General features: G+C 68.0%; 50 protein-coding genes and 1 pseudogene (2 of these 51 running past the window's edge). 26 read left to right on the top strand and 25 right to left on the bottom strand.

All coding sequences use genetic code 11. The annotated features are described in order from the left end of the window. Positions 1–744, bottom strand: the 5' end (the start) of a protein-coding gene (locus E0H75_RS19915) for a ferritin family protein (protein ID WP_131515078.1). 894 nt of this gene lie to the left of the window's left edge; only the first 744 of its 1,638 coding nucleotides appear in the window; the start codon lies at positions 742–744; its stop codon lies off the left edge, out of view. A gap of 187 nt (positions 745–931) precedes the next feature. On the opposite strand from E0H75_RS19915, the gene E0H75_RS19910 reads away from it, so the two are divergent. From E0H75_RS19910 to E0H75_RS43130, 4 genes are all read left to right on the top strand, one after another. Then, complete coding sequence (locus tag E0H75_RS19910; RefSeq protein WP_202873061.1) at positions 932–2,632, top strand: sigma-54-dependent Fis family transcriptional regulator; 1,701 nt, start codon at positions 932–934, stop codon at positions 2,630–2,632. A 174-nt stretch (positions 2,633–2,806) separates the two neighbouring features. After that, a complete protein-coding gene (locus E0H75_RS19905; RefSeq protein WP_131515077.1) occupies positions 2,807–4,663 on the top strand; it encodes a heparinase II/III domain-containing protein in 1,857 nt (618 codons plus the stop codon). Positions 4,664–4,720: 57 nt separating this feature from the next. Beyond that, a complete protein-coding gene (locus E0H75_RS19900; RefSeq protein WP_131515076.1) occupies positions 4,721–5,395 on the top strand; it encodes a VOC family protein in 675 nt (224 codons plus the stop codon). Between the two features lie 72 nt (positions 5,396–5,467). After that, positions 5,468–5,611, top strand: coding sequence for a hypothetical protein (locus E0H75_RS43130; RefSeq protein ID WP_165553860.1), 144 nt, complete (start codon positions 5,468–5,470; stop codon positions 5,609–5,611). A 9-nt stretch (positions 5,612–5,620) separates the two neighbouring features. Here E0H75_RS43130 and E0H75_RS19895 read toward each other — a convergent pair whose 3' ends face one another. Continuing rightward, entirely contained in the window at positions 5,621–7,087 is a 1,467-nt protein-coding gene (locus E0H75_RS19895; RefSeq protein WP_202873060.1) for a M81 family metallopeptidase, read from the bottom strand. A 144-nt stretch (positions 7,088–7,231) separates the two neighbouring features. On the opposite strand from E0H75_RS19895, the pseudogene E0H75_RS44195 reads away from it, so the two are divergent. Further along, a pseudogene (locus tag E0H75_RS44195) lies at positions 7,232–7,810 on the top strand (cysteine hydrolase family protein). Between the two features lie 29 nt (positions 7,811–7,839). Here E0H75_RS44195 and E0H75_RS19880 read toward each other — a convergent pair. The 6 genes from E0H75_RS19880 to E0H75_RS19855 all read right to left on the bottom strand — a co-directional run bounded on the left by E0H75_RS19880 (position 7,840) and on the right by E0H75_RS19855 (position 12,603). Next, positions 7,840–8,052: a hypothetical protein gene (locus E0H75_RS19880; protein ID WP_131515073.1), complete on the bottom strand. Its 213-nt coding sequence runs from the start codon at positions 8,050–8,052 to the stop codon at positions 7,840–7,842. Positions 8,053–8,181: 129 nt separating this feature from the next. After that, positions 8,182–8,460, bottom strand: coding sequence for a muconolactone Delta-isomerase (gene catC, locus E0H75_RS19875; RefSeq protein WP_131515072.1), 279 nt, complete (start codon positions 8,458–8,460; stop codon positions 8,182–8,184). A gap of 3 nt (positions 8,461–8,463) precedes the next feature. Further along, the gene (locus E0H75_RS19870) at positions 8,464–9,615 is read right to left on the bottom strand and encodes a muconate/chloromuconate family cycloisomerase (RefSeq protein ID WP_131515071.1); all 1,152 of its coding nucleotides are present in this window, start codon (positions 9,613–9,615) and stop codon (positions 8,464–8,466) included. Continuing rightward, a complete protein-coding gene (catA, locus tag E0H75_RS19865; RefSeq protein WP_131515070.1) occupies positions 9,615–10,460 on the bottom strand; it encodes a catechol 1,2-dioxygenase in 846 nt (281 codons plus the stop codon). The genes E0H75_RS19870 and catA overlap by 1 nt, the downstream gene beginning before the upstream one ends. Positions 10,461–10,471: 11 nt before the next feature. Further along, positions 10,472–12,040: a 4-hydroxyphenylacetate 3-hydroxylase family protein gene (locus E0H75_RS19860; protein ID WP_131515069.1), complete on the bottom strand. Its 1,569-nt coding sequence runs from the start codon at positions 12,038–12,040 to the stop codon at positions 10,472–10,474. Between the two features lie 11 nt (positions 12,041–12,051). Then, positions 12,052–12,603, bottom strand: coding sequence for a flavin reductase family protein (locus tag E0H75_RS19855; RefSeq protein WP_131515068.1), 552 nt, complete (start codon positions 12,601–12,603; stop codon positions 12,052–12,054). A gap of 127 nt (positions 12,604–12,730) precedes the next feature. Here E0H75_RS19855 and E0H75_RS19850 point away from each other — a divergent pair, with 127 nt between their 5' ends. After that, positions 12,731–13,549 (top strand): IclR family transcriptional regulator domain-containing protein, encoded by an 819-nt coding sequence (locus E0H75_RS19850; RefSeq protein WP_238163147.1) that lies wholly within the window; start codon positions 12,731–12,733, stop codon positions 13,547–13,549. On the opposite strand, the gene E0H75_RS19845 is transcribed toward E0H75_RS19850, so the two are convergent. Next, on the bottom strand, positions 13,476–14,414 hold the full coding sequence (locus E0H75_RS19845; protein ID WP_131515066.1) for a LysR substrate-binding domain-containing protein: 939 nt from the start codon (positions 14,412–14,414) through the stop codon (positions 13,476–13,478). The genes E0H75_RS19850 and E0H75_RS19845 overlap by 74 nt on opposite strands. 77 nt (positions 14,415–14,491) lie before the next feature. Here E0H75_RS19845 and pcaD point away from each other — a divergent pair, with 77 nt between their 5' ends. Then, positions 14,492–15,244 (top strand): 3-oxoadipate enol-lactonase, encoded by a 753-nt coding sequence (pcaD, locus tag E0H75_RS19840; RefSeq protein ID WP_131515065.1) that lies wholly within the window; start codon positions 14,492–14,494, stop codon positions 15,242–15,244. 42 nt (positions 15,245–15,286) lie between these two features. On the opposite strand, the gene E0H75_RS19835 is transcribed toward pcaD, so the two are convergent. Together E0H75_RS19835 and E0H75_RS19830 are read right to left on the bottom strand one after the other, a co-directional pair. Beyond that, positions 15,287–15,691 (bottom strand): VOC family protein, encoded by a 405-nt coding sequence (locus E0H75_RS19835; protein ID WP_131515064.1) that lies wholly within the window; start codon positions 15,689–15,691, stop codon positions 15,287–15,289. A gap of 63 nt (positions 15,692–15,754) precedes the next feature. Further along, entirely contained in the window at positions 15,755–16,198 is a 444-nt protein-coding gene (locus E0H75_RS19830; protein WP_131515063.1) for a winged helix-turn-helix transcriptional regulator, read from the bottom strand. A 123-nt stretch (positions 16,199–16,321) separates the two neighbouring features. Here E0H75_RS19830 and E0H75_RS19825 point away from each other — a divergent pair, with 123 nt between their 5' ends. Genes E0H75_RS19825 through E0H75_RS19810 form a run of 4 tightly spaced genes read left to right on the top strand, consistent with a single transcriptional unit; the run spans position 16,322 to position 20,156 of the window. After that, on the top strand, positions 16,322–17,233 hold the full coding sequence (locus E0H75_RS19825; RefSeq protein ID WP_131515062.1) for a nitrilase family protein: 912 nt from the start codon (positions 16,322–16,324) through the stop codon (positions 17,231–17,233). A 4-nt stretch (positions 17,234–17,237) separates the two neighbouring features. Beyond that, on the top strand, positions 17,238–18,413 hold the full coding sequence (locus tag E0H75_RS19820) for a hypothetical protein (protein ID WP_131515061.1): 1,176 nt from the start codon (positions 17,238–17,240) through the stop codon (positions 18,411–18,413). Further along, positions 18,410–19,741: an amidase gene (locus E0H75_RS19815; protein WP_131515060.1), complete on the top strand. Its 1,332-nt coding sequence runs from the start codon at positions 18,410–18,412 to the stop codon at positions 19,739–19,741. The genes E0H75_RS19820 and E0H75_RS19815 overlap by 4 nt, the downstream gene beginning before the upstream one ends. 13 nt (positions 19,742–19,754) lie before the next feature. Beyond that, the gene (locus tag E0H75_RS19810) at positions 19,755–20,156 is read left to right on the top strand and encodes a tautomerase (RefSeq protein WP_131515059.1); all 402 of its coding nucleotides are present in this window, start codon (positions 19,755–19,757) and stop codon (positions 20,154–20,156) included. Here E0H75_RS19810 and E0H75_RS19805 read toward each other — a convergent pair. Continuing rightward, entirely contained in the window at positions 20,153–22,588 is a 2,436-nt protein-coding gene (locus E0H75_RS19805; protein ID WP_131515058.1) for a glycosyl hydrolase, read from the bottom strand. The two genes, E0H75_RS19810 and E0H75_RS19805, sit on opposite strands and share 4 nt — an antisense overlap. 174 nt (positions 22,589–22,762) lie before the next feature. On the opposite strand from E0H75_RS19805, the gene E0H75_RS19800 reads away from it, so the two are divergent. After that, on the top strand, positions 22,763–23,584 hold the full coding sequence (locus tag E0H75_RS19800; RefSeq protein ID WP_131515057.1) for a hypothetical protein: 822 nt from the start codon (positions 22,763–22,765) through the stop codon (positions 23,582–23,584). A gap of 45 nt (positions 23,585–23,629) precedes the next feature. Here the strand turns inward: E0H75_RS19800 and E0H75_RS19795 are convergent, their stop codons facing one another. Next, complete coding sequence (locus E0H75_RS19795) at positions 23,630–25,363, bottom strand: L-aspartate oxidase (RefSeq protein ID WP_131515056.1); 1,734 nt, start codon at positions 25,361–25,363, stop codon at positions 23,630–23,632. A 78-nt stretch (positions 25,364–25,441) separates the two neighbouring features. Next, positions 25,442–25,990, bottom strand: coding sequence for a GNAT family N-acetyltransferase (locus E0H75_RS19790; RefSeq protein WP_131515055.1), 549 nt, complete (start codon positions 25,988–25,990; stop codon positions 25,442–25,444). Positions 25,991–26,175: 185 nt separating this feature from the next. Here E0H75_RS19790 and E0H75_RS19785 point away from each other — a divergent pair, with 185 nt between their 5' ends. Both E0H75_RS19785 and E0H75_RS19780 read left to right on the top strand, forming a co-directional pair. After that, positions 26,176–26,805, top strand: coding sequence for a sigma-70 family RNA polymerase sigma factor (locus tag E0H75_RS19785; RefSeq protein WP_165553858.1), 630 nt, complete (start codon positions 26,176–26,178; stop codon positions 26,803–26,805). Positions 26,806–26,901: 96 nt separating this feature from the next. Then, positions 26,902–29,652, top strand: a complete 2,751-nt coding sequence (locus E0H75_RS19780) for a helix-turn-helix transcriptional regulator (RefSeq protein ID WP_202873059.1) — start codon at positions 26,902–26,904, stop codon at positions 29,650–29,652. Between the two features lie 82 nt (positions 29,653–29,734). Here the strand turns inward: E0H75_RS19780 and E0H75_RS19775 are convergent, their stop codons facing one another. From E0H75_RS19775 to E0H75_RS19760, 3 genes are all read right to left on the bottom strand, one after another. Next, a complete protein-coding gene (locus E0H75_RS19775) occupies positions 29,735–30,208 on the bottom strand; it encodes a hypothetical protein (protein ID WP_131515053.1) in 474 nt (157 codons plus the stop codon). Positions 30,209–30,886: 678 nt separating this feature from the next. After that, on the bottom strand, positions 30,887–31,261 hold the full coding sequence (locus tag E0H75_RS19765) for a hypothetical protein (protein WP_131515051.1): 375 nt from the start codon (positions 31,259–31,261) through the stop codon (positions 30,887–30,889). Next, positions 31,258–36,492 carry a DUF6531 domain-containing protein gene (locus E0H75_RS19760; protein ID WP_131515050.1) on the bottom strand — a complete coding sequence of 1,745 codons (5,235 nt, stop codon included), beginning with the start codon at positions 36,490–36,492 and terminating at the stop codon, positions 31,258–31,260. The genes E0H75_RS19765 and E0H75_RS19760 overlap by 4 nt, the downstream gene beginning before the upstream one ends. Before the next feature lie 275 nt (positions 36,493–36,767). Here E0H75_RS19760 and E0H75_RS19755 point away from each other — a divergent pair, with 275 nt between their 5' ends. Together E0H75_RS19755 and E0H75_RS19750 are read left to right on the top strand one after the other, a co-directional pair. Continuing rightward, the gene (locus tag E0H75_RS19755; protein WP_131515049.1) at positions 36,768–38,153 is read left to right on the top strand and encodes an NAD(P)/FAD-dependent oxidoreductase; all 1,386 of its coding nucleotides are present in this window, start codon (positions 36,768–36,770) and stop codon (positions 38,151–38,153) included. Beyond that, positions 38,098–38,844 carry a nucleotidyltransferase domain-containing protein gene (locus E0H75_RS19750; protein WP_131515048.1) on the top strand — a complete coding sequence of 249 codons (747 nt, stop codon included), beginning with the start codon at positions 38,098–38,100 and terminating at the stop codon, positions 38,842–38,844. Before E0H75_RS19755 ends, E0H75_RS19750 begins: the two co-directional genes overlap by 56 nt. Here E0H75_RS19750 and E0H75_RS19745 read toward each other — a convergent pair. From E0H75_RS19745 to E0H75_RS19725, 5 genes are read right to left on the bottom strand one after another with little or no spacing between them, the layout of a single operon-like run. Next, positions 38,831–39,850 carry an ABC transporter ATP-binding protein gene (locus tag E0H75_RS19745; protein ID WP_131515047.1) on the bottom strand — a complete coding sequence of 340 codons (1,020 nt, stop codon included), beginning with the start codon at positions 39,848–39,850 and terminating at the stop codon, positions 38,831–38,833. The genes E0H75_RS19750 and E0H75_RS19745 overlap by 14 nt on opposite strands. Beyond that, complete coding sequence (locus E0H75_RS19740; protein ID WP_202873058.1) at positions 39,847–40,881, bottom strand: ABC transporter ATP-binding protein; 1,035 nt, start codon at positions 40,879–40,881, stop codon at positions 39,847–39,849. Before E0H75_RS19740 ends, E0H75_RS19745 begins: the two co-directional genes overlap by 4 nt. Next, a complete protein-coding gene (locus E0H75_RS43615) occupies positions 40,878–41,786 on the bottom strand; it encodes an ABC transporter permease (protein WP_131515045.1) in 909 nt (302 codons plus the stop codon). Before E0H75_RS43615 ends, E0H75_RS19740 begins: the two co-directional genes overlap by 4 nt. After that, complete coding sequence (locus E0H75_RS19730; RefSeq protein ID WP_131515044.1) at positions 41,779–42,759, bottom strand: ABC transporter permease; 981 nt, start codon at positions 42,757–42,759, stop codon at positions 41,779–41,781. Before E0H75_RS19730 ends, E0H75_RS43615 begins: the two co-directional genes overlap by 8 nt. Before the next feature lie 6 nt (positions 42,760–42,765). Beyond that, on the bottom strand, positions 42,766–43,941 hold the full coding sequence (locus E0H75_RS19725; RefSeq protein ID WP_131515043.1) for a serine hydrolase domain-containing protein: 1,176 nt from the start codon (positions 43,939–43,941) through the stop codon (positions 42,766–42,768). 149 nt (positions 43,942–44,090) lie between these two features. On the opposite strand from E0H75_RS19725, the gene E0H75_RS19720 reads away from it, so the two are divergent. The 6 genes from E0H75_RS19720 to menC are packed head-to-tail and all read left to right on the top strand — an operon-like array spanning position 44,091 to position 52,325. Next, on the top strand, positions 44,091–45,698 hold the full coding sequence (locus tag E0H75_RS19720) for an N-acyl-D-amino-acid deacylase family protein (protein WP_131515042.1): 1,608 nt from the start codon (positions 44,091–44,093) through the stop codon (positions 45,696–45,698). Positions 45,699–45,716: 18 nt separating this feature from the next. Beyond that, the gene (locus E0H75_RS19715; RefSeq protein ID WP_131515041.1) at positions 45,717–47,486 is read left to right on the top strand and encodes a serine hydrolase; all 1,770 of its coding nucleotides are present in this window, start codon (positions 45,717–45,719) and stop codon (positions 47,484–47,486) included. A gap of 22 nt (positions 47,487–47,508) precedes the next feature. After that, complete coding sequence (locus E0H75_RS19710) at positions 47,509–49,236, top strand: ABC transporter family substrate-binding protein (RefSeq protein WP_131515040.1); 1,728 nt, start codon at positions 47,509–47,511, stop codon at positions 49,234–49,236. Between the two features lie 25 nt (positions 49,237–49,261). Beyond that, on the top strand, positions 49,262–50,353 hold the full coding sequence (locus tag E0H75_RS19705; protein ID WP_131515039.1) for a M20 family metallopeptidase: 1,092 nt from the start codon (positions 49,262–49,264) through the stop codon (positions 50,351–50,353). Beyond that, entirely contained in the window at positions 50,350–51,219 is an 870-nt protein-coding gene (locus E0H75_RS19700) for a GNAT family N-acetyltransferase (RefSeq protein ID WP_131515038.1), read from the top strand. Before E0H75_RS19705 ends, E0H75_RS19700 begins: the two co-directional genes overlap by 4 nt. Further along, complete coding sequence (gene menC / locus E0H75_RS19695) at positions 51,216–52,325, top strand: o-succinylbenzoate synthase (protein ID WP_131515037.1); 1,110 nt, start codon at positions 51,216–51,218, stop codon at positions 52,323–52,325. Before E0H75_RS19700 ends, menC begins: the two co-directional genes overlap by 4 nt. Here the strand turns inward: menC and E0H75_RS19690 are convergent, their stop codons facing one another. Together E0H75_RS19690 and E0H75_RS19685 are read right to left on the bottom strand one after the other, a co-directional pair. Further along, positions 52,326–53,918, bottom strand: coding sequence for a helix-turn-helix domain-containing protein (locus E0H75_RS19690; RefSeq protein WP_238163146.1), 1,593 nt, complete (start codon positions 53,916–53,918; stop codon positions 52,326–52,328). It lies immediately after the preceding gene. A 239-nt stretch (positions 53,919–54,157) separates the two neighbouring features. Further along, entirely contained in the window at positions 54,158–55,186 is a 1,029-nt protein-coding gene (locus E0H75_RS19685) for a DUF4037 domain-containing protein (protein ID WP_202873057.1), read from the bottom strand. 97 nt (positions 55,187–55,283) lie between these two features. Here E0H75_RS19685 and E0H75_RS19680 point away from each other — a divergent pair, with 97 nt between their 5' ends. From E0H75_RS19680 to E0H75_RS19670, 3 genes are all read left to right on the top strand, one after another. After that, positions 55,284–55,847, top strand: a complete 564-nt coding sequence (locus tag E0H75_RS19680; protein WP_131515034.1) for a dihydrofolate reductase family protein — start codon at positions 55,284–55,286, stop codon at positions 55,845–55,847. Positions 55,848–55,921: 74 nt separating this feature from the next. Further along, positions 55,922–56,353, top strand: a complete 432-nt coding sequence (locus E0H75_RS19675; RefSeq protein ID WP_131515033.1) for an SRPBCC domain-containing protein — start codon at positions 55,922–55,924, stop codon at positions 56,351–56,353. Continuing rightward, positions 56,343–56,696, top strand: a complete 354-nt coding sequence (locus E0H75_RS19670; protein WP_131515032.1) for an ArsR/SmtB family transcription factor — start codon at positions 56,343–56,345, stop codon at positions 56,694–56,696. The genes E0H75_RS19675 and E0H75_RS19670 overlap by 11 nt, the downstream gene beginning before the upstream one ends. Before the next feature lie 18 nt (positions 56,697–56,714). Here the strand turns inward: E0H75_RS19670 and E0H75_RS19665 are convergent, their stop codons facing one another. Continuing rightward, positions 56,715–57,275: a TetR/AcrR family transcriptional regulator gene (locus tag E0H75_RS19665; RefSeq protein WP_131515031.1), complete on the bottom strand. Its 561-nt coding sequence runs from the start codon at positions 57,273–57,275 to the stop codon at positions 56,715–56,717. Positions 57,276–57,366: 91 nt separating this feature from the next. On the opposite strand from E0H75_RS19665, the gene E0H75_RS19660 reads away from it, so the two are divergent. Beyond that, positions 57,367–57,671: the start of an SDR family oxidoreductase gene (locus E0H75_RS19660; protein WP_131515030.1), read on the top strand. The gene runs 601 nt beyond the window's last position; the window shows 305 of its 906 coding nt (coding positions 1–305); the start codon lies at positions 57,367–57,369; the stop codon falls past the right edge of the window.

Below are 57,671 nucleotides of genomic sequence, written 5' to 3'. Positions count from 1 at the left end.
CGGCCGGTTGCGCTCGTCGGCCAGCGCCATCAGCAGGATCGAGTACCCGTTGCTGATGTGCCGCGACTCGTCGGACTGGACCGAGTGGAAGACCGTCGGCAACAGGTAGTCGCCGTTGGCCGCGGCCTCGTCCGGCATGGCCACGAACAGCGTGTTCGTGAAGGCCGTCTCGGCCACCACGGTCAGGTAGATGTTCGCCGCGGTGATCGCGTCACCGGTGATGAACCCCTCACCGAACTGCCGGCCGATGGTGCCCGCGTAGTTGTTCGCGAACGCCTTCTCGGTCATGTCGAACCCGGCCGGGTCGATGTAGTTGTTCATGTACAGCTTCTTGAGGTTCATCTGGATCGTCGAGTGCCGGACCTCGTCGATCATCTGCACCGCGAGCCCGTTGTGGATCTCCGGGTTCGGTACGGCGTCGATCGCCATCGGCATCGCCCGGGCCGCGGAGATCTCCGGGAACGGGATGATGCTGAGGAACAGCTTCTGCCACTCCAGCCAGCGCTGCTGGACCTGGCGGAACATGTTTCCGCGGATGGCGCCGTCCATGGCGCCGTACACACGGTTGTCCTTCTCCTCCTCCATCGGGAAGTAGGACCGCATGATCTGCTTCAGCGGGTCCTTCTTCGGCGCCTTCTCGAAGGTGTAGTCAGTCCCGAACCGGGTCGCCGGGGTGGCGAAGGTGGGTTCCCACGAGAGTTCGGTGATCTTGGCATGCGCCTTGGTGAGACTCTGCCTGCTCAATGTCTGCCTCCAGGGTCGGGAGCCGGCTTCTGCCCGGCTCCAGCGGTACGGCTGAGCTGCGTTCCAGGCATGAAAGCCGCACCGACGGGGGCGTTCTGTCTCAATGTGAGACGCGAGTCACAAGCTTGCCAATTACCGTTGGTCGTGTTCTTCTCTCGAAGAGTCAGCCGAGTGGAAGGAGCTGACCATGGCCCCCACACCCGCCGTCCGGGACTCCATCCGGATGTCCTGGCAGCGCTCGGAGGCGTCCCTGGTCGACACCGACCGGCCCGCGCCTGCCTACTTCGACGGCCTCGACCTCGGCACCACGCTGGCCCGCGCGGCCCGGCCGGTGATCGACGCGCTGGCCTCGGAGCTCACCAATGAGCCCGTGTGCATCATCCTGACCGATGCCCGCGGCATCGTCCTGGACCGTCGCGGCGGCGACAAGACACTGATCCGCCGGCTCGACTCCGTCCAGCTGGCACCCGGTTTCCGGTACGCCGAGTCCGAGGTCGGGACCAACGGGATCGGCACCGCGCTCGAGGTCGGCGGCCCGATCCTGATCGACGGCGCCGAGCATTACACCGGTGTACTGCGCGGCTTCTCGTGCGCCGGGGCGCCGATCACGCATCCGGTCACCGGCGGCCTGCTCGGGATCCTGGACATCACCACCCAGGCGAAGAACTCCAACGCGATCCTGCTGTCGTTCGCCAAGCTCTCGGCCCGGCGGATCCAGGAACGCATCCTGGAGGAGGCCAACGCCCTCGACCAGGCGCTGCTGACCGAGTACTACGCGGTCTGCCGGCACACCGGCGGTTCGGTGATCGCCCTCGGCGACGAGGTCTTCATGATCAACGCCCATGCCCAGCAGCGCTTCGACTCCACCGACCAGGCCGCGCTGATCGACCGGACCCGGGACGCCCGCGGCGGGACCAAGCCGGTCACGTTCCTCGCCGACCTGCCCAGCGGGATCAACGCCCGGCTGGCGTACCAACCGACATTCCTCGGCGACGCTCTGGCCGGCGGGATCGTGCAGATCAAGGAGCAGCGGTCCGGACCGCGGTCGACCGGTGGTGGAAGGATCCCGTCGCTCCCCGGCATGACCGGGACGAGCGCGCTGTGGCGGCACACGACGCAGGAGGTGCTCGACGCTTGTCGCCGGGCGGAGTGGCTGGTCGCCGAAGGTGAGCCGGGTTCAGGCAAGTTGACTCTGCTCCGCGCGGTGCACGACTACAGTTCGCCCGGCCGGCGGCTCGCGGTGCTCGACGCCGACGATCAGGCTGATCTGCTCGCGTCCGCCACCAGCGAACTGGACTCCGGCTCCGATCTCATCATCCGGAACGCCCACCTGCTCTCCGCGGAGGTCATCCAGGGTCTGGTCGACCTCCTGCAGTCGGTGCGCGACAGCTCGGTGGCCCGGGAGCCGTGGGTCGCGCTCACCCTGCTGACCGGACAGTCACGCGGCCAGGACGAGCTCGGTACCCAACTGCTGCGGTTCTTCCCGCGGACTGTCGCCGTACCTCCGCTGCGTCATCACCTCGAGGACATCCCGGTCCTGGTGCGGTACCTGCTCGGGCGGGCCGGCATCACCGGCGTGACGGTGTCCGGGGCCGCACTCAACCAGCTGATGCGGCTTCCGTGGGCAGGCAACGTGACGCACCTGCGCAAGGTCCTGACCGACGTAGCCCGCCGCCGCCGCTCCGGCGTCGTCGAACTCGAAGACCTCCCCGCCGAATGCCACGCCACCACCCGCCGCCACCTCACCCGGATGGAAGCCCTGGAACGCGACGCCATCGTCGGCGCCCTCGCCTCCCACCACGGCGACAAAACCGCCGCCGCCTCCGCCCTCGGCATGTCCCGAGCCACCATCTACCGAAAAATCCGCGACTACGGCATCGTCACCTGACCCACGCCGTCAGTCTGCTGAGCTCTCCAAGCTGGACCCCGTAACCGGAGCAACTTATCCGGTGGGTTGTCGCGTCTCTCTTGGTGAGGCGGCGGCTGAAGGGGGTCTGGGGTGGGTTCGCGGCATAGGGGTAGTGGGGTTGGGCTGGCTGTTGTTTGTGTGGTGGTGTGTGCGGTGGCGTTTGCCGGGGCGATCAGGGTGTTGATGCCTGGTGGGCGGGAGAAGGCCACGGTGGTGTCGGCGGATCCGACTCCGAGTGCGGTGGTGCGGAGTACGCCGTCTCCTAGTGCGGTGAAGTCGACGCCGGTTGCTCCGAATGGGACGTATGCGTGTCCAGGGTTCAGTGGGATCGAGGCGGACGTACCGCTCGCGATGATGATGCGGGATACGTTTGCCTGGGGCAATGATCCGGCCTACAAGGTGGGCGACGGCTCCGGGGACATCCGGTGGCGATCCGACCCGTACCACAAGCCGAGTTGGTACATGTGGCTGCATTCGTTGCGGTGGTTGGGGCACGGGATCATCGCGGCCCGGACCGGCGACCGCAAGGCGATGACGCATACGACGGCGATCATCCGCGACTGGGTGAAGGACAACCCGTACCCGTGGAAGGGCGACGTCGGCGCGTGGGAGTCGACCATGCATCGCACCAACGTGCTGATCTGTGCCCGCCAGGCCGTGCTGTCCGGACTGCATGTCCGCAAGCTGCCGGCGCAGTACGCCTGGCTCGACGAGTCCCTGCTCGACCACGCGCGGTTCATGACCGAGAACTGGAGCGGGCCCTCGAACCACGGGACGGACGAGAGCATCGCGATGTTCGGCGTCGGCTGCACTCTCGGCCGTAGCGACCTGAAGGACCGGGCGGCCGAACGGTTGACCAAGGCAATCACCACCGCGATCGACCCGCAGGGATCGACGAACGAGCAGTCGATCGGGTACGCGATGTTCAACTACCAGCTGTGGGGCAAGGCGGTCACCGCACTGCAACGCTGCGGCGCCGATCCGGGATCCGTCATCGAGCAGCGACGACACGCGCTCGCTGAGTTCCTCGCGCTCGCCACCACTGCAGCTGGTGAGATCCCGCAGGTCGGCGACGCGGAACGCCAGAAGCCGCAGGCCGCGGCCGGTACGTCGCTGGAGTACGCCGCCACCCTCGGGGCACGCGGCACGAAGCCGCCCAAGCGGACCGCGATCTTCGACGCCGGCTACGTCTTCGGCCGGACCGGATGGGGCGAGACGAGGCCGTTCACGCAGGAGTCGACGTACAGCATCCGGTTCGGGGCTGCGCGCCGGTACCACGGCCACGACGACCACATGTCGATCACCTACAACTCGCATGGCCGCGACATCCTGATCGATCCGGGCCACCCCGGATACCAGCTCGACAAGTGGCAGGAGTGGACCAGGAGCCAGGCATCCCACAACGTGATGACGATCCCGTCCGCCAAGGGCGCGCCGGTCGAGACCACGCTGCTCAGCGCGGCGATGGCACCGACCTCGGAGTACTACGAGTTCCGCGACACACCCGCGGCCGGGGTGGAACGGACCAGGGACGTTCTCGTGCTGAAGGATCCCGATCTGATCGTCACGCTGGACCGCGGTGAGTCGAACACCAGTCAGCGCTACGAAACGTTGTGGCACCTGGCGCCGGGCCAGAAGGTGACAGTGCAGTCCCCGACCACGGCGGTCGCCGCGAAACCCGGTGACGGCACGAAGACGTACTTGCTGCAGATCCCTTACGGGCAACAGCTTCCGGCCGACGCGATCACAGTCGAGCAGGGCAAGCAGGATCCCGTCCAGGGCTGGTACTTCCCCGACATCTTCCACCACGTGCCGGCTCCCGTGGTCGAGTTCAACCGCAGCGGACCGACCGCCTCGATCCTGTCGGCCGTCGTACCGGCCGCAGCCGGCGAGAAAGTTGCCTTCAGCACCAGAACCGTGGGATCGATGCTGCTGGTCGACCTGACCGTCGGCGCGCGCCAGACCACCGTCCGGGTGACGCCGAGCGGCCGCCTGTCCCGGATCCGCTGAGTCCAGATCCGGTCATCCCTCGTGGCGTCATCGGTAAACGTTTGCCATGATGGTCCGGTGATCTATGAACTGAACCATGTCGGTGGTCGTGTCCAGGATCTGGATGCGAGCTTGGCCTTCTACTCCGGGATCGGCGCCGAGGTGGTCGACCGGTTGTTCATGAGCGGCCCGCGAGTCCATCGGGTGCACATCCAGCTGGCGACCGGGCTGGTGGAACTGCTCCACAACGAGGAGGTCGACCCGGACGCGGCGTACGGGCTGAACCACGTCGGGTTCATGACGGACGACCTGGACGGTGACTACGCCCGGCTGATCGGAGCCGGGTACGCCGAGCTCAGCACGCCGAGGGTGGCGGGCAGCGGCCAGGGCCGGCTCGCATTCCTCTCCGATCCGAACGGCGTACGCGTCGAGCTTCTCCAGCGGTCGGAGGAGTTTCGCGTCCCGCCGATCACGTCGGGACCGGTCAGCCGGCTGTCGTACATCGCGCTGGACGCACCGGACCTCGACGCCGCCGTCGAGTTCTACGGCGACCACCTCGGCATGGACCGGGTGCCGTCCGGCGAGGCCGACGCGGCGTACTTCCGGATCGGCGCGGACGCCGTGAAGCTGTGCAAGTCTTTGCCGCCGGCAAGCACCCACGTCAACCACCTCGGTCTGGCGGTGGCCGAGCCGCGGCCGGACGCCCACGACCCGGACGGGAACCGCGTCCTGTTCCTGCCCGGAGCTGAGTGACCGCCAGTCGTGAAAGTGAACTGAAAGAGCGGTCTGCGAGTCTCACTTCCTGAGCACGTCGGGGAGGGATTCGTGAAGCGACCGTCATTCGTCGAGGCCGCGCTGGCCCTCGCCCGCTCCTGGCTGTCCCCCACTGGCCCGGAGCGGGACGCCCCTCCCCCTCCAGCCGCCGCGAACGGCGACCGGCCGGAGGAGGACGACGAGGTACGCCGCTGACACCTGTCGTCAGATGAGCTCGGGGGTGAGGTCGGGGTCGGGCATGTCGGGGTCGAAGGGGAACATGGGGCGGTCGATGCCGTGGTGGCCGAGGCTGATGAGGTCCTGGTTGACGCCGCCTGGGGTGAGGGCGAGGAGCCAGTCGGCGGCCATCGCGTACAGCTCGGGCTCGAGGTAGCCGATCTTGACGATGACGAGGTCGGCGTCGCGCGGCGCCAGTCCAAGGGCCACGAAGTCGGACTCGATGTGGTACGGCTTGCGGCGCATGGTCACGATGACGTGCAACCCGCCGACCGCGAGCGCCACCGCGCCCGCAGTGGTGTCGATCCCGGTCACCCGGCCGGTCAGAGCAACCGGACCGCACGGCTCGGAGTCGATCTTGCCGCCCACCTCGACGCTGATCGTCGCGCCGACACCGGCCTCCATCGCCGCCGTGGTCACCTCGGGGTCGACGATCGCCGCGTAGATCGTGGTCAGCTCGGACTCGGTGATCGCCGGCATGCGCAGCAGTTTGTCCAGGGTCCACGAGGTGTCTCCCGCCCCGCCGGCTGTCGGGTTGTCGCCGGAGTCGCTGATGTAGAACGGCCGGGCCGTCGACGCGAGCGCCTGGTCAAGGCACTCGCCGAGCGTGCCGGTCGGCGCGACGAACTCGAACTTGTCGTGCGCGTCCCAGTAGGCGTCCGCGAGCCGCTTCGCCTGAGCGGTGATCACCTGCTCGTCGTCGCCCATCACCACGACCGCCGCCTGGCAGCGCGGCTCGTCCGCCCACGCGTACCCGACCCAGATCGCCGCGTCCAGTACGCCGTCCATCGCCTCGACCTCGTCGACCTGCGCATAGATGCTCTTGGCCGGTTCGATCCTGGTGCTGGTCTTCTCCCCCGGCAGCAGCACCGGCACCTGCACCCACGCCTTGAGCGGCCGGCCGGCCGAACGCAACCGTGCCACCAGGTTGCGTGCCGCGCGCTCCTTGGTGTCCCACGCGTCGGTGTGCGGGGCCTTGCGGTAGCAGGTGGCGAGATCGAGCAGCCCGATCAACTCGCGCGACATGTTGCCGTGAAGATCCATCCCGGTCGAGAGAAGTACGTCGGGACCGACGATCCGGCGGATCCCCGCGACGAGGTCGGCCTCGATGTCGGTCCGGCCGATCACGCTCATTGCGCCGTGCATGTCGACGAAGACGCCGTCCAGCTGTCCCGCCTCACCCAGGCGCTCGTAGATCTCGGCCGCGAGCTCGTCGTACACCTCTGGTACGACGGGACCGCCAGGGACCGCGCGGGCGTGCAGCAGTGGCACCCACTCGACGCCCTCGGTCAGCGGCTTGCCCGGCGCGAGGAAGTCGTACCGACCGAGCAGTTCGTCGCCGCGGGTCACGTGGAAATCGTCCAGCCTGGTCCGATGCGGCGAGAACGTACTCGACTCGATCGCGATCCCCGCGATCCCGATCCGCAACCGCCCGGACTCCGCTGATGAGCTCACAGAATTGCTCCTTCATGTGTACGACGCTGCCTTCGCACACAATTCTGCGCTCTCTCGCTCCTGCAAGCGAGGGCTTCAGAACCTCGGCCTCGGTAGGATCGGGGCATGGATTCCTTCTATTGACTCGAACCCCACCGCGTCGCCGTGGTCCTGATCGACTTCCAGAACGACTTCTGCAGTCCGGACATCGCCGGTGACGGACCGCCCACCAACACGAGCAATGCCGCCGCCGCACTGCGGGCCAACGAGTTCGCCCGGAAAGCGGCCGAGCTGGGTGCTCGGGTGGTGTACACCCAGCAGGTACTCGACCTGGACCGCCTGACCGAACGCCAGCGCCGCTGGGAACGTGCGGACGGCCTCTGCGCCGCCGGCTCCTGGGGTGCCGAGCTGTTCATCCCGCCGGTTCCGGGCTCCGACGTCATCGTCTAGGACCGCTTCGACTCCTGGCAGAGCGAGTCGTTCGTGGAGTTCCTGTCCGCCAACGACATCGACGGCCTGGTCATCTGCGGCGTCGAGCTCGTCTGCTGCGTCCTCTACGCGATCCTCGGCGCGTCAGAGCGCGGCTACCACTACCTCGTCGCGCCCGACCTGGTGTCCGGGCAGGACTTCGGCGACGAGACCGACAACCGCGCCGTCCGCGAGTTCCTCCGGTTCAACCAGCCGGACCGTCTGGTCGAGTCCGCCGACATCCTGGCCCGATGGCGTGAAGCGGCTCGCACCTGAGGGTCAGGTGCGAGCCGCGGGTACGCCGGTCAGCGCGGGATGGCCTTGGTGGCGTCGAACCACTGGGACGTGGCGCGCGGGTCCTTGGGCAGGGTGAGGGATTCGGCGATCTTGCGGAGCTGGGCCTTGTCGGCCTTGCCGCCGAGGAAGCGGATGGTGATCGCCACGCCGTTGCGCTCCATCCGCAGTCCGTTGTCCGGGCCTGGCTCGTAGAGCGGCTTGCCGTTCTTCTGCGCGTTCACCAGATCGTCCCAGGTGAACCACGCGTTCCAGCCGTCGATCTTCAGGTCCGCGGGGTCCTCTGCCAGCCGCTTTGAGTGCAGGTTCCAGAACTTGTCGGTGCTGTACCTGATCTCGAGATCATCGCCCAGTCAGTCGAGCTTCGACGGATGGTGCGCGAGCGGCGTGACCTGGACCCGCATGTACGGGAAGAGCGGGAGGCTGGAGAGCAGGTCGTGCAGGGTGTCGTTGGACGGTACGTCGAAGATGCTGAAGTTGGCGTACTCGCCGACGATCCGCCACAGCTGCGGCCAGACACCGGCCCGCTGGAGCTCGAGCGCCCGGGCCTTCTCCCGGGCCACCAGGTCGGCGCGGACTTCGGGGTCCAGGTCGGGTGGCAGTGAGACGTCCATCCGAACGTGGAACAGCATGCCTCAAACCTCCCGGGTCAGGCCGGTACGACGGAGCGCGGCGACGGCATCGTGGTCGAGTTCGACGCCCAGGCCGGGCCCATCGGGCAGATGTAGCGAGCCGTCCTCGTAGCGCAGCGGCGTACGGAGGATCTCTTCCGCGAAGAGCTTCGGCCCGAACAGTTCACTCCCCCAGGTGACGCCGGGGGCAGCACAGGCCAGGTGCAGAGAGGCGGCCGTGCCGATGCCGGTCTCGATCGACGTACCGCCGTGGCACGGGATCCCTGCGGCAGCGGCGATCGCGACGATGTCTCTGGCCCGACGCAGGCCACCGACCTTGGTGGTCTTCATCGACCACACGTCGGCCGCCCGCAACCGCACCAGCCGCAACGCATCGACCGGCGTACGCAGGCTCTCGTCCGCCATCACCGGGATTGGCAGCAGCGCGTTGAGCTCCGCCAGCGCCTCCACCTGCTCCCCCGGCACGGGCTGCTCGATCAGTTCGACACCGGCCGCGGCGAGGCGAGGCAGGTAGGTCTTGGAGGTGCTCAGATCCCACCGTGCGTTGAGATCCACGCGAACGCCGGACGATCCGCACAGCTTCTCCGCGATCGCGCAGACCCGGCGGGTGTCGGCTTCGGGATCGAGGGCACCCATCTTCAGCTTGAAGGTCCGGTGCTCACCGGACTCCAGCTTGGCGAGTGCTTCCTCGACCACGAGGTCCTCGGGTTCCGCCCCGAGCGCCCAGGTCACGTCGATGCTCGTCCGCGCGAGCCCGCCGAGCAGCGTGTGCACGGGTACGCCCAGCACCCGCGCCCACGCGTCGTGCAGGGCGACCTCGACCGCGGTCTTGGCGTAGAGGTTCGCGTTCACGTGGTCGGCGATGTCCTGCCACACCTCTTCGATCCGGTCGACGCGCCGCCCCGGCAGCAGCGGGGCGACGTACGTGTCGAGCGTGACCTTCATCGACTCGACCGACTCACCGCCCCACCACGGCCCGCCGGGGACGACACCTTCGCCCACACCCACAACCCCGCCGCGGGTGTGGACGAAAGCCAGCAGCACCGGCTGGGCCGTCATCGTGACGCGGGCGAACTTGTGCGGCCGGCGCAGCGGTACGTCGATGATGACGGTCTCGAGCCGGTCGATGACGAGATCGTCGTCCGAGCTGGGCATCACGCCGGTTCGAGCTCGAAGTCGTACGACGCCCGCCGGGTACCGGTGCCGTCGTCGGCCGGGTTGAGGATCAGCTCCGGCTTGGTCGCCTCGGCGACGTCGGAGTCCAGCCAGTCACCACCGGCGAAGTACAGCTGCGTCGTCACCGTGCGGTGGCCGTCGGCGCGCACCATCAGGTGCAGGTGCGCGGGACGCCACGGGTGCCATCCGGCCGCCTCGATCAGCTTGCCGGTCGGCCCGTCGGTCGGGATCTGGTACGGCGCCGGCTGCACGGTCCGGATCGAGAACTTGCCCTCGGCATCGGTCTCCACCACACCGCGCAGGTTGCCGAGCGGGATGTGCGGCGCGAAGCCCGAGTAGTAGCCGTCGGCATCGGCATGCCAGATCTCGACGTCCGCGCCGGCCAGCGGCGTACCGTCGAGGTCGCGGACCTGACCGGACAGCACCAGCGGCTCACCTTTCTCGTCCGGCCGGTGCGGCAGCTCGCACTCCGCCGCCAGCCGGGTCTGGTCGGGCAGGTAGTACGGCCCGAGGATCGAGCCTTTGGTCCCGTGCTGCGCGTCGGCCGCGACTTCCTCGACGACGTGCTCGACGAAGACGTCCATGAACAGCGGCCACTCACCGACCTCGCCGACCTCCATCAGCCAGGCCTTGGCGGCCTGGAACTCGGGGTAGGTCACAGCATTCGCGCGGATCGCGGCGTGCACGCCCTGCAGTACGGCGGTCACGACCGTGCTCACGCGTTCCGGAGACGCGCCGGCGCTCGTCAGCGCCGCGGCCTTGAAGTTCGAGCTCGCGCTGGCGCCGGAGCCGGCGGCGGTCGGGGAATCCTGCATGGTGGTCATGATGCTCTCCTTCAGCGGTTCAGGATCCGGCTGACGTCGGTCGGGTTGATCAGGTCGGGGACGGTCCAGCCGTCCAGGTCGTACTCGTCGAGCATGGTCTCGGCGAAGCCCTTCATCGCCGCGGTCTGGCCCTGCGCCTCGGCGGCGAACAGGATCTCGGCCTTGACGTTCTCGTGGTTGCCCGAGTAGTTCCGCTCGTACAACTCGTGCCGGCCGCCGAACTCGGTGCCGACCGAGTCCCACAGCGCCTTCATCAGCTTGGTCCGCTCGACCGCGTCGTAGCCGTTCGAGCCGCGCACGAACCGGTCCAGGTACGGGCGTACCTCGGGGGTCTTGAAGTCGACCGCGTTGGAGTTCAGGTAGATCAGGCCGGACGCGACGTCCTGCTGGATGATCTCTTTCACCCGCGGGTAGCCGGTGATCATGAACTGGCGGTAGATCAGGCCGTAGTCCAGCTTCGGCAGCACACTGCCGTTCGGCCCCTCGTCCGGGTTCAGCGCCATCGCGTCGGCCAGCGCGCGGAACAGGTTGCGCCAGCCGATCACCTCGCCGGCCCGGGTCTGCACGCCGCGGAAGTCCTTGCTGCCGGTGCATTCGAGGGCCTTGAGCAACAGTCCGGCGATGAAGTCGAGCTTCACCGACAGCCGGATGCAGCCGTGGAAGGTGAACCGCGGGATGAACCCGGACTGCGGGAAGAACCCGTTGATCTTGTCCACGTCGCCGTACAGGAAGATGTTCTCCCACGGCACCAGCACCTTGTCGAAGACGAAGATCGTGTCGTTCTCGTCCAGCCGGCTGGACAGCGGGTAGTCGAACGGGCTGCCCATCACGTCGGCCTGCATCGTGTACGACGGCCGGCAGATCAGCTTCACGCCCGGGGAGTCCATCGGAACCGTGCAGATCAGCGCGTATTCCTTCTTCTTGATCGGCAGGCCGTAGTGCGCGATGAAGTTGTAGTTGGTGATCGCCGAACCGGTCGCCACCACCTTCGCGCCGGACACGATCACGCCGGCGTCGGTCTCCTTCTCCACCCGCATGAAGATGTCGCCGGCCTCGTCCGGCGGCAGGTTGCGGTCGACCGGCGGGTTGATGATCGCGTGGTTCCAGTACAGGACCTTCTCCTGCGACTCCTTGTACCAGCGCTTCGCGTTCTCCTCGTACGGCGCGTAGAACTCGGTGTTGCCGCCGAGCGTGCCGAGGAAGCTGGCCTTGTAGTCGGGGCTGCGGCCCATCCAGCCCCAGGTCTGGCGAGCCCAGTGCTCGATGGCGATCCGGTCGCGCTGCAGGTCGGCGGAGCTGTGCGGCGTACGGAAGAACGGATGGGTGTAGCCACCGTTGCCGGTGTCGGTCGGGACGGTGATCTTGTCCTTGGTCGCGGGGTCGTGCAGAGCGTCGTACAGGCGGGCCGTCATCCGGGTCGGATTGCGGAACGCCGGGTGTTCGGTGACGTCCTTGACGCGTTCGCCGTAGATCCAGATCTCGCGGTCGTCGCGGATCGAATCGAGGTACTCCGCACCGGTCATCGGCCGGGTCGTCGGCGCGGTGTCCGGCGAGGCCGGGGAGGCCGTGGTCGTGGTCATGGAAGGTCCTTTCAGGCAAGGGCGAGGGGTGTGAAGACGGCGCTGGCGTTGAACCAGCCGTGATCGGGGCAGTCCAGCGAGCCGGACCAGTGCACTCCGGTCTCGGGCGGGCGGAGGCGGCCGAACCGGCCGCCGTGGAACAGCAGCGGTTCGCGGGCGGTGATGCCGACCGCGGTCACCTCACCGATCACGATGAGGTGGTCGCCGCCGTCGTACGTCCGCCAGGGCCGGCACGAGATCGTCGTGGCCGCGCCTTCCAGCAGCGGAGCGAGCGGACCGTCGACCCAGCCGGGGGCGCGGTCCGCGGGGCGCCCGGCGAAGTGCCAGGCGACATCGAGTTGGTCGTCGGCGAGCACGTTGATCGCGAACGGCTTGCCGGTCAGGTACTGACAGGCCTTCGAGGTCCGGTTCAGCGTGACCTGCGCCAGCGCCGGTTCGAGCGAGACCGCGGTGAAGGCGTTCACGGTGGCGCCGTGCGGACCGCCGTCGTCGCTGACGCAGGTCACCACGGTCACGCCGGTGGCGAACTGCCCGAAGGCGTTGCGCAGTTCTCGTGCATCCATCTGGGGGTCACCTCCAGGTGTTGTACGCTCTGCGTACATTTCGTACGCTTGGCGTACACCACGACCATGGAGTCCTCGCGGGTGACTGTCAAGGGCTCAACAATTTTCGTGAGGGAGAATGACGCGCATGACCGCGGAGGGCAGTGAGCGCGACTACGTGCAGAGCATCGAGCGCGGGTTCGCCGTCCTGCTCGCCTTCGACGCCGAGCACCCGAATCCGACCCTCGCGGAGGTCGCCACGGCGACCGGGCTCTCCCGCCCGGCGGTCCGCCGGATCCTGCTCACACTGCAACGCCTCGGGTACGTCGTCGCGAACGGCAGCCGGTGGTCACTGACGCCCCGCGTGCTGACGATCGGCCAGCACTACGCGGCCACCCACGGCTTCGTCGAGACGGCGCAGCCGCATCTGCTCCGGCTCGCCGAGGCGACCCAGGAGTCCGCTTCGCTCGCTCAGCTCGACGGCAGCGAGGTCGTGTACGTCGCCCGGGTCCAGGTCCGCCGGATCATGAGTGTCGCCGTCGATGTCGGCAGCCGCGTTCCGGCGTACGCGACCTCGATGGGCCGCGTGCTCACCGCCTGGGCGGAGGCGTCGGTCGTGGACGCCGTCATCGCCGGCGGTCTGCGGCGCCTGGCCCACCGGACGATCACCGATCCGACCACGTTCCGGGACGCGCTCCATCGAGTCCGCAAGCAGGGGTACGCCGTCGTCGAGTCGGAACTCGAAGACGGGCTGCTGTCTGCCTCGGTCCCGGTGCGTGATCAGCACGGCGACGTACTGGCGGCGCTCGCCTACTCGACGACGGCCGGGCGGATGACAGCCGAGCAGGTGGTCGACAAGGTGGTGCCGCTCATGCTGGAGACGGCCAAGGCGATCAGCGACGATCTCCGGCTGGTCGGGAACCACGCACCGCTGCCGTCGATCCCTGCTCGCGACGGATTCTTCTGAGCAACACCTCCAGCGCTCGCTGGAGTGGCGGCGCATCGTCGTCGGCGCGCGTCGCCACAGCCAGCTCGACCGTGAGCTTGCCAGTCAACGGCCGGTACGCCGCTCCTGGCACCTGGAGTTCCGCGACCGACGCAGGCACGACCGCGACGCCGAGGCCGGCCGCCACGAAGGTCACCAACGTCGACGTCTCGGCGACCTCGTGCCGGATCCGCGGTTCGAACCCGGCGACGCGGCAGAGCTCCAGAACCGTCCCGTGCATCACCGACCGCCCGGAGCCGGCGTGCATGACGAAGTCCTCGGCGGCCAGGTCCTGCAGCCTCAGCCGTTTGCGTGCGGCCAGCCGATGTCCTTCGGGTACGGCGACGATCAGCCGCTCGGAGCGCACGGTCTGCACGAGCAAACCTGCCTCGTCGACCGGACGGCGGAGCAGGCCGAGGTCGATCTGACCCGCCTGCAGTGCGGCGACCTGAGCAGGCGCGAGCATCTCGCCTTGCACTGCCACCTCGACGCCGGGCAAGTCTTCGCGGAGTTGACGCACCAGCGGCGGCAGCAGGCTGTACGTCGCTGAGCCGACGCACCCGATCACGAGCCGGCCCTGAGAACCCGCCGCCACTCGTTGGGCCTCGTCCGTTGCCGCCGCGACCGCTGTCAGGATCTCCTGGGCGCGGACGAGGTACGTCTCCCCCGCCGCGGTCAGCTCGACGCGGCGCGTGGTCCGCTGAAGCAGCCGCAGTCCGAGCTCGTCCTCCAGTTGCCGGATCTGCTGGGACAACGGCGGTTGGGCCATATGCAGGCGAGCCGCTGCGCGGCCGAAGTGCCGTTCCTCGGCGACGGCGACGAAGTACCGCAGATGTCGGAGCTCCATCGATTCATACTCGCAGAGTCTTGATCACGCCGAAATGGATACTTCTCGCTCTTGGTCCGACCGCCTACGGTGAGGCGATGAACGCCGTTGACCATGTCGTCACCGGCCGTGCCGGCGGGCCGGTCGTCGTACTGTCCAATTCCCTGGGCGCCAGGTGGTCGATGTGGGATGCCAATCTCGCGGCGTGGGAGGAGCACTTCCGCGTCGTGCGGTACGACACCCGCGGTCATGGGCGCTCCGCCGGTCCTGCGGGGCCCTACACGATCGACGATCTGGCCGACGACGTGATCGCTCTGCTCGATCGGCTCGGCGTCGAGCGCGCGCACTTCGTCGGCCTGTCCCTCGGCGGCATGACCGGGCTACGACTCGCGGCCCGCAACCCTGAGCGGATGGATCGGCTCGTGGTGCTGTGCACCGGCGCGCGACTCGAACCGGTGCAGGCGTGGACGGACCGCGCGGCGACCGTCCGTGTGCATGGCGCGGGTGCGATCGCGGAGGCCGTCGTACGGCGATGGTTCACGCAGGCGGATCCCTTGCTGCGCAAGGAATGTGAGGAGATGGTCGGCTCGACCGCCGCGGAAGGCTATGCCGCGTGCTGTGAGGCGATCGCGACGATGGACCTGCGGCCCGACCTGCCCGCGATCACCGCGCCCACGCTGGCGATCGCGGGTGCTGACGATCCGGCGACTCCGCCGTACCACTTGGAGCAGATCGTGACCACGGTCGCCGACGGCCGGCTGATCGTCGTCCCCGGGTCCGCACACTTGGCGAACGCGGAACGGCCGGACGTGATCACGCCGGCCGTCACCACCCACCTCACCGCGGGGTGACCCGGATGACCGGATACCGCCTGCGGGCCGTCTGCTGCTGGCTCATGACGCGATCTCGTTGATGCGAACGGTGTTTCCGGCGGGGTCGCGGAACACGCAGTCCCGGGCGCCCCACGGCTGCATTGTCGGTTCCTGCTCGACGGTGGCACCGGTCTTCCTGATCCGCTCGAAGGTGCCGTCCAGGTCCGCGGTGGCCAGGATGATGACGCCGTAGGTGCCCTTGGCCATCATCTCGGTGATCGCCGTCCGCTCGTCGTCGCTGTTCGTGCCGAGCGGGTGCAGCACGATCGATGTGTCGGGCTGCCCGGGTGGGCCGACGGTGATCCAGCGCTGCTGGCCGGAACCTACGTCCAGCCGGATCTCGAAGCCCAACGCGTCGCGGTAGAACGCAACTGACGCTTCCGCGTCCTCATGTGCCAGGAAACTCGCTTGAATGGTGATGTCCATGACAAAGACGCTACGAGCCGGCCAGCCGCTGGTGCTTCTTGATTCCTGATCGGTTGAACGACGTCAGACCTTGCGTACGTAGGCCTCGGTGGAGTCCACAGGGTGGCCGGTCGCGTCAGTGACCTCGAGTTTGCGGAGTGGTTGCTGGTCTCTGGTGTCGAGCAGCACCGAGTGCGGTTCCTCCGGCTCGAAGAGATGGTCCTCACCCCATTGCCTGAGGCTGACCAGAATGACGAACAGGTCCCGCCCCTTGCTGGTCAGCGCGTACTCGCGGTAGGCGCTGCCGTCCGCGGCGGGAACAACCTCGAGGATCCCCTGCGCGACCAGGTCGCGCAGCCTCGACGACAGGATGTTCTTCGCCAGCCCGAGGTTGCGCTGGAACTCGCTGAACCGGCTGATGCCGTCGAAGGCGTCCCGGATGATGAGCAGCGACCAGCGGTCCCCGATGACGTCCGCCGTCCGGGCGACCGGGCACTCCGCCCCCTCGTGCGTCACACGCCGCGGCATCCGCGACCCCTTTCCTCACCACTGGAGATTCCCGCGAACAAGTGGTTGCAAGTATAAACCAGGTCCTCTACGCTCCCAGAATCGGTTTCAAGTTGAAACCAGATTTGCGTGAGGAGGATCGTCATGACGGCACAGGTAGAGGGCACGGCCGACCAGCGAGTGAGTCCGGTGCGGGTCGCGGTCGTGCAGTTCGAGCCGCGGGTCGGAGTCGAGAATCTGAAGTCGAACGCCGTGGCGGTGGAGCAGCGGCTGACGGCCGCGGCGGACGCGGGAGCCGGCCTGATCGTGCTGCCCGAGCTCGCGACCACGGGTTATGTGTTCGAGACCCGCGAGGAGGCCTTCGGCCACGCCGAGCAGGTTCCCGACGGTCGCACGGTCGAGTCGTTCGCGCGGATCGCGGCCGAGCGAAACGTCTACATCGTCGGCTGTGTGGCCGAGCGGGCCGGCGAGAAGCTCTACGACACCGCCGTCCTGGTCGGTCCCGAGGGTTACATCGGCCGGTACCGCAAGACCCACCTGTGGAACACCGAGAAGCTGTGGTTCACGCCGGGCGACGAAGGATTCTCGGTGTTCGACACCAAGATCGGCCGGATCGGACTGCTCGTCTGCTGGGACATCTGGTTCCCCGAGACCGCGCGGATCGTGGCACAGCTGGGCGCGGACATCATCTGCATCCCGACCGGTTGGGTCTGGACACCACCGCCGCTGTACGACGCGAGCGGTGTCTGCATGGCGGCGTACCTGACCATCACCGCCGCCCACGCCAACAACGTCTTCATCGCCACCGCGGACCGGATCGGCCAGGAGCGCGGCGCCGGGTTCATGGGGAACTCCCTGATCGCGGGCACGAACGGCTGGCCGATCGACCGGATCGCCGGCCCGGACGAGGACACGATCGTCTACGCCGACATCGATCTGACGGCGTCCCGGACCGCGCCGATCTGGAACCAGCTGAACGATCTGCATCGCGACCGCCGTACCGATCTCTACGACCAGATGCTCGGCTACAACCGCAGCGCTCCGCTGCCGCGGTGACGCCATGACGACAGTCCGCGGTACGACGAACCTGCTGCGCACCCGCTGGATCACACCCGCCGTGGCCGTGCTGGGTTGCGTCCTGCTGATCGCCTTGGCGGCCTGGACGGTTGGCCAAGTCATTCGTGGTACCGCAGCTCACTCGTGGGACGGCGACTACGCCGATCCGGAGGCGCTGATCTCCTGGTTGGCCGGATCAATCAGCGAACCGCAGTTCTACGCGGTGGCTCCCGCCGGTGCCTTCCTGCTCGTCGGCGGGTTGCTGGGTCACCTTGCGCACCGGAGGTCGTGGCGCTGGCAGGGATTCGTCCAGGCGTGCGGTTCGGGGCTGTGGCCTTGGGCGGTCGGCAGCGCGCTCGCCGGCTTGCTGCTGGGGAACCTCGCGTGGGGCTGGACGCTGGCGCCCGGTAGCTGGCAGCCATTGTTCGTGCCGCTGGTCTCGGTGGCGCCGGCGATGGTCGTCCTCTACGGTCCTGGGTGGAGGGTCGCTGTGACGGCGGCGACCTTCGGAGCTCTCCTGACCCCGCCGGCCTCGATCCTCGTGGTCGAGTACGTCTGCAAGCCGTGGGACCTTCCGCCCGTCGTCGGTGCGACCACCGGGATGTGGCTCGCGGCGATCGTGGCCTTCCGGCTGTGCCGCGGCCTGCCCTGGATGCCTGCTCCCGGCGCATGGCGCGCGGGCACGCCGGGCAGCGCCCCGGCCAGAGGTCTGCTGTGGGTTCCTCGCCGTGCCTTGGCCGACTTCAGCGAGGCACAGTTCTTCGGCAACGAGTGGGCCAGCGCGGCGCTGATCCTCGGAGCCGTCGCCGCCCAACTGATCAGCCCCGCCGGCATCGCGTACGGGTCGGGCCTGTTCCTGGCCGTCCTCATCAGCCAGATCCTCACCGCCTTCGCCGGAGTACTCATCTGGCGGCGACGCTGGGAGGCGCACGGCTTCTACCCGACTTTCGTGCCGGTCGTTTCTGTGGCGCCGGCCGTCGTACTCGCCTTCGGCGGAACGGCCCAGGCCATCGTGGTGGGTGCGTTGGCCGGCGCACTCATCTCTCCACCGGTCGCGGCCGCCATCTCGGCCCGCTTGCCGGCCACCGTCCATCCGTTCATCGGGAACGTCGCCTCAATGACCATCTGTACGGCGTTGCTGGTGCCGCTGCTCGATCTCTTCCCGGGATTCACTTCATGACCTCAACCACGGAACGCCTGCCCACCATCGCCGGCCTCGCGCGAGCGCTCCGCGACCGCGAGACGTCCGCCAGCGCCTTGACCGACGCGGCCTTGCGCCGTACCCACGAGCTGAACCCGACGCTGAACGCGTTCACCCTGATCGACGACGAGGGCGCGCGGAGGGCGGCGCGGGCAGCGGACGAACAGCTTGCCTCGGGCATCGATCTTGGCCCGCTGCACGGTGTGCCGGTGGCGATCAAGGACCTGATCGACATCGCCGGACTGCCCACCACCTGTGGATCCGCGACGTCCTTCGGTGCCACGGCGGATGCTGACGCCGAGGTCGTACGGCGGTTGCGCGACGCCGGGGCTGTCATGATCGGAAAGACCACGCTGCATGAGTTCGCTTACGGTGCGACCGGTGACCGCTCTGTTCACGGTGCCTCACGCAACCCGGCCGACCCCAGCCGGATGTCCGGCGGCAGCAGCGGCGGAAGTGCGGTCGCGGTGGCGTCCGGCATGGTGCCACTCACGGTGGGCACGGATACCGCCGGCTCGGTCCGTGTGCCGGCAGCCCTCTGCGGGGTCGTCGGGCTGAAGCCCGCGTATGACGCCATCCCCAGCACGGGCGTTTACCCCTTGGCCCCGTCGCTGGATCATGTCGGGCTCTTCGGGGCAACCGCCGAGGACGTCCTGATCGAGTACGAGGCACTCAGCAGCCGGCACGTCGTGCCACGCGGCGGCGAGCGACTCGGGGTCGGGTGGATCCCGCCCGGTGATCTCGCTGTGGCGGACCTACGCATCGAGGAGCTGACCCTGGATCTCGTCACGCGTGCGCCTTTTTCCGTGGCGACCGTGCGCGGTTTCCCCAAGAATCACGACTTGTTCGAGGTCTTCTCGACGCTCCAAGGTCGCGAGGCGTACCAAGTGCACGAACACCACCTCGACGACGACCGGGACCGCATCGACCCGGAGGTCGTTGCCCGGCTCGATCGCGGCAAGGACATCTCCGCAGCGCAGTACGCCGAAGCCGACGACGCCCGCCGCGAGTTCCGTGCCACGGTCGACGAGCTGTTGTCGGCGTACGACGTACTGGCTTTGCCGACTGTGCCGACCGTTGCGCCACTCTTGGGCGATCGCCGAATCACCGTGGCCGGTACCGAGCTCGAAGTACGCGCGGCTCTGCTTTCCCTGACCAGTCCCTGGAACCTGGCCGGCGTACCGGCGCTCAGCGTGCCCGCCGGCCGGCTCGACGGGCTGCCGGTCGCCGTTCAGCTTGTCACGGCCCCCGGCAACGAGCACCTCATGTTCCAGGCGGCGCAGGCACTCGAAACCACCAGTATTTGAAGGAAGGAAGCACATGCCATCGATCCAGATCGACCTGCCGCTGACCATCGACGCACCGACCAAGCAAGCGCTGGCGCAGCGAGTCGGCGTCATCTACGCGGAGATCATGCAGGTCGGCATGGACCTCCTCACGGTCTCCGTCCACGACCTCGGCGCGGGAGGCGTGTGGCGGTGCCACCAGTCCGGTCCGCCCACTGCTTCGGGTCTGATCATGTGCGACATCCGCAAGGGTCGCACGAACGAAGTCCGCGCCCAGCTGGCGCAGTCCCTGATCGACACCTGTGTCGAGATGTTCGAACTGGACGCAGTCTGGCTGAAGGTCGAGTTCACCCAGCACAACGGCGAGGACATGTACCACCCGCATCTGGGCGGCTTCAACACGGACTGGCGCGGCGACGAACGAGAACCCGCCTAGGCGGGTGTGGTGAGGAGGAGGGTGGGTGGGTTGAGGAGGCCGGAGTTCAGGTCGTCGGCGGCGTGGGAGATGTGTTGGAGGTCGAAGCGGTGACCGTAGTCGGTGGTGACCGACTCGACGAGGGGAAGGAGGTGGGGGTCGGCGGACAGGGCGTTGGCGGCCGTGTTGTGGATGGTGATTCGGAGGGTGTTGTGGCCGGGTACGGCGGCGTCGGTGAGGTCGACGCGGTACGGCGGGGACCAGAGGGTGCCGCAGGCAACGTCGTTGAGCCAGATCTCGGCGGCGACTCCGATCGGGGGGACGAGCGTCGCGCGGTAGGAGTTCGGGGGGAGGTACGTCTCGGTGTCGGCGGGCGCGGGTTCGCCGGTGCCGAAGTCCAGCAGAACCCGTGTCTTGGGATCGAGCTCCGGCAACTCGAGCTCAGTCTGGTACGACGCTGCGCCCGAGTACGCCGCCCGTGCGGGATCGTCCTCCCACCGATGCGGCAGCTCGACCGACGACGGGGAGTTGTCGAAACTGACCTGCCAGGACGCCTGGATCGTTGCCCTGGTCAACTTCTCGGTGGTCAGGTCGGGCGCCGCGTCGTCAGTGGGGACGACGACGGTTGCTTCGTAGGGGTGAAGCGTCAGCGAGATGCCGTCGGATGAGCGGCGGTGCAGCGAGATCTTGCCGGTAGCGGCATCCCATTGTTCGAAGGCGGCGGTAGCGTCCGGGATGTCGAACTGGAAGGTCCGGGTCTGGTTGCCGGTGTTCGCGAGGAAGTACACATCCCCGTCGTCGAGCCGCCGATGCACCACACCGATGTCATCGCGAGGACTCACCCTCGGCCCAGGCACCTCCGCCAAACGCTCCACCAGCTCACCGACCGCCACTCCCCCGGCAAACGTCGACCCCTCGGGTACGACGACCAGCCCGAGGTCGAGCAGCCCCGGGTCGACCAACTCGAGCGCATCGTCATCGACCAGGTCGAAGTCCAAACCGGACTCGCGAATCGTCCGCGGGACCTCGTCACCGATCAACCGGCGCGCAGTGCGATACAAGTTCAACGACCCTTCGGCGTACGCCTCAGCAGCAGGCACGTACACCTTCACCGGCCGCACCGGCGTCCCCTGCTGCAGCAACCAGGACAACCGGTGCAGATACCCGAAGAGATCCGGCGCAACCGGCCACCAAGGATTGCGGTCGTCCAGCGCGCCGGAGGCGTAGAAGATCCAGCCGACGCCGGGCGCGCTCGATGGCGAATACGGCCAGCCGTGACCGATCAGCTGGTTGACGCCCGACAGGAAGTGCTCGTGCGCCTCACCCTTGAGATCGAGCGGAGTCGCCCGGAACGACGGCGAGTGCACCCACGTCCACGCCTCGGCCGACACGACCGACCGCCCGTAGAGGCTCGCGGCCGACGACGCCCATCGAGTCTCCGGCAGCCGCGTCCACCCCCACCCCTCGCCCTCGAACAGGTCCGCGAAGCGATAGCTGCTCATGGTCGCGGGCGGCTCGCCGTAACTCTGGATCCGGAACGGTACGCCGTGCCCCGCCGCCCACCGCTGGAAGACCGCGACGAAGTTCTCCTCGTACAACTCCGACAACGTCCGCCGGAAGTCGATCCGCACCTGCGCGGACTCAGCCGTGTCGACGAGCAACTCGTACAGCCGTGGACGCAACTCATAGCCACGCCGCCGCGAGAAGTCGTCGAACAGCTGAGGCGTCCAGTCCGCCCGGTACACCTCCAAGCTGTCACAGAACACCGACCCGGGCAGCTCTGGCGTTGCTGCCAGCAACAATGGTTCGGCCACGCATCTGATGTGCTCGGCCGCCGCAGCCGCCGAGTAGTGATCGAGCACCGGCCCTTCCGCGCCCGCCGCGGCCCGCTTCACGTTCTGCCCGGTCAACCGCGACGACGCGATCAGCACCTCACGCGGTCCGCGCCCGGCCGGGACCCGGATCATCCCGTTGCTCATAGCAACCTCGACGTACGACGCCGGTACGCCGGCCGACCCCTCGCCCACGAAGGCCGCAACCACCTCGTCACCGGGCCACGCAGCCACCACAGGTACGTCGTACGCGTCGGCACCGATCTCGCGTCGATCCCAGCTGAGGCGACGCGCCGCGTGCTCCGGCCCGATGTGCCCACCACCGAAGGACCAACCGCTGCCCAACGTCACGTCGAACCGCAATCCCAGTTCGCGCGCCGTCCGCGCGGCGTACCCGACGAGCTCCAGGAACTCGTCCGATCCGAACGGCGTCTCAACCGGCCCCATCGGATAGACGAACGCGACCTCCGCACCACCCAGGCCGGCCGCCGCCATCGCCCGCAACTGACGCTCGAGCTCACCGCGTTCCACCGATGGGCCGAACCACCACCAGCGCACCATCGGCCGCCCTTCCGCGGGCGGTGTCCGGAACTGCCTTCGTACGTCGTCCACCGTCGCCACAGGACCGGCCTCCGCACTCGGTTGTCTCGGTTCGTTCACCCCATCGCGACCGGCAACCTGCCGTCAACGAATTCGACCACTACCGGTCAGCCGACCCTGGTCCCGCGGTCTAGGCCGGATCGCCTAGGATCTCCGCCGGGGGGATCGAGCTGCCGACGAAAGGTTCTGTCGTTCATGTCTCAACCCCCAGAAGGTGGTTACCCCCCGCCCGGCTACCAGCCGGGATACCAACCCCAACCGGGATACCCGCAACAGCCTGGCTTCCAGCAACAGCCTGGCTTCCAGCAACAGCCTGGCTTCCAGCAACAGCCTGGCTTCCAGCAACCGCAGGGATTCCAGCAACCGCAGGGGTTCCAGCAGCAAGGGTTCCAGCAACCGCAGGGGTTCCAGCAGCAGCCGCCTGGGCAGCCGCCGAAGAAGAAGCCGTCTGCCGGGCAGCGGGTGGTGGGGATCCTGATCCTGGTGGTCGCGCTGCTGGCGTTCTTCCTCGTCATCGACAAGAACTTCCGCAACAACGTCCTCGACGCCGTCGGACTCAAGGACGGCATCGGCGGCGGAAGCGGTTCGTCGGCCCCGGACATCGCCCAGATCAGCTGGCCGAAGACGCTGCCGGGCGGGTACTACGCGGTCGAGTCCGCGCCGTCGTGGCACGACACCCGCGCGAAGAAGTACAAGTGGGTCACCGCGGAGTTCTATGCCAACAAGCCGCCCGCCTCCCGCGGTACTCCGGGCTCGTACCTGTACACGGTGACGGCGTACGGCCCGCTCGCCGAACTCGATGAGGCGTTCCTCGGGGTGAAGGCACCGATCGAGGAGGTTGCCGGCGGCTCCTGCTACAGCTCGGACGAACGGGCCCGGGACTGCGCCGTCACCAACGGCAAGATCGTCGTGATGGTCGGCACCGCCTGGACATCGGCGACCAAGCGCCCGCGCACCGACGCGCAGCTGATCCAGGACGGGAAGAAGTTCGCCGACGCCCTGACCCAGGGCCAGTAGTCGGACCGGCCCGCCGCTCTACCCAGCGCCGGGCCGGTGTACGGGTCACTCGACCAGCTTGCCCTCGGTCGAGATGTCGTCGCGCATCAGTTTGCGGAGCTCGGCCGGGATCGGTGGGATCGCCTCACGCTCCACTGCTCCCGGCCCGGACCACACCAGGTTGACCTGCAGCGACTCGTCCAGGTGCGGGTAGTCGGACCGGTTGTGGCAGCCACGGGACTCACGCCGTTCGAGCGCCGCGTCGAGAGTCGCCCGCGCGGCCAGGGCCGAGGACTTCAGGTCGAACGCGTGAGCCAGGTCCTGGTAGCCGGCGATGTCGGGATGTACGCCGACCCGCGTCATCCGGTCCTCGATGTCCGTCAGCTCGGACACACCCGCCTGCAGTCCAGCCTCGTCGCGCACGACACCGGCCCGCGTGGTCATCGTGTCGCGGAGTACTCGCTGCAGCGCCCGCACGTTCTCCGGACCGTCGCTCGCCAGCAGCCCGTCCACCTCGGCCCGCGCTTCGGCGACCGCCTCCGCGGACCGCTCCTGGGACTGCCGGCCGATCGAGTACTTCGCCGCTTCCTCGGCAACGATCCGGCCGAACACCAGCAACTCGATCAGCGAGTTGCCGCCCAGCCGGTTCGCGCCATGCAGCCCGCTGGCCGCTTCGCCGATCGCGTACAGCCCGTCGACACCGGTGCCGTGATCCTCCGGACGGACCCACACGCCACCCATCGAGTAGTGCGCGGTCGGCGCGATCTCGATCGGCTGCTTGGTGATGTCGAGCATCTGGAGCTCGAGCAGCGTCTGGTAGACCCGCGGTAGTCGCCGCATGATCGTCTCCCGCGGCAGGTGCGACACGTCGAGCCACACTCCGCCGTTCGGCGTACCGCGACCTTCCTTGATCTCCGTGTACGCCGCCAGCGCGACCCGGTCCCGGGTCGACAGCTCCATCCGCTCGGCGTCGTACCGCGCCATGAATCGCTCCCCCAGCGCGTTCCGCAGCTGACCGCCCTCACCACGTGCCGCCTCGGACACGAGGGTGCCGGCGGCGTTCTCGGGTTCGAGCAGGCCGGACGGGTGGAACTGGACGAGTTCGGGATCGCGGATCCTGCCCCCGGCAAGGACCGCCAGGCGGAACGAGTCACCGGTGTTCTCGTCGCGACGAGACGACGTACGACGCCAGATGCGGGTGTGACCGCCCGCGGCGAGGATGACCGCGTCGGCGTGGATGACGTAGCGCCGCCCGGTGGTCAGGTCGAACCCGTAGGCGCCGAAGACGGTGTTGTCCCGGACCAGGATGCGGGTGACGTACACCGTGTCGAGGATCGGGACGCCGAGCTGGACCGCGCGGTTGACCAGGGTCCGCTGGATCTCCAGGCCGGTGTAGTCACCGGCGAACGCGGTCCGCCGGTACGTGTGGGCGCCGAAGAACCGCTGCGAGATCCGGCCGTCGGCCTCCCGGGCGAACGGCATGCCGTACCGCTCGAGGTCCTCGATGCCACGGGCCGCACCCTCGGTGACGATCTGTGCCGTGATCGGGTTCGCCAGCAGGTAGCTCTCCTGCAGGGTGTCGGCCGCGTGCTGCTGCCAGGTGTCTTCCGGGTCCATCGTGGCCAGCGCCGCGTTGATCCCGCCGGCGGCCAGCGAGGTGTGGGCGTCCGACCGCGGACGCTTGCCGAGGACGAGTACCTCCACACCCTGCTCGGCCAGCTCGATCGCGGCCCGCAGACCGGCACCACCGGATCCGATCACCAGAACGGACGTGGCGATCTGCTGTTCGGTGGTACTCATCGGAATCTCCTCGCGTTGCAGGCGGTGGTCTCACCAGCTAGGACCACGCGGGGCACCGATCTGTGACTGTCTGCTCAGTCACACCGCCGGGGACTCGTCGTCGCGGTAGGCCAGATCGTCGTGGCGCAGGCGGTACAGGTTCAGCCGCTGGTGGTGGTACTGATCCGTCTCGCCGATCGCCTCCATGCCGACCCGCTCGGCCGTCGCCGCGGCGCGGGCGTTCTTCGGATTGACCAGGGCGAACAGCTCCTCGACGTCCGCCTTGTGCATCGACCACCGCGCCACCGCCTCCCCTGCCTCCGAGGCGTAGCCGTGACCCCACGCCGTACGGGCGAGCTGCCAGCCGACCTCGAGGTCCTGCCATGGCTCCAGCCGGAGCAGAGCCACTCCGCCGATGACCCGCCCGGACTCACGCAGTTCGACCGCCCAGTGACTGGCCGGTGCCACGTCCTGGGCCGCCCAGTCGTGCAGCACCTCCCGCATGGCCGACTCGTCCGGAATCCGGCTCATCGCCGGTGTCAACCAGCGGGTCACCTCCTCGTCGCCGTAGATGACCAACGCGTCCGGCACATCCGCGTCGCGCCACGGCCTGATGACCAGTCGGTTGGTCTCGATCGTCGGCTTCATCTCACGCTCCTGGGCTCAAGGAACCAGTCGGCACTTCTCTGACCGCACAAGGTTCGCACCCGTGACACCCCACGGAGACCACGGGCTCGACCACGGACTTCCAGGGCGCGCCCGCCACGGTCCTTCGGGGACGGTGTCAGGAGTCCTTCGCAAGCCCCCAGCGACGACTGAAGGAGCCCTCTGACGTGAGTACGCAGACCGCCACTCTCGATCAAGCGGTGTCGGACTTCGTCCGGCTCCGCCCACGGCTGTTCCGGATCGCGTACCGGATCGTCGGCGACGTGCACGAGGCCGAGGACCTCGTCCAGGACGTCTGGCTGCGCTGGCAGCGCACCGACCGGGCCGCCGTCGCCGACCCAGCGGCGTTCCTCGCCACCGCGACCTGCCGGCTCGCCATCAACGTCGTCCAGTCCGCGCGGCACCGGCACGAGACGTACGTCGCCCCATGGCTGTCCGAGGAGAGCGCAGAGGGTGGTGCCGATCCGCACGCGGTGATCGAACGCCAGGAGGCCGTCGACCACGCCGTACGACTCCTGCTGGAGCGACTGTCACCCGCGGAACGCGCCACCTATGTACTCCGGGAGGGCTTCGAGTACCCGTACCGCGAGATCGCCGACACGCTGCACATCGGTGCGCCGAACGCCAGGCAACTGGTGAAGCGGGCCCGCGACCGGTTGTCGTCGGACCGCCGTCATCCGGTCGCCCCGGCGGCACACGATCGGCTCCGTCGTGCCCTGGCGTCGGCGTCCAGCGCCGGCGAGCTGACCGGCCTCGAACAACTCCTCACCGCGGACCTCGCCGCGCAGGCAAGTTGATGCAAATCCCCAGCAGATCGCGGATCTGAGACATCCACGGGGTTCGCTGTCATCGATCGGCGCAGGGCACTAGCCTCAGGTGAGGGGTGGTGATTCGTGACGATCGGCGGGGCCGCACAGGAGCTGCGCGGGCGGCGGGCTGAGTGTGCCCAACTGGATCGGGTGGTGTCCGGCGTGCGTTCCGGTCAGGGCCAGGTCCTGGTCGTCCGGGGCGAGGCGGGCATCGGGAAGTCCGCACTGCTCGACTACCTGGCCGGCCACGCCGGTGACTGCCGGGTGGCCCGGGCTGCGGGCGTCGAGGCCGAGATGGAGCTTCCGTTCGCCGGTCTGCACCAGTTGTGCCTGCCGCTGATGGACCACGTCGATCAGCTGCCCCGGCCGCAACGCGAGGCGCTCGCCGTCGCGTTCGGCCTCGAGGCAGGTGGCCCACCGGACCGGTTTCTGGTCAGTGCGGCGGCGCTGAGCCTGCTGGCCGAGGCCTCCGACCAGAAGCCACTTCTGTGCGTGATCGACGACGCACAGTGGCTCGACCAAGCCTCGGCGCAGGCGCTCACCTTCGTCGGTCGCCGGCTGTTCGCGGATCGCATCGGGCTGGTGTTCGCCGTCCGCGAGCCCGTCACCGGTCCTGAATGGCGAGGTCTCCCGGAGTTGGTCGTCGGGCGACTCTCTGATCCCGAGGCCGGCGCGCTCCTCGACTCCGTGGTGCCGGGACGGCTGGACGAGCATGTCCGGGACCGGATCGTGGCGGAGACCCGCGGCAACCCGCTGGCGCTGTTGGAGCTGCCGCACGGACTGACAGCTGCCGAACTGGCCGGTGGGTTCGAGCGCCCGGACGCCCGGCCGCTCGCGAGTCAGATCGAGCAGAACTTCGCCCAGCGGCTGCGGGCGCTTCCGCCGGAGACGCAGAAGCTGCTCCTCACCGCGGCAGCCGAGCCGGTCGGCGACGTACCGCTGTTGCTCCGGGCGCTCGGGATTCTCGGGATCCCGGTGAGTGCTGCTGGGCCGGCCGAGACGGCCGGGCTGTTCGAGATCGGTCGCCGGGTGCGGTTCCGGCATCCGTTGGTGCGATCGGCGTCGTACCGGGCGGCGACCTCGGCCGATCGTCGCGAGGTCCACCAGGCCATCGCGGCGGCGATCGACCCTGGCTACGATCCCGACCGCCGCGCCTGGCACCGCGCCAACGGAGCGGACGGCCCCGACGAGGACATCGCACTTGAACTCATCAGCTCCGCCGATCGGGCCCAGCGTCGCGGCGGTGTTGCGGCCACGGCCGCGTTCCTGCAGCGAGCGACCGAGCTGACTCCGGACCCGGCCCTGCGCGCGCAACGCGCCGTCACCGCGGCCCAGGTCACCCTCGGGGCAGGCGCGTTCGAGACGGCGCTGAAGCTGCTCGTCACCGCCGACGAGGTCTCGGTCAGCGCGCTCCACTCTGCTCAGGTGAACCTGCTCCGGGCACAGATCGGGTTCGCCTCCGGTCACACCGCGGACTCGGTCCATCTGCTCCTTGACGCGGCCCGGCGCATCGAGCCGCTGGACGCCGATCTCGCCCGCGACACCTACCTCGACGCGATGATGGCAGCGATGTTCGCCGGCCGCCTCGTCCCGGACTCCGTCCAGGCCGCTGTGTCGCAGGCCGCTCGCACAGCACCGCCGCCGACGACCCGCCGCAAGCACGACCTGCTGCTGGAGACCGAGGCGGCCATGTTCACTGACGGGTACACGGCGGCGTTCCCGCTGGCTCGGGAGGCGCTCCGCGCGTTCGCCGACGAACAACTCGCCGAGCCGGCCGATCTGCGCTGGCTGTGGCTGGCTGCGCGTTATGCGGTGGTTCTTTGGGACGACGAGTACTGGGATGTACTGACCGCCCGGCACATCCGGATCGCCCGCGAGTTCGGCGATCTCGCCGGGCTCCCGCTGGTGCTGAACTCGCGAGTGTTCCTGCATCTGTTCGCCGGGCAGTTCGCGGCGGCCACGTCGCTCGTGGCCGAGATCCGGACGATCTCCGACGCGACCGGACTCGGCCTGGCGCCGTACGGCACGCTCGGCCTGACGGTGTGGCGAGGTGATGTCGCCAGGGCCACCCCGCTGATCGCGGCGAGTCTGGAGGATGTCAGGGCACGCGGCGAAGGCGGCGGGATGTCCTTCACGCAGTGGGTCGGCTCGTTCCTGATGAACGGACTCGCGCGCTACCCGGAGGCGCTCGAGTTCGCCCGGGCCGCCACCGAGGATCCGAAGGACCTCGGCGTCGCCAACTGGGCCCTGCCGGAGCTGATCGAATCCGCCATGCGGTGCAACCGGGCCGACCTGGCCTCGGACGCTTTCGACCGGCTGTCCGAGATGGCGCGAGCCAGCGGCACCAACTGGGCCCTCGGTCTGCTCGCCCGCTCGCGCGCCGTGATGGCCAAAGAACCAGAGTCCGACTATGAGGAGGCCATCGCACTCCTCGGCCGGACGCGCGCCCGGGTGGATCTCGCTCGGACCCATCTGCTGTACGGCGAATGGCTGCGCCGGGAGGGCCGTCGCCAGGACGCTCGCACGCAACTCCGGACGGCGTACGAGATGTTCACCGCAGCCGGCGCCGACGTCTTCGTCGAACGGACGCGCAGCGAGCTAGCGGCCACCGGCGAGGTCGTCAACGGAGTGACGCAACGCGCGCGCGACGGCCTGACCGCGCAGGAGGCACACATCGCCGACTTGGCCGGCACCGGCCTCACCAACGCCGAGATCGGCGCCAAGCTCTTCCTCAGCCAGCACACCGTCGAATGGCACCTCCGCAAAGTCTTCACCAAACTAGGCATAACCTCCCGCCGCCAACTCCGCCCCACCCCCAACCCCTTGACCGGCTAGTCACTCCCTCAGGCACTCAAGCTCGCGACTCGACGCGCTTGGAGCGGCGCACCGCTCCAAGCGGGGCCGCTCCATGGTGCTCTTATGTGCCGGACAGTAGTCGCATCCGGAAATCTTCCACTTGTCGAGTCCAGGCTTCGTTATTGCGGCGCTCATCATCCAGGGCCGTTACGACTCCCGAGACATCAGCAACGCCGTACAATTCGCCGGCAACACCACCGGTAAGCAGATTGTCGAAGTGAAAGGATCCTTCAAACCCGAACCATGCAACCTCGGCCCCCGCATCGACCGCTGCCCCCAGCCATCCGGTGACGACTGTCTCCAGTGCGTCTGGGACTGCATCGAAGATCAGATCATGCTCGTAGACCGCCCGATCACCCAACTCTCGATCCGGATCCTCCATACAGTACGACTTCACTTCGATGGGATTCACCAAATTCACGCTGCCCGGCGGACGCCTCACGACATCGTCCGCACCTACGACGAACAGAGACAGAATCACCTTCGAAGGCAACCAGCCAATTCCTTCAAGTAACTGATTCATCTCAATCCCCATTCGGCCATCTGGCCGAGATCAGGAACGATCGCGGTGAGGACCTTCCCCTGATAATCGCCTTCTTTGGCGACAAATAGACAACCGTCCGACCATTGACTGACCCTGCGAAGGCTCGTGTGGCAATCTGACCCAAATTCCAATCGAACGTCTTAGCTGGCGACTGTAGTATTGGCGAGGTGAGTTCCTCAAACACCTTGACTTGAGACGCAAGGCTGCCAGAGTTCGGGATCAAACCTTCCTCGCGGAGATGTCGAATCGCGTGGCCACCTCCCTTGTTCATTCCTTGGTACGCCGTCCTCACGGCGTCTTCGGCGAAGCCTACGGGCAGCGGCTTCGTGGCCAAAGCGGGTGGCCTGCCGAGTTTTGCGAGGTCGAGACCGAAGGGTCCGAGTTTGGCGAGTCGGCAGGCGGCGCCGATTTCGCCGCCGACGGGGATGAGGAGGGGGGCGACGAACTCGGCGCCTCGGGTGACGGTTTCGGTGCCGTCGACGCCTGTGTACTTGTCCGCGAAGTGGTAGTACCACTCGGATTCGCTCTTTCCGGTGGCGAGTTGCCAGCCGAGTTGCCTCAGCTCACCAATCCCGCCGAACTCCTCTCCCGTCTTGGCAAGCCCGCCGCCGGCACCGATGACGCCTTCCTTGAGCCAGTCGGGGAAACGTCGCCCCGACAGATACGGTCTTACCCTGGACTTCCCGTACCGAGGATCGCTGCCAATTGCGACTCCACTGCGTCCGCAGCCGATGCATCACCGTCGTAGTACGCCTCCCAAAAACCAGGTGCCAGCCAGGCCTCAGGACCTAACTCGAGGAGACCCTTCTCTCCAAGCCGGACAACCCAAGTTGATGGAACATCGCCCTCCACACAAACAAAGCAGCCCGCATCAAACCAGCCCAGCGTGTCCTTGTCATCGGTCACCAACTGCAGTTGAACTCGGCCACCAGCCTCAGCCGAGATGGCAAGCACAACATACTCACGATCAAGGGTGACCCAAGGACTCGACTCCACCTCCATCCCGATCACGGGAACGGGTACGTCGACACAGACAACTCTCATCGAGGAACTCCATTAAAAATTACCTTGTAATCGTATCCATAGTCGACGGCTCCCGTACGCCGATTCATGTAGAAATGAACCTGGAAATTACCAGATAGACTCTGATAGGTACGAGAGGTGTACTTACCCCAGTCCGCGATATCGCTACCATCGGCCGTCAGCCGTTGAATTAGTGCTTTGTTCCCTAACTTGTTGCCTGGAATGATCAGATTCGCGCCACTGATCGCGCCGGGGTTCAATTTACCAGAGCCTGTGAAGGCCGACGAAGCCGACTCTCGGGCCAACTGCTGAGCAAGCCGCAGCCCATTTACGACGTTGTCCGCACCCGCTCCGGAGCGTGCAGCTTCGGTGGCTATTTTCAGAGCCCTGGCGGCGTCAGTCGGCATCAGCCCTAGGCGTGCCAGCTCAGCTGCTCTGCAGGCGGTGCCCACCCCGGCTGCTCCTGCGCCTGGGATGGGCATGCTGGCAAAGATGAGTTCGCCGAGGATGGCGCCGCCTTCGGTACCGTCGACGCCGAGGTGATCTGCCGTCCAGCCGTAGTACGTGCTTCTAGATAGGTCCGTCTGTCCGCCGCCAAGCCGAATATCACCGAGGCTTGCCGCGCCGCCGCCTATTCCTACAGCGATCTGCCGGCCTCGGGTTTGTGGCTCTGTTCTGCCGACTTCACCGAGCTTCTTGCCAACTGCCTTGAGGCCATCCCAGAAGTCTCCCAACGACTTCGGCGTCAACCCGGTGGGGTCAGTGAGGAGGGTTGGTTGTTGGTTGGCGTAGGCGTAGGCGGTGACGTACGGGTCAGCTAGGTCCGGCGCGAGGGGGTCTGGGGAGAGGAAGGTGCCTGAGGGGTCGAGGTCTCGGGCGCGGACGTGGTAGTTGCCGGTGGTGGGTTCGAGGTAGGCGCCGGTGAAGCCGAGGGAGGGGTCTTCGGCGGTGGTGTTGAGTTTTTCGGTGGTGCGTTTGGCGCCGAAGGGTTCGTAGCCGTAGCGCCAGCGGGCGCCGCCGGTTTGGTCGAGTACGTCGGTGATGCTGCCGAGGGCGTCACCGAACAGGAGCGAGCGGGGGTAGGTCTTGGCGGGGTGTTCGACGTAGACGGCGGTGCCGTCGGGGGCGTAGCGGTGGCGCCAGAGGCTTGCGTCGGTGCGGGTTTCGACGCCGATCATCGGGATCGGGTTGTTGATGTCCCACGACAGCTTCTTGGTGCCGGCGGTGTTGGCGACGGTGCGCCGCAGCCCCAGCGCGTCGTAGGTGAAACTGGTGGTCTGGGTGCCGGTGGTTTCGGTGGTGATGCGGCCGAGGACGTCCCAGGTGCGGTTGCCCTCGAGTTGCCCGTCGGCGTTGTAGCTGTACGGCGTGACCGTGCCGCCGGGGTCGGTGCGGTTGATGATCTGGTTGGCAGCGTCGTAGCTGTAGGCGGTGGTGCCGGGGTTGGTGACGCCGGCCCGGTCCTCGGTCAGCCGGTTACCGCTCGCGTCGTAGCTGTACCCGACGGAGGCCGCAGCACCCGTACAGGTGGTGGCGTCGAGGCAGTTCTTGGTGATCCGGTTCGCGGCGTCGTACTCGAACGCCTCGTTGTAGACCGTGGTGCCCCGGGTCCGTTTGACGACTGTCGGGTTGTGGTTGGCGTCGCGGGTGTAGTCGTAGCGGCTCAGCGGCGTGGTGGCTCCGCTCTTCTGGTTCGCCACGGCCGCGATGTCGCCGGTGCGGTCGTAGGTCCGGGTCTGGGTGTAGCCGCTGGTGGCCGGGTAGACGATGGAGGTCAGGTGGCTGTCGGCGTCGTAGCCGAAGCCGGTCGTCTGCCCGTCCGAGGTCAGCGTCGTCGCGCGGCCGTCGGTGTCGTAGCCGTAGGTGCTGGTGACGCTGCCGGGCTGGGTGCGGGTCAGGACCTCGCCGTACGGGGTGTAGGTGTAGCCGTAGTTGCCTTGCGGCTGCGTCACCCCGGTGAGTTGTCCGGCGGTGTCTCGGGTGAGGGTCGTGGTGCCGGTGACGTCGGTGTAGGTCTTGAGCAACCCGTCGGCGTCGTAGCCGAAGGTCGCGTTCGCCGCCGTCGAGGCGGTGGTCAGCGAGGTCCGCAGGCCGCGCAGGTCGTAGGCCTGCCTGATCGTGTAGGCCGGCAGATCCCCAGAGGCGTAGCCGCGGGCCTTGATGATCTCGGTGACGTTGCCCTCGGCGTCGTACCCGAACGTCTGCTTGCGATCCAGCGGGTCGATGACCGACGTCAGGTCACCGCGCGGGTTGTAGCCGTACTTGGTCACGCCGTCGCGTGGGTCCTTGCGCTCGGCCAGGTTGCCGACCGAGTCATAGGTGTAGGTCGTCGTGGCCGAGGCGACCGGCGAGGTGACCGAAGTCAACCGCTGCAGCGCGTCATAGGCGTAGCTGGTGGTGTTGCCGAGCGGGTCGCGTTCACTGGTGACGTTGTTACTGGGGTCATAGGCCTGCGTGGTGACCTTGCCCAGCTTGTCGGTCTGGGTTGTCTGGTTCCCGGCCGGATCGTAGCCGTAGGTGGTCGTGTAGTCGGCCGGCGTACCACCGGACACGTTGCCCCGCGGATCGGTCTGCGTGATCTGCCGGCCGTCGGCGTCGTAGGTCCAGGTCGTGACCGAGCCGCCGCTCGGCGACTTCATCGACAACTGGTGGCCGTCCAGGTCGTAGGTGTACGTCGTTGGCTGCAGTCCCGGTACCGCCGTGCTTTGCAGCCGGCCGGCCGCGTCGTACACGTTCGTGGTGATCCGCCCGAGCGGATCCTTCGACGTCAACACATTCCCCGCACCGTCGTACGTCGTGGTCGTCACCCCACCACCGGGTGCGGTGACCGTGCTGACCCGATTCAGCACGTCGAAGGTCTGCTTGGTCTGCCGCCCGGCACCGTCGGTGCTGGTCAGCTGGTTGCCGTTGGCATCGTAGGTGTATGACCAGGTGAACGCCGCCGGATCCGCACCGGTCTCATAGCCGCGCGGTGTCGTCATCGACGCCGTTCGGTTCATCGAGTCATAGCTGTAGGTGGTCTTCGCACCGGTCGCGTCGGTCGACTCGCTCCGGTTGCCCCGCGAGTCGAACTTGGTCGTCGACGTGACACCCGCCGCGTCGGAGGTCTCGACCGTGCGGCCGGCTGCGTCGTACCTGTATCCGGTCGCCGACAGCACCGTCCCGCCCGCGTTCGCGACCGTCGCGCTCGACAGCTTGCCGACCTCGTCGTACACGTTGGTCGTCACGGCGTCATCCGGCGCAGTCGTCGTCAAGATGTTGCCGGCGGCATCGTAGGTGAAGTGCGTCGTGTACTCCTCCGGAGTACTGCCTTCCACGCTGCCGCGCGGATCACGACTCGCGATCACCCGGCCCGCCGCGTCGTACTCCAACCGCTCCACGAACCCCAGCGGGCTCGTCTTCGCGATCAGATTCCCGGCGGTGTCGTAGTCCATCGTCGTGACATGCCCGGCCGGGGTCTTCTGCGTCGCCAACTGCCCCACCGCGGTGTAGGTGAGTTCCGTCTTGCCGCCGCCCGGATCCGTCGACGACATCAACCGATTCGCCGTGTCATAGGTGAGGATCGTCTTCTGCCCACGCCCATCCGTGGCCGAAGTGATGTTGTCCTCGTCGTCGTACGTCCACGACTCGACATACGACAACGGCGCCGACGCGGTCCGGGTCAACATGTTGTCCCGCGCGTCGTACGTCATCACCGTCTCGGCGAACCGCGGATCCGTGATCAGGACCTTGTTCAGGCGACCGTCGTAGTCATACGTCGTCCGCCTGCCGTCCGGACCGTAATGGGCGACCAGCACACCGCCCGAATACAGATCGGTCCACACGCCACCGTTCGGATCGATCGTGTCGGACTCACCCCGGGCCTCGTCCCACTCGAAACCCGTCACGTCCCCGGTCGCGTTCGTCTGGCTCGACACCCGGCCGGTCGTGGCGTCGTAGGTGTTCTTCGTGGTCTGGCGACCCAGCGCGTCCGTGACCGTGACAATCCGGCCGCTCGCGTCATACCCGTACGACGTGGCCTGACCGCGAACATCGGTAACCTGCGTCAACAGACCACTCGTGTACCCGTACGACACCTCGCGACCATCGGACAGACTGAGCTTCGCGATCCGATCCGCGTCCCAGGTCAGCGTCGCGACCCGCCCACTCCGCTCGGTGACCGTCGCGAGCTTCCCCCCGGAATACGCGAGCGCCACACCGATCCCACCAGCGTCGACGATCCCGGTCAGCAGCCCGGCTGCGTCGTACCTGTACGTCGTGCCGTCCGAAGTCCGCAGCTCCCACCCTGTGCCGACAGGTCGAAGCCGTTGCTTCACCGCGGCAGGCGACTGCCATGCGCCACCGGCGTCCTTCGTGAACTTGATGGTCGCCCCATCAGCGAACCGCACTGCCACCTCGCTCGCCGACGCGGTCAACGAAGAGTCGTACGCCCAGCTCCACCCCTTGCCGAACGACGAAACTGCCGTTGACAACGACGAATAGAACCTTGACACCTGCAACGGGACACCCGGACCCGTCCCCTGCACGTCCGTGAACGACTCAACGAACGCACCCGTAGCCGTGTTGACCGGATCCCCCCGATATGCCTGGCTCCCGGCATTACACGCACACTGCCCAGCCAGATCACCCGGAATCCCGGGCGTGAACAACGCCGGCTGCGACTGACTCAACGTGAACCACGGCGAACTGGTGCTGGAGTTCCTGACCCGGAACTTGCCCTTGTACAACCTGCCCGGCGTCAACCCCGCGCCCAGCGTGTCCGACCAGATCGCCGCAGTCCTGCACGCACCGCCGCAAAACAAGGGCTGACTCGGCAGACTGATCTCCTGACCACTGGCCACATCGACGACGGCCATGTCCACTGTCCAGGAGTTCGCCACGACCGGACCGGAGAAGTCAACGATCGCGTCACCCCAGACCGTGAAAGCAGGCTTCCTGAACGGCGCATACCGCTCATTGCTGATCGACCAATCCACCGCCGGCGCGGCAGACTTCTCGTTGCCAGTAGCCGAGTTCGCCTTCGTCAAGTCAAAGCCATGGCCCACCTTCGGCAGATCCTGCTCGACCTGCTCGTGCCGCGCCGCCACAGACATCGCAGGCTTCGGCGGCTTCGCGCGATGAACGGTCTCGGCCTGCACCACCTGCACCGGCACCGAGGCCCGCTGATCAGCGGGAGCACTCGACGCGGCAGCCTGCGGAACCAGCAGCGACACCAGAAGGGCAGACAATGGCAACGCAGCGAAACGACGCATGATCATCCCCAGTCACGCGCCGGCCCCAGAACCCCCTTGGCCCCCAGCCGCACCCGGCGCCGTACGAGCATGGGGACCTACACACCGTCACGTCAAGAGAACTCCCTGTCATTGCATCATGCTGCAATGCATCGACGGGGTTCGGTCATCGTGCCGTCCCTCAGGGCGCGGCAGTTACCATGCGGGGCCCGCCACTCGGCTCGAGCTGATCCATGTCACAAATCGGTGGGCTGCCCTGTCCTAGTTGGTGAGAACTCGAACGGATGGAGACAGCGGTGCGCAGGATTGTTGTGGTCGGTGGTGGGTATGCCGGCTTCTATGCGGCGTGGAAGCTGGAGAAGAAGCTGCGGCGCGGTGAGGCTGAGGTGATCGTGATCGATCCGCGGCCGTACATGACGTACCAACCCTTCCTGCCTGAGGTGCTGTCCGGATCGGTGGAGGCGCGGCACGCGGCGATCTCGTTGCGGCGGAACCTGCATCACACGAAGCTCATCGCGGGCTCGGTGACGAAGGTCGAGCATGGCCGGCGCACGGTGACGATCCAGCCGGTCAAGGGGCCTGAGTACGAACTCGAGTACGACATCATCGCGGTGACGGCCGGTGCGGTCACCCGGACGTTCGACCTGCCCGGTGTCGCCGACCGCGCGATCGGCATGAAGCACGTCGAGGAGGCGGTGGCGATTCGCGACCGGCTGCTGACCGCCTTCGACGAGGCGTCCGTGCTCCCGCCCGGGCCGGAGCGGCGGCGCCTCCTGACCGTGACGTTCGTGGGCGGCGGCTTCGCCGGGGTCGAGGGCTTCGGTGAGCTCCTGTCGCTGGCCAACGCCCTGCTCAAGAAGTACCCGGAGCTCAGCCGCGACGATCTGGCCTTCCACCTGGTCGAGGCGACCCAGCGGATCCTGCCCGAGGTCACCGACGGCCCCAGGAAATGGGTGCGTTCGCTGCTCGTACGGCGTGGCGCCCACCTCCACCTCGACACCACACTCCTGTCGGCCGACGACGGCCACGTGATCCTGTCGGACGGTACGGAGTACGACACGGAACTGCTCGTCTGGACGGCAGGCAACGCCGCGACCCGGCTGGTGCGTGGCCACACCGACCTGCCGGTGACGGACCGCGGTCTGATCCAGACGCGCGCCGATCTGCGGGTCGGCACCGAGACCGAGGTGGTCCCGGACGCGTGGGCCGCCGGCGACGATGCCGCCGTGCCGGACCTCGCCTCCCCGGTCCCCGGCGCCTTCACGGTGCCCAACGCGCAGAACGCCGTACGGCAAGGGAAGCGGTTGGCGAAGAACCTGCTGGCGTCGCTGCGTGGCCGCGAACCGAAGAACTACGTCCACCACACGCTCGGAGCTGTTGCGACCCTCGGCTTGGGCACCGGGATCTTCCAGTTCCGCTGGATCGTGGTCAGGGGCTTCCTCGCCTGGCTCATGCACCGCGGCTACCACGTCCTGGCCGTGCCGACCTGGGACCGCAAGATGCGGGTGCTGTCCGTCTGGCTCGCCGCCGCGATCCATGGCCGCGACATCGTCTCACTGGCGTCGGTCCAACGCCCCCGGGACGCCTTCGTGAACGAGGCTGCCCTGCCCAAGTTAAGTTTGGCGGATGTTCACAGTGGAGGAACGCCTGCGGTTGCGGAACCGGCTGATCGCAGCAGCTGAGCACGACGACCGGATCGCCGCAGCGGCGCTGACCGGTTCGGCGGCCGCCGGGGCCGAGGACGAGTGGTCGGACATCGACCTCGCCTTCGGCCTCGCGCACGGAGCCGATCAGGCCGCCGTGCTGGCCGACTGGACCGGCCGGATGTACGCCGACCACGGCTGCGTGGACCACATGGACATGCGGGTGCGCGGGACGGTGTACCGCGTCTTCCTGTTGCGGAACACCCTCCAGGTGGACATCGCGTTCGCTCCCACGGGCGACTTCGGCGCGCTCGGTCCGACGTTCGCGTTGCTGTTCGGCGAGGCCAGCGAGCAGCAGCCATTCGCCGAGGCCGCGGCGAAGGACCTGATCGGGCTGGCCTGGCTGTACGCGCTCCACGCCCGCTCCAGCATTGCCCGCGGCAAGGACTGGCAGGCCGAGTACATGATCAGCGGACTCCGTGATCATCTGCTCGCACTGATGTGCCTTCGTCACGGCGTACCGACATCGCAGGGTCGCGGCTTCCACCTGTTGCCGGAGGCAATCACCAAACCGGTCGAGGACACGCTTGTCCGCTCCCTCGACATCGGCGAGTTGACCCGTGCCTTCCGCGCCGCGATCCACGTACTCCTGCCCGAGATCGACGCCGCGGATCCGGAGCTGGCCACGAAGCTCGCCGATCCGCTCCGGGCGCTGGCTACACGACGGTGAGCACCTCGGCGTAGTGACACGCGGCCGGATGCCCCTGGCCACGCTCGGTCAGCGCCGGCGTCTCCTCAACGCACAGGCGCTGCTCGGTCTCAGTCAGTACGGCGAACTTCGGGCAACGAGTGCGGAAGCGGCAACCGCTCGGCGGACTCACCGGGTTGGGCACGTCACCGCTGATCACGATCCGCTCCCTGGCCCGGATTCGCTCCCGGCGTGGATCCGGTAGCGGGATCGCGGAGATCAGCGCCTGCGTATAAGGGTGGGCCGGACGGTCGAACAGCTCATCCCGGTTGCCGATCTCAACGATCTGACCGAGATACATCACCGCAACCCGATCAGCGATATGCCTCACCACCGAGAGGTCGTGGGCAACGAACAAGTACGCCAGCCCGAGCTCCTGCTGCAGGTCCTCGAGCAGGTTCACCACGCCAGCCTGGATCGACACGTCCAGGGCTGAGACCGGCTCGTCGAGAACGAGTAGATCGGGGCGCAGGGCAAGGGATCGCGCGATGCCGACTCGTTGCCGTTGGCCACCAGAGAACTCGTGCGGGTACCGGTTGCCGTGCTCGGGATTCAGTCCGACCGTAGCCAGCAGCTCACGCACACGGCCCGGCCCCTCGTCGTCGTACCGGCCGTGGATGCGTAGCGGTTCGGCGATCGCGTCGGTCACGGTCATCCGCGGATCGAGCGAGGCGTACGGGTCCTGGAAGACGATCTGCAGCCGCTGCCGGAGCTTGCGCATCCGGGCCGAGCCGACCGCCCCGAGGTCCTCTCCGTCGAACACCACCTTGCCCGCCGTCGCAGGCTGCACGTTGAGTACGGCGCGACCGGTGGTCGACTTGCCGCAGCCCGACTCACCGACCAGGCCCAACGTCTCACCGCGATGCAGGTCGAACGAGATGTCGCAGACGGCATGTACGTCGCCGTTGCGACGGCGGAGCACGCCCTTGCTCCGGACGGGATAGTGCTTGACCAGGTTCTGCACGGACAGCAGCGGCTGCTCGCTCATCGGGCTCCTCCCGCACTGTCCAGCGAGGTCTGGGCGAACACGTCCTCGGGTCGCCTTCCGTCCAGATCGGCGGAGAAGTGGCACGCCGCGAGATGATCGGTCGCGCCGACCGCGAGGAGATCGGGCTCGTCGGTGTCGCAGATCTCCGCCCGCATCGGGCATCGCGGCGCGAACGGGCAGCCCGGCGGCAGATCGAGCAACGACGGCGGCGCACCCGTGATCGGGACCAGGCGCTCCGATCGCCCGTCCAGTCGTGGCAGGCTGCCGATCAGTCCGAGTGTGTACGGCATCCGCGGCGTGTAGTAGATGTCGTCGACACCACCGAGTTCCACCGGGCGTCCGGCGTACATCACCAGGACGCGGTCGGCCGATCCCGCGACGACGCCGAGGTCGTGGGTGATCAGGACCATCGCGGCGTCGGTGGCGGCCCGGGCGGTCTCCAGAGCCTGCAGGACCTGGGCCTGCACGGTGACGTCGAGGGCCGTTGTCGGTTCGTCGGCGATGATCACGTCCGGATCGTTCGCCATCGCGGTCGCGATCACGACCCGCTGCCGCATCCCGCCCGAGAACTCGTGCGGGAAATCGCGCGCGCGTTCCCGCGGCCGCGGGATCTGCATCGCCGCGAGCAGGTCGACGGCGCGTTCGCGTGCGGCCGCCACGCTGACGTCGTTGTGCGCACGGACGGCCTCGGCGATCTGGTCGCCGACCGGGTAGACCGGGTTCAGCGACGTCATCGGGTCCTGGAACACCATCGCGATCCGGCCGCCGCGGATCCGCTGCAACTCCTTGTCCGGGGCGCCGATCAGCTCCTGCCCGCGGTACCGGACCGAGCCGCCGACCCGGGCCGAGGCCGGCAGCAGGCCCATCACCGCCATCGAGGTGACGGACTTGCCCGAGCCGGACTCGCCGACGATGCCGAGCACCTCGCCACGGCGCAACTGGTAGCTGACGCCGCGGACCGCGCGGACCACGCCGTCCTCGGTCGGAAAGGACACGGTGAGGTCCTCGACCTCGAGCACAGGGTCGCTCACGGGCGCACCTTCCGCTGGGTCGGATCGAACGCGTCCCGCAGTCCGTCGCCGATGAAGTTGATGGTGAGCGCGATCAGCACGATGAACGCGCCCGGGAAGTAGAACAGCCAGGGCCGCGTACTGACCGCTGTGTCGGCCTCGCTGACCAGCAGACCGAGCGAGGTGTCCGGCGGCTGAACGCCGAGGCCGAGGAACGACAGCGCGGTCTCGACCAGGATCGCCGCCGCCACCAGGATCGTGACGTTGACGATGATCGGGCCGAGCGCATTCGGAATCAGATGCCGGAAGATGATCCACCGGTCGGTTGCCCCGAGTGCCCGGCTGGCCTCGACGTACTCCTTCTCCCGCAGCGACAGGACCACGCCGCGCACCACTCGGGAGACGTACGCCCATTGCAAGGCGGCGATCACCAGGGCGACGAACCACCACGAGCCCGAGGTCGCCCGGGTCAGTACGGCGGCGACCGCCAGCAGCGGCAGAGTCAGGACCAGGTCGGCGATGCGCATCATGATGCTGTCGGTCAGACCGCGGTAGTAGCCGGAGAAGGCACCCCATAGCGTGCCGAACAAGCCGGCCAGCAAAGCGATCAGCAGCGCGATCTCGATCGATCGCTGAGTGCCTCGCAGTACCTGGGCAAACGTGTCGTGGCCCAAGTTGTCGGTCCCGAACGGATGCTCGGCCGACGGTGGTACGGACGCCGCCGGCGTGATGTCGGCGTACCCGTACCGCCAGACCGCGCCGCCCACGAAGGCCAGCAGCACGATCGCGATGAACAGGACCAGACTGATCACGGCCGCCTTGTGCCGGAGGAATCGGCGCAGGACCAACTCGCGCTGGCTGCGCTGCTTGACGGTGCTGACCGGCCGCGTGGTGGGTGCGGCGACGGTCGACAGATGCTCACTCATAACGGATCCGTGGGTCGAGGAGGGCGTACAGCAGGTCGGCGATCAGGTTGAAGACGATGACGGCGACCGCGACCACGAGCAGCCACGCGAGTACGGCGTACGCGTCGCGCTCGTTGACAGAGCTGACCAGGAAGTCGCCGAGTCCACGCCACTGAAAGACGGTCTCGGTGATCACCGCTCCCGAGATCAGCGCGGCGAAGTCGAGCGCGGTGATCGTCACCATCGGGATCAGTGCGGTCCGCAGCGCGTGTTTGACCACCACCCGGCGTCGCGAGAGTCCCTTCGCCCGGGCGAACAGGACGTAGTCGCTGTTCAGTACGTCGAGCATCGAGGCCCGCTGGAAGCGGCTCCACGCACCGAACGAGATCAGTGCCAGCGAGATGGTCGGCAGCACCAGGTGGCCGGCCGCATCGGTGAGATGAGCCCAGGTCCCGCCCTCGACGATGACCGATCTCTCCCCGATCGTGGAGACGACCTGCCCGCCGACGAGGTTGTTCAGCGAGATCCCGCCCTGCTTGAGCAGCACCGCGAACCAGAACGACGGCATCGACAGGAACAGGAACGCGGCGAAGGTGAAGCCGTAGTCGATCCCGGAGTACTGCTTCACCGCACTGACCACGCCGACGAACACCGCCAGCAGCAGCGCGAGCACGACGGCGACCGCGATCAGCCGCAGCGTGACGCCGAACCGGGTGACGATCTCGTGGCCGATGTCGACGTTGGTGCGGACCGACGGCCCGAAGTCGGCGTGCACCACCCCGGTGATCCAGGTCCAGTACCGCTGCAGAATCGGCTGATCCAGATGCAGGCGCTCCGCCTCCACCGCAACGACCTGCGGCGACGGTGGTGGGTTGCGTCCCTTCAGGTTCGCCAGCGGATCCCCGGACAGCGTGACCAGCAGGAACACGATGAACGTCGACGCGATGATCACCGGAATCGAGACCAGCAACCGGCGGATGGTGTAGGTCAGCACGTCGGCCTACCGCGCCGCGGTGATCGCGTCGAACACGGCGGTCGCACTCGGGTCGAGTTGGGCCTGCGTCGTCTGGTCGTTCCCGAGCAGCACCACCGCGATGCCGTCGTCGGGGAACAACGCATGCATCGCGTGGAAGCCGCCGACCGTGCCGTTGTGCCAGATGAGCGGTTTGCCCTCGTACGTCTGGGCGACCCAGCCACACGCATAACTGCCGAGGTTCGGCGTGAACATCAACTGGAGCGTCTCGGCCCGGAACAACCCTGGTCGCAGCAGCGCCGCATCCCATCGGGCCAGATCTTCCGCGGTCCCGGTGATTCCACCCGCGCCCAGCATCCACGGCAGGTTCCACTGGTACGCCCGGCGTACGCCGTCCGCTGCGGCGTAGTAGCCGAGGGCAACATCCCGGCTGCCAAGTTCCGGATAGCTCTGCCTGGTGTCGCGCATCCGCAGCGGCCGGAAGAACGACTGCGCGAGGTACTCCCCCAGCGTCATCCGGGTCACCTTCTGCACGACCAGCCCCAGCAGCAGGTAGTTGGTGTTGCTGTAGGCGTATTGCGATCCGGGCGGAAACTGCAGCGGCAGGGTCTGCAGTTTCGCCACCACCTCCGAGTGATCCCGCTCGCCGCTCGCGACAAAGGCGTCGTACGCCGGTTCGAACAGCGGGAACTGGTTGTAGTCAGTGATGCCGCTGACCTGCTGCAGGAGTTGGAGCAACGTGATCGCGGCCCCACGGGGAAACCCGGGCAGGTACTTGCCGAGGGGATCGTGGACAGACAGCTTGCCGCGTTCGTGCAATCGCAGTACGGCGGCCGAGGTGAAGCCCTTGCTGATCGAGCCGAGGTTGTAGATCGTGTCGCCGGTCGCGGGACGCTTGCCGCGGGACAGGTGCAGCCGGTCGTCCAGCTGCTCGACCTCGAAGAAGTCCTCGCCGGTGAACACGTCGGGCTTGCCACGGTCGCGCAGGCCGTAACCCTTCGTGAAGATCGTGCGGCCGTGCTTGCTCACCGCAACGGTGATGCCGACGCCGGGCGGCCGGATCGCCGCCACGATCTCGTCGATCCGCTGGGTCGTCCCGCGGGCGGACCCCGCTGCCGCCTCAGCCGGCGCCGTCAGACTCGCCGCGGCGACGCCGGCCAAGGACGCCGTCAGGAGCGTCCGTCTCGAGGGTGTGCTCGCCATTCCCGACCTCCGTGTCGTCGTCCGGACCTCGCAGCCCAGTGCAGCCGGTGGGTCCAGGTCGGCTCTTCGTCGTATCGCACACAAGATCGGCGCCGACTTCGGCCGATTGGACGAGTACCGCGGCCGTCGCAGCGGCTCAGGATGCTCGCATGTCGACGACTCTGATCATCCGAGGCGGTACTGTCCACGACGGCACCGGCGGCCCCGGCCGGGCCGCCGATGTCGTGATCGAGAACGACCGCATCGTCGCGATCGGGCCCGAGCTGGCCCGCGACGACCAGGACACCGAGGTCCTGGACGCGACCGGTCTGGCGGTCGCGCCGGGCTTCGTGAACGTCCTGAGTCACTCCTACTTCACGCTCGAACGCGACGGTCGCGGACTGTCCGACCTGTGCCAGGGCGTCACCACCCAGATCTTCGGCGAGGGGATCTCGATCGGCCCGTTCACCCCGGCGATCCGGGCCGAGCTCGAGGCCACTCGCGACGCCGGCGATCCCGAGCTGGTCTGGGACCGGCTGTCGGAGTTCCTCGCCCACCTCGAGACCAAGGGCGTCGTGCAGAACGTCGCCAGCTTCGTCGGAGCGCACAACCTGCGGATGATCGGCGCCGGCGCGGACGACCGCCCGATGACCGAGGCCGAACTGGCGACGGTCACCGGCATCCTGGACGAGGAGCTTGCCGACGGCGCCCTGGGGATCGGCTCCGCACTCATCTACCCGCCCGGATGCTTCGCCTCGACGGATGAACTCGTGGCCTTGTCCACGGTCCTCGCCAAGCGCGGCGGCATGTACATCTCGCACATGCGCAGCGAGGGCGACCACTTCCTCGAGGCCGTCGACGAGCTGATCGAGATCGGCCGCCGGGCCGGCGTGCACGCGGAGATCTACCACCTCAAGGCGGCGGGCCGGCACAACTGGCCGAAGATGGCGCAGGCGATCGAGCGCGTCGAGGCGGCCCGCGCGACCGGTCAGCCGGTCACCGCGGACATCTACCCGTACCTGGCAGGTCAGACTTCGCTGGGAGCATCGATTCCGCCGGACTTCCACGACGGCGGTCACGAGGCGCTCGCCGCGCGCCTCGCCGACCCCGCCGAACGTGCCCGGATCCGCGAGGCCGTCGTGACTCCCTCACCGCGTTGGGAGAACCTCTACCTCGCCGCCGGTGGTGCCGACGGCGTGATGCTGCTCCCCGATCCGAACGGGCCGGTCGCGAAGTACCGCGGACTCAGTCTGCAGCAGGCGGCCGACGCCGACAGCCAGGACCCGGTCGAGATGCTCTGCCGCTTGGTCGAGCAGGAGCCGTCGCTGAGCGCGATGTACTTCATGATGGACGAGGACGTGCTGCGCAGCGCCCTCCGCAATCCGTGGGTCTCGGTCGGTTCGGACGCGCAGACGTTCGCGACCGAGGCGCCGTACTCCGACGGTGCGACGCATCCGCGGTCCTACGGCACGTTCGCCCGCATCCTCGGCCGGTATGTCCGCGAGGAGTCGCTACTCACCCTGCCTGAAGCGGTCCGCCGGATGACCAGCCTGCCGGCCGGCAACCTCGGACTGCGCGATCGCGGTGTGCTTGCTCCGGGCAACTATGCCGACGTGATCGCGTTCGATCCCGGCACCGTCGCCGACCGGGCGACGTACGAGGAACCGCACCAGTACGCCGTCGGCATGCAGCACGTCGTCGTGAACGGCACGGTCGCGCTCGCCGGCGGCGTACCCACCGGCAACCTGCCCGGCCGCGCGCTGCGCCGTGGCCAGTAGCCCCGCGAAGGAGAAGGCATGAAGGAACAGCTGGAGCAGGTGCTCGGGCCCGTGCATGCGCAAGCCTGGGTGCACGCGGTCGACCTCGCCACGGGCAAGGAGACCGGGTACGGCGAGGACACGCCCGTGGTACTGGCGAGCGTGTTCAAGATCCCTGTGCTGGTGGAGTTGTTCCGCCGGTTCGGCGACAGCCGGCTCGATCCGGCGACCCGGATGGACGTACCGGTCGACGGTCGCTCGGCGGGCCCGACCGGGCTGTCGGTGATGGCCGACCCGATCGAGCTGTCGCTATGCGATCTGGCGTACTGGATGATGAGTGTCAGCGACAACGCGGCCACCGACATCCTCGTCAACCTGCTCGGCACGGAGTCGATCAACGCGACCGTGCGGGAGCTCGGGCTGACCGCGACCCGGGTGGATGGCACCTGCGACGACATCTACCAGACCATCTATACCGACATCCCGGACACCGACAAGCTCGAACTGGAGGCGTGGCGAGCTGCCCGGGCGATCGATCCGGATCGCACCTTGCAGGCCTCGACGCCGCGCGACATCACCAGACTGCTCGCCGCGATCTGGAACGACGAGGCAGCCCCTCCCGAGCAGTGCGCGGAGATGCGTCGCATTCTCGCGGGGCAAGCTTGGCCGCACCGACTCCGCAGCGCGTTCACCGAGACGGGCACGATCGTCAGCGCGAAGACCGGCACGCTCCGGTTCTGGCGGAACGAGGCCGGCGTCGTCCGAACTCCCGACGGACGCCAGTACGCCGTCGCGTCCTTCGTACGGACCGACGACCCGGACTACCGTCTCCCCGCGGTCGACGCCGCGGTGGGATCGGTGGCGCGGATCCTCGTCGACAATCTCAGGTCTGTCCCGACCAAACTCCGTTCGCCGGTCACCGCAACCGCAGCGACCCCGGACGAGATCCGCGCGTACGCCGGAGAGCTCGGCGCCGAGATCTGGTTGCACGCGCGTGACCTCGCCACCGGCCGGACGGTCGGCGTCGATGCCGAGACTCCGGTGGTCACCGCCTCGGTTCTGAAGGTCCCGGTGGCGCTCGAACTCGCGCGTCAGTCCGTGGCCGGCGAGGTGGACCTCACCGAGCGGATCACGGTGCCGACCGAGGGCCTCGTCGCTTCGCCGTACGGGCTGGCCATGCACCGCGATCCGACGCTCATCTCCTACAACGACCTCGCCCTGCTGATGATGGTGATCAGCGACAACGTGGCCACTGATCTCGTCATCGATCGGGTCGGCAAGGATCGGGTCGCCGCGCTGCTGGCCGAGCTCGGGTTGCCGGGGACCGCCGTACCGCAGAACTGTGCGGAGATCCTGGCGTCGATCGAGGCCGACCTCGCGATCAGCTACACCGACGACGAACGCGAGCTGGCCGACGTACCGGTGGAGAAGTTGCGTGCGCTGCGGGCCCTCGATCCGGCGGGGACCTGCCGGACGACGCCGGACGAGATCACCAGCTTGCTGGCCGGCATCTGGCGCGACGAGGCCGCCGACCCGGAAGCCTGTGCGCTGGTGCGCGGCTGGATGGGCAACCAGGTCTGGCCGCATCGCCTGAGTAGTGGATTCCCCGGTGACGACATCACGGTCAGCGGCAAGACCGGCACGCTGCCACTGGTGCGCAACGAGGTCGGCGTCGTCGAGTTCCCCGACGGCGGCCGGTACGCCGTGGGCGTGTTCACCCGGGCCGCCGATCCGGCTCCCAATGCCCCGCAGTTCGACGGGCTGATCGGCTGGGCGGCCGCGCAGGCCGTGGCCCAGCTGCGTTCCTGATCCTTCTCATCCCCTGGAGCCGATGATGGCTTTTCGAACCGCAGTCGCGGCCGCTGCTGGTGCCGTCGTACTGCTGCTGGCCGCGTGCAGCGGCGGTGGCGGTACGACGTCCTCCGGCGACGGGCGGGTGTCCGATCCGCTCAACACCGCCAACACCGCCACCGTGCGATCCGGCGGCACCGTGACCTACACGATCACCTACCCGATCTCGAACTGGAACGTGCTGAACTCCGGCGGCGCGACGTACTCGGTGCTGGACGTTTCGAGCGTCCTACTGCCCGGTGTGTTCCTGATCCAGCCGGACGGCTCGCTGGCCCCGAACGAGCCGGTCGCCACGAAGGTCGAGAAGGTTGCCGACTCACCGCAGACGATCCGGTACACGATCAACCCCAAGGCGGTCTGGTCCGACGGTACGCCGATCTCCGCCGACGACTTCGCCTACACGTGGCGGGTGCTCGATCCGCGCCAGTGCCCGAAGTGCCAGGCCTCCAACACGGCCGGGTACGACCGGATCAAGTCGGTCACCGGATCGAACGGCGGCAAGACGGTGACGGTCGTGTTCGATCAGTCGTACGTCGACTGGAAGGCACTGTTCTCCCCGATCCTGCCGGCGCACGTGGCCGCGACGTACGGGTCGGTGACGACACCGGCCGGGCTGGAGAAGAGCTTCAACGAGGGCTTCGCGAAGAACGTGCCGAAGTTCTCGGCCGGGCCGTTCAAGATCCAGGAGTACACCTCGGACGGTTCGGTGGTGATGGTCCGCAACGACAAGTGGTACGGCAAGGCGCCGAACCTCGACAAGCTGGTGTTCCGCCTGATCACCGACGTCTCCCAGCAGCCGACCTCACTGGCGAACGGCGAAGTCGATGTGATCTACCCGAACCCACAGGTCGACATCGTCCAGCAGGTCGACGACCTACCCGGGGTGAAGTACCAGGTCACGCCCGGCGCGTCGGTCCATCAGGTCTGGCTCAATCTGAACGCACCGGCGCTCAAGAACATCGCGTTGCGCAAGGCAATCATCCAGGCCGTCAACGTGCAGGGGGTGATCGACAAGACGATCGGGCAGTTCGACCCCACCGCCAAACCGTTGCGCAGTCACCTCTTCATCGAGGGCTACCCGGGCTACTCGGACGTGGACACGGCGAACGAGTACGGCATCGGTGACGTGGAGAAGGCCAAGAAGACTCTGACCGATGCCGGCTACACCGGCGTGGGCTCGAAGGTCGTCGCGCCGGACGGTACGCCGGTACCGACGCTGCGGTTCATCGTGCAGGCCGGTGACAAGCTCCGCGCCAGCGAAGCGCAACTCGTGCAGGCTGCGGTCGCGCCCCTGGGCATCCAGGTCAAATCCACTCCGGTGCCGAACACGATCGACGGCGTACAGGCCGGCAACTGGGACCTGACCGTGGGCACCGTGACACAGTCGCCGTTCTCCGCCACCAGCAACATCCCCTACTACCTGAGCTGTCCCGCAGGGGTCACCTTCTGCCGGTTCAACCTGAACAACTACGGCAACCCGAAGGTCGACAAACTGCTGAACGCCGCCCTGTCCGCGACCAGCGCCGACGCCGCGACGAAGGATCTGCAGGAGGCCGACAAGATCGTGTCCTCGGACTACGCGGTCCTGCCGCTCTACCAGAACCGGTCGTTCCTGGCCTACAGCGCGAAGGTCGGCAACATCCGGGAGAACAGCCTCGCGTTCCCGACCTACAACACCGAGCAGTGGGGACTGCTGGACGGCTCATGACGACCACCGCGGAAGGACGACCCCGATGCACGACCTGATGCTGGCAGATCTCGAGCGGCTGATCTGCTGCGAGTCGCCCTCGTCAGACCTCGACGCGCTGCACCGCTGCGCGGATGTCCTGACCGGCATCGGTACGACGCGCCTCGGTCAGGCACCGGTCCGGACGGAGGCCGGCGGCCGGCCGGTCCTCCGGTTCGGACCGGCCGACCCGGCCGTCCTGCTGCTCGGGCACCTGGACACGGTCCACCCGATCGGCACGCTCGAGCAGACGTCGTACCGAGTGATCGACGGGCGCGTGTATGGGCCTGGTGTGTTCGACATGAAGCTGGGGCTGGTCCAGGCCCTGCATGCCATGGCCGCCTGCGCGTCTCGTGATGACGTTGGCCTACTGGTCACCGCCGACGAGGAGCTCGGATCTCCGGCCAGCCGGACTGTGATCGAGGCGGCGGCTGCGGAGAGTCGGGCCGTACTGGTGCTCGAAGCAAGCGTCGACGGCAAGCTCAAGACGGCTCGCAAGGGTGTGTCCACGTACGACTTGCGGTTCACCGGCCGGGCGGCGCATGCCGGGCTGGAGCCGGAGAAGGGCGCCAACACCAGCCTTGCGCTCGCACAGACGATCCTCGCGGTCAGCGATCTCGCGGACACCTCGGTCGGGACCACTGTCACTCCGACGGTGGCCCGGTCGGGCGTGACGATCAACACCGTTCCGGACACCGCGTCGCTCGCGATCGATGTACGGGCCGCGAGCAAGGACGAGCAGGAACGGGTGGACAAGGCGATCCGGGCGCTGCCGAGCCCGGTCGACGGCGTGTCGATCGAGGTGCTGGGCGGGATCAATCGCCCGCCACTGGAAGCGAGTCTGTCGGCCGATCTCTTCGCCATGGCTCAGGAGGTGGCTGCCGAACTCGGACTGCCGTCGTTGGGTGGCGCCCACGTGGGTGGTGGGTCGGACGGCAACTTCACCGCCGGACTCGGGATCCCGACGCTCGACGGACTAGGTGCTGTGGGCAACGGTGCGCACACGATCCACGAGTGGGCCGACGTCGCCGCGCTCGGCGAACGCACCCGGTTGCTGACGGGACTGATCGACCGTATCGCCGCCGGAGCGCGCGGATGACGGCCGTGCTCGAAGCCGAGGTGCGCAAGGCCCGGAAGGTGGCCGATGCGGTCGCGCACGCTCGCGATCTGACCATCCGCGAGCTCCACGAGCCGACCGAGCATCGCGACGCCGAGCGCCTCCTAGGACGCGTCTGGCGCACCGGACCGGCCAGCCCACCAGTCTCGGGCGACCTGATGCGCGCCCTGTCGCACGCCGGTGCGTACGTCGCCGGCGCGTTCCTGGACGGCGAGTTGGTCGGTGTCACGGCGGCGTTCCTGGCCAACCGTCCCGGCTCCTCGGCCGAGCTGCACTCGCACATCACCGGCGTCGTGTCCGAGGTCCGGGGCCGCCAGGTCGGCTGGGCGTTGAAGCTGCATCAGCGGGCCTGGTCGCTGGAACGCGGGATCGAGTCGATCGCGTGGACGTTCGACCCGCTCGTACGCCGCAACGCGTACTTCAACCTGACCAAGCTCGGCGCGCACGTGGTGTCATACCTGGTCGACTTCTACGGCGAGATGGCCGACGGCGTCAACGCGGGTCAGGGCAGCGACCGGCTGCTGGTGCGCTGGCCGTTGCGGGCGCCGGAGGTGATCGCCGCCGCTGCGGGCCATCACATCGAGACACCCGCGGCAGAAGGCGCGACGATCCTCGAGACCGATGGCGACGGGCGACCGCGCCGGCTGGCGATGCCGGACAGTCCGACGATCCGGTGCGCCGTACCCGCCGACATCGAGGGAATGCGGCTGGACGACCCAGCGCTCGCGCAGGTCTGGCGAATGGAAGTCCGGGCTGCGTTCGAGGACGTACTGGCGAGCGGGGCCCGGGTGGCCGGAGTGACGAAGGACGGCTGGTACGTGTTCACGAGGGAGAGGAACAACCGATGAAGATCACAGGTGTCGAACTGCGGCGGATCGGGCTGCCGCTGGTCGCTCCGTTCGAGACGTCCTTCGGTGCGCAGACCCATCGCGACATCCTGCTGCTCCGCGTGGTGACCGCGGACAGTGAGGGCTGGGGCGAATGCGTGGCGATGTCGGAGCCGGTCTACTCCCCCGAGTACGTCGACGGTGCTGCCGACGTACTGCGTCGATTCCTGCTGCCCGCGGTCGCCGCCGCTGGGCCGATCACGGCTCCGCTCATTGCCGAGGTGCTGGCGCCGTACCACGGTCATCCGATGGCGAAGGCAGCGCTGGAGGCGGCCGTGCTCGACGCGCAACTGAAGGCGGCGGGGGTGTCGTTCGGCGACTACCTCGGTGCGGTCAAGCCGTCGGTGCCGGCCGGGGTCTCGGTCGGGATCATGCCATCGGTCGACGTACTGCTCGAGGCTGTCGGCGGTTATCTGTCCGAGGGCTACGTACGGATCAAGCTGAAGATCAAGCCGGGTTGGGATCTGGAGCCGGTGCGTGCGGTGCGGGAGCGGTTCGGTGACGACCTGATCCTGCAGGTCGACGCCAACACGGCGTACGAGGTTGGAGATGCCCGGCACCTGGCGCAGCTCGACGCGTTCAACCTCGCGCTGATCGAACAGCCACTGCCGGAGGACGACCTGCGCGGGCACGCGGAGCTGGCCCGGATGATGTCGACGCCGATCTGCCTGGACGAGTCGATCACCTCGGCCCGGTCCGCGGCCGATGCGATCGCGATGGGAGCGACCTCAGTGGTCAACGTCAAACCCGGGCGCGTGGGCGGGTATCTCGAGGCTCGTCGCGTACACGACGTGTGCGCCGCGAACGGCGTCCCGGTCTGGTGCGGCGGCATGCTGGAGACGGGCATCGGCCGCGCGGCGAACGTGGCACTAGCGGCCCTGCCGGGCTTCACGTTGCCCGGTGACACCAGCGCGTCCAATCGGTACTACGCGCGCGACGTGACCACGCCGTTCGTGCTCGAAGGCGGGCATGTCACCGTGCCGACCGGTCCCGGGCTCGGCGTCGACATCGATCGCGACTGGCTCGACGAGATCACGACCGGGGTGGAGTGGGTCGCCTTCTCCTGATCAGGCGTCCCCGGCGAGCCGGCGGAGCCGCAGTTGCAGCATGGTCGCCAGGCGTACGTCGGGGTCGTCCAGGTCGAGGCCACTGATCTCGCACAGGCGGCGCAGGCGGTAGCGGAACGAGTTCGGGTGCAGGTGAACCGCGGCGGCCGCGTCCGCGACGTTGCCGAAGGCATCGAGATAGGCGACCAGGGTGTCGACGAAGCCGATCTCGTGCCGCTCGTCGTACTCGATCAGCGTGGCCAACGGTCCCAGGTGCAGCTCGCCGTCCTCGATGACGAGGTCGGCGAGCCGGAGCAGGAGTGAGTCAGCCTGGACGTCGTCGAAGCGGGCGATCCGGCGGCCGCGGCGGTCGGCCAGTAGCACCCGCAATGCCCGGTCCGCCTCCCGGCGGGACAGTGCGACTTCGGCGAGCGATTCGGTCGTCCGGCCGACTCCGATCACGGCGTCGGCGCGGGCACCGATCCGGGCCAGGAAGTCCTCGGCCAGCCGGATGATGTCGCGATCGCCGTTCAGCACTGTTCGTGCCGAACCGTGGCCGGCGGGCAGGACGACGTACGTGACACCGCCGACCAGAGCGGCCGCCGACCTTGGGTGTACGGCGGCGAAGTGAAGAGCCAGCGCATCGCGCAGCCGCTGGGAGGCGGCCTCGTTGTCGGCCGCATCGCCCTCGAGGACCTGCGCAGCCATCACACACAACCGGCCGTCGGCCAGCCCGAGTCGCTGGGCAGCCTCAGATGCACCCGCGCCACCCTCCAGCACAGTGGCCACCAGATCCGCGCTGAGCCGTCGCTCGACATCCGCGCCGGCCCGGGCGCGAAGCATGTGCAGGGCAACAATCCGCGCCGAGTCTGCGAAGGCCGCGGCGCGATCGGCGGTCAGTGGCTCCCGGGCGACGGCCCACATCGAGCCCAGTACTTCGTTGCCGGCGCGTACGGCGATGGCGACGCGGGGAAGCATCTCCTCGGTCAGCGCCTCGACGTACACCGGCTCGTCGCCGTGGAAGAGCTCCCGGAACGCGCCGCGCTCGTGCAGCATCCGGGTGTACCGGTCGGGCACCTGGCGGCCGAGGATCGTCTCGACCCGGCCGGGGTCGGACTCCTCCTGATGCCCGGAGAACGCCAGTACGCGCGACGCCCGGTCCTCGATCGTGACCGGCGCGTCGAGCAGAGCGCCGACCGCGTTCGCGAGGGCGAAGAGATCGCCGGCCGGAGCACCCGCGAAGTCGTCGGTGCCGCCGACCATGTCGGCCGAGGCCAGTGACATCGTCCGGAGCAGCGCCGCGACGTGCGACCACGACGCCGCCCGGGTCAGCCCGAGCAGTGCGACCGAGCTCTCGCGGACTGCCCTGACGACCGCCTCGGAGGTCTCGACCGGATGCTTCACGACGAGTCCGATCGCACCGCACTCACCGAGCCGCCGCAGCAACTCGATCGTCGTCTGCGCATCCCGGACGCCGACCCCGAGCACCAACTCCCCCGGACTGACCACCAACTCGTCGTCCGGGTCGTAGATCAGTACGCCGGTCAGTTCCGCGTCGAGCGTCCCCGGCGACGCGACCACATCCAGCAACGTCCGCCCGAGATCCTCGAGCACGCGCGAAAGCTTCGACCTCGCCTGACCACTCATTGCCCACCGATCCTAGTAGGCCCACGTCGCAGTGCCCCCACCTTGATGGGTTGGCCCACCAGGCGGTGGGTTGGCCACCGTGATTCATAGTGGCCAACCCGCCATCTGGTGGGCCAGCCCATCAAATGGCAGTGGCTGTCGGGACAGCGCCGGGGGGGGTCGCGCTCGAGGGCGCTGGCGCGCCGGGACGCTCGAGGACGCTGGGCTCAGGCTCCCGCTGGAGGGCGAAAGGCGCCGATCAGTTTGCGGTACGCCGATGGGTTGCTGAGGAGGTCGGTGTTGTCGGCGAACTGGTCGATGGCGCCGAACATCCCGAGCGCTCGCACCCGCGGGTCGGTGACCGTGGCCTGGCAGGCGTCGACGAAGCGCTCGGCGCCGAGCACCAGCGCCGGGCGGTCGTGGAACTGGCGTGGCGAGGGATCGACCTCGGGCGTGATGCCCAGCGCGTTGTGGCGTCGCGCGACCAGCCCGTACGCCGTGGTCAGGGCGCGCTCCCGATCGGCGTGGTCGCCGGCCGCGAGCACCTCCGCGAGCACTCGGTCCAGACCGTCGGCGTGCCCGAGCCGGGCGAACGCCGTACCGAGCCATTTCGTGTACGGCGCGTAGGCGCGCGCCTGGAGCAACCCAAGCCGCATCAGGTCCCGAACCAGCCGAGTGGCGACGACGCGGGAGCCCAACTCGTCGCCGACCTGGTGCGTCCGCTGGACGAACGGCTCCTCCTGCGCGATCCGCGACCACTGACACGTGAGCAACCAGCGCCACAGCTCGTCCGGATACCACTGCAGTGCGGCTCGGACCGGCTCGAGCCGACCGTCGTCGGCGTACACCGCACCTGCAACCACCCCGAGCAACTGCTGCTGTGGCGTGACCATCCAATCCTCGAGGCCGACGCCCTTGCCGGCATCGAATCCGAGGTGATCGACCAGCCAGCCGGACAGCGTCGTGACCGTGATGTGGTGAGTCGGCTCATGGGCGTCCCACCCGAACCGCACCGCGTGACCGTCGTACTCCTCCGGCAGGTTGCGCTCGATCGCCGCCCGCACCGGCTCGACGTCGTCGACGAACACGTGCAACCGCGGACCCCAGCCATGGTCCATCGACCGCTCGGTGTCATACCCCAGTACGTCGGACCCCCACCCCAGCAGCCCGGCCGCGTGCGGAACCTCCACCACCGGCCTGATCACCTCGGCATAAAACCCACGACTGACCTCAACCGCCGACCGAAATCCTGTCACCGCCCCATCATCGGGCCAAGCTGGGCCATGTCGAAGTTCCGGTGTGTGCTCCGACGTTGCGGGAAAGGTATGACCTCGGCTACGGAAGGTGTTCGATATGGGAACCACGGTGACTGCGGATCTGTTCATCTCTGCGGACGGTTGGGCTCGCGGAGCGGAATCGCCCGGGTACTTCGGGTACCTCGGGCCGGATCTGCAGCAGTGGATCGACGAGGAGTCTGCGGCCCCGCAGCACGTGCTGATGGGACGACGGACGTACGAGGCGTTGGCCGGGTTGCCGGAGGAGGTCAAGGACGCGGGGTACGAGCGGATGGCGAACCTGCCGAAGACGGTGTTCTCACGGACGCTGAAGACCGTCGACTGGCCGAACAGCACGATCGAGTCCGACGATCTGGTCAAGTCTGTGCTCGCGCTCAAGGAAAGCAGCGACGTACCGCTGCGCACGATGGGCAGCGTCTCGGTGGTCAAGCAGCTGATCAATTCGGGTCTGCTGGACAACCTTCGGCTGATGGTGTTCCCGCTGTTCTGCGGCCCGACCGGCCGCGAGTGGGCGTACGACGGTCTGAACGAATCCGAACTGACCCTCACCAGCCAGCGCGTCCTCGACAACCGCATCCTCCTGGTCGAGTACACCCCCACAGGCAACCCGATCCCGCGCTGAGCCCTCAGTCACCGGCTCGGTCCTTTCGGCACGCTATAGTCCAAGCAACCATATGGTTGCAATCGGAGGCTGTCGTGGGTTTTCCTGATCGGATCGAGCGGGTGCTGGAGCTTGGGCACCCGCCGGAGAAGGTGTGGACCGCGCTGACCACGGCCGAGGGCCTCGGCACGTGGTTCGGGAACGAGGCGACGATCGATCTCCGGCCGGGTGGTGTGGCGCGGCTGACCTGGACCAGCGGTGACACCGCCGAACTGACGCTGGAGCGGGTCGAGGAGCCGACCGTCTTCGCGTTCACCTGGCACATCCACGGACTGCCCGCGGACGACCCGCGCCGGACGTACGTCGAGTTCTCCCTCGAACCGACCGGCACCGGCACCCGCCTCACCGTGGTCGAGTCCGGCTTCGCCCAACTGCCGCCGGAGGCACACGACCAGGCGTTCGGCGGCAACAGCACCGGCTGGACCCACGAACTCGGCGAACTGGTCGACTACCTCGATGCCGCCTGAGTCCGGTACGCCGTCAGCACCCGGCGTCGAGGCGGTCGCGGAGCAGGTCTTCGTCGCCCTGGCCGACCCGAGCCGGCGCAACATCCTGGCCGCGCTCGCCGCCGGCGGCCCGGCGACCGCCACCGACCTGGCGAATCGCCTGCCGATCACCCGGCAGGCGATCGCCAAACACCTCACCCTGCTGTCCGAGGCCGGCCTCGTCACCGCCGAACACGGCGAGCGCCGGCGTGTCCGGTTCCGGCTCCAGTCCGCCCCGATGCAGGTGGCGCAACAGTTCCTCGCCGCAATGGCCCGGGACTGGGACACCAACCTCGATGCCCTACGCAACCACCTCGACAGCTGACCTCAAGCCGCCGCGGCGTCAGGCGGTCAGGCTGGAGAGGTCGGCGAGGGTGGCTCGCATGATGTCGGTGATGTCGGCGTCCTGGGGGTCCGCGACCCAGCGTTCGAACGCCACCCGGAAGACCGCGACTCCGGTCTCCGCCGCGAGGGACGCGATCTCGGGGGCGACGCCGCGCTTGCGCAGGGCATCGGTGAAGGCTGCGGCGAGCGACGCCATCTTGATGAACTCGCGCTCGCGCAACTCCGGCGTCGCCGTGATGACGGCCTGACGGCGACGCGAGTGCTCGCGACGATCGACGAAGAACTCGCCCGAGGCGAGCACCCCGGCCGCGACCGCGTCCATCGGGCCGGCTGACTCGGGCGCCGCCAGCACCGCCTCGACCATCCGCCGCTCGAGCTCCTCCGAGCCGGCGAACAGCACCTCGCGCTTGTCCGCGAAGTGCCGGAAGAACGTCCGCGCGGTCACGCCGGCCCGGTCCGCGATCTCGGCGACGGTCGTGCGCTCGTAGCCGCGCTCGGCGTACAGGGCCATCGCCGCTTCTCGCAGCCGTCCCGCCGCATCCGGTTCCCACCGCGCCATGGCTCAGATCCTAGCCGATGTCATCGAGTGACATCACGGGTGTAGGCTGAGTGATGTCACTGAATGACATCACTCGAGAGGATCCACCATCATGCGCGTGTTCATCACGGGAGCCGCCGGTCACCTCGGCTCGGCCGTCGTCCCGGAACTCCTCCAGCACGGCCACTCGGTCGCCGGCCTGGCTCGCTCGGACGCGTCCGCCGCCCGGCTCACCGAGTGGGGTGCCGACGTGGTCCGCGGCGACCTCGACGACCTCGACGGTCTGCGCACCGCAGCCCGAGCCGCCGACGGCGTCGTCCACCTCGCGTTCCCGCACGACGCCATGCAAGCAGGCGACCTGGCCGGCGCGGCCGAGACCGATTTGGCCGCTGTCCAAACGATCGGCGACGCGCTCGC

The organism is Kribbella capetownensis (assembly GCF_004331485.1).
GTDB classification, from domain to species: Bacteria; Actinomycetota; Actinomycetes; order Propionibacteriales; family Kribbellaceae; genus Kribbella; species Kribbella capetownensis.
Note: the sequence above shows the minus strand (reverse complement) of the source record. Positions and strands in the feature narration are given on the sequence as shown.

What these genes read in the sequence shown, in the direction of transcription:
- E0H75_RS19910 (WP_202873061.1), top strand. Translation starts at nt 932, where the DNA reads ATGGCCCCCACACCCGCCGTCCGGGACTCCATCCGGATGTCCTGGCAG.
- catC (WP_131515072.1), bottom strand. Translation starts at nt 8,460, where the DNA reads ATGCTGTTCCACGTTCGGATGGACGTCTCACTGCCACCCGACCTGGAC.
- E0H75_RS19870 (WP_131515071.1), bottom strand. Translation starts at nt 9,615, where the DNA reads ATGCCCAGCTCGGACGACGATCTCGTCATCGACCGGCTCGAGACCGTC.
- catA (WP_131515070.1), bottom strand. Translation starts at nt 10,460, where the DNA reads ATGACCACCATGCAGGATTCCCCGACCGCCGCCGGCTCCGGCGCCAGC.
- E0H75_RS19860 (WP_131515069.1), bottom strand. Translation starts at nt 12,040, where the DNA reads ATGACCACGACCACGGCCTCCCCGGCCTCGCCGGACACCGCGCCGACG.
- E0H75_RS19855 (WP_131515068.1), bottom strand. Translation starts at nt 12,603, where the DNA reads ATGGATGCACGAGAACTGCGCAACGCCTTCGGGCAGTTCGCCACCGGC.
- E0H75_RS19850 (WP_238163147.1), top strand. Translation starts at nt 12,731, where the DNA reads ATGACCGCGGAGGGCAGTGAGCGCGACTACGTGCAGAGCATCGAGCGC.
- E0H75_RS19845 (WP_131515066.1), bottom strand. Translation starts at nt 14,414, where the DNA reads ATGGAGCTCCGACATCTGCGGTACTTCGTCGCCGTCGCCGAGGAACGG.
- pcaD (WP_131515065.1), top strand. Translation starts at nt 14,492, where the DNA reads ATGAACGCCGTTGACCATGTCGTCACCGGCCGTGCCGGCGGGCCGGTC.
- E0H75_RS19835 (WP_131515064.1), bottom strand. Translation starts at nt 15,691, where the DNA reads ATGGACATCACCATTCAAGCGAGTTTCCTGGCACATGAGGACGCGGAA.
- E0H75_RS19830 (WP_131515063.1), bottom strand. Translation starts at nt 16,198, where the DNA reads ATGCCGCGGCGTGTGACGCACGAGGGGGCGGAGTGCCCGGTCGCCCGG.
- E0H75_RS19825 (WP_131515062.1), top strand. Translation starts at nt 16,322, where the DNA reads ATGACGGCACAGGTAGAGGGCACGGCCGACCAGCGAGTGAGTCCGGTG.
- E0H75_RS19820 (WP_131515061.1), top strand. Translation starts at nt 17,238, where the DNA reads ATGACGACAGTCCGCGGTACGACGAACCTGCTGCGCACCCGCTGGATC.
- E0H75_RS19815 (WP_131515060.1), top strand. Translation starts at nt 18,410, where the DNA reads ATGACCTCAACCACGGAACGCCTGCCCACCATCGCCGGCCTCGCGCGA.
- E0H75_RS19810 (WP_131515059.1), top strand. Translation starts at nt 19,755, where the DNA reads ATGCCATCGATCCAGATCGACCTGCCGCTGACCATCGACGCACCGACC.
- E0H75_RS19800 (WP_131515057.1), top strand. Translation starts at nt 22,763, where the DNA reads ATGTCTCAACCCCCAGAAGGTGGTTACCCCCCGCCCGGCTACCAGCCG.
- E0H75_RS19795 (WP_131515056.1), bottom strand. Translation starts at nt 25,363, where the DNA reads ATGAGTACCACCGAACAGCAGATCGCCACGTCCGTTCTGGTGATCGGA.
- E0H75_RS19790 (WP_131515055.1), bottom strand. Translation starts at nt 25,990, where the DNA reads ATGAAGCCGACGATCGAGACCAACCGACTGGTCATCAGGCCGTGGCGC.
- E0H75_RS19775 (WP_131515053.1), bottom strand. Translation starts at nt 30,208, where the DNA reads ATGGGGATTGAGATGAATCAGTTACTTGAAGGAATTGGCTGGTTGCCT.
- E0H75_RS19765 (WP_131515051.1), bottom strand. Translation starts at nt 31,261, where the DNA reads ATGAGAGTTGTCTGTGTCGACGTACCCGTTCCCGTGATCGGGATGGAG.
- E0H75_RS19760 (WP_131515050.1), bottom strand. Translation starts at nt 36,492, where the DNA reads ATGCGTCGTTTCGCTGCGTTGCCATTGTCTGCCCTTCTGGTGTCGCTG.
- E0H75_RS19750 (WP_131515048.1), top strand. Translation starts at nt 38,098, where the DNA reads ATGTTCACAGTGGAGGAACGCCTGCGGTTGCGGAACCGGCTGATCGCA.
- E0H75_RS19745 (WP_131515047.1), bottom strand. Translation starts at nt 39,850, where the DNA reads ATGAGCGAGCAGCCGCTGCTGTCCGTGCAGAACCTGGTCAAGCACTAT.
- E0H75_RS43615 (WP_131515045.1), bottom strand. Translation starts at nt 41,786, where the DNA reads ATGAGTGAGCATCTGTCGACCGTCGCCGCACCCACCACGCGGCCGGTC.
- E0H75_RS19725 (WP_131515043.1), bottom strand. Translation starts at nt 43,941, where the DNA reads ATGGCGAGCACACCCTCGAGACGGACGCTCCTGACGGCGTCCTTGGCC.
- E0H75_RS19720 (WP_131515042.1), top strand. Translation starts at nt 44,091, where the DNA reads ATGTCGACGACTCTGATCATCCGAGGCGGTACTGTCCACGACGGCACC.
- E0H75_RS19715 (WP_131515041.1), top strand. Translation starts at nt 45,717, where the DNA reads ATGAAGGAACAGCTGGAGCAGGTGCTCGGGCCCGTGCATGCGCAAGCC.
- E0H75_RS19710 (WP_131515040.1), top strand. Translation starts at nt 47,509, where the DNA reads ATGATGGCTTTTCGAACCGCAGTCGCGGCCGCTGCTGGTGCCGTCGTA.
- E0H75_RS19705 (WP_131515039.1), top strand. Translation starts at nt 49,262, where the DNA reads ATGCACGACCTGATGCTGGCAGATCTCGAGCGGCTGATCTGCTGCGAG.
- E0H75_RS19700 (WP_131515038.1), top strand. Translation starts at nt 50,350, where the DNA reads ATGACGGCCGTGCTCGAAGCCGAGGTGCGCAAGGCCCGGAAGGTGGCC.
- menC (WP_131515037.1), top strand. Translation starts at nt 51,216, where the DNA reads ATGAAGATCACAGGTGTCGAACTGCGGCGGATCGGGCTGCCGCTGGTC.
- E0H75_RS19680 (WP_131515034.1), top strand. Translation starts at nt 55,284, where the DNA reads ATGGGAACCACGGTGACTGCGGATCTGTTCATCTCTGCGGACGGTTGG.
- E0H75_RS19670 (WP_131515032.1), top strand. Translation starts at nt 56,343, where the DNA reads ATGCCGCCTGAGTCCGGTACGCCGTCAGCACCCGGCGTCGAGGCGGTC.
- E0H75_RS19665 (WP_131515031.1), bottom strand. Translation starts at nt 57,275, where the DNA reads ATGGCGCGGTGGGAACCGGATGCGGCGGGACGGCTGCGAGAAGCGGCG.